Raw genomic sequence first — 55,441 nt, 5'->3', positions numbered from 1 at the left:
AATATCACCGCCAGCTACAACAGCGGCACCGGGGTGCTGACGCTGACGTCCAGCGGCGCCACGGCGACCTTGGCGCAATGGCAGGCGGCGCTGCGCGCGGTCACCTACACCGACACCGCGGTGACGCCCAATACCGCCACCCGCACCGTCAGCTTCCAGATCAACGACGGCAGCAAGAACAGCGGCGCGGTGACCCGCGGCGTGACTGTGGCGGCGACGGACCAAACCCCTATCGCCACCGCCAGCGGCGGCAGCGCGGCCTTCACCGCGGGGGACAACACCACGTCCACGCCGGTGGCGGTGGACTCCGGCATCACGGTCAGCGATCTGGACAACACCACGCTGGCCAGCGCCACGGTGGCGATTAGCGGCAACTTCCAGAGCGGCCAGGACGTGCTGGCCTTCAGCAACACCAATAGCGTCACCTTCGGCAACATCAGCGCCAGCTACAACACCGGCACCGGGGTGCTGACGCTGACGTCCAGCGGCGCCACGGCCACGCTGGCGCAATGGCAGGCGGCCTTGCGCGCGGTCACCTACACCGACACCGCGGTGACGCCCAATACCGCCACCCGCACCATCAGTTTCAGCGTCAACGACGGCAGCAAGGACAGCGCGGCGACGACGCGTTCCGTCACTGTGGCGGCCACGGATCAAACGCCTGTCGCCACCACCACCGGCAGCGCCGGGGCCTATGTGGTGGGCGGCGCCGCCACGCCGGTGGACGGCGGCCTGACCGTGTCGGATCTGGACAACACCACCCTGGCCAGCGCCACGGTGGCGATTAGCGGCAACTTCCAAAGCGGCGAGGACGTGCTGGCCTTCACCAACAACGGCAGCACCATGGGCAATATCACGGCCAGTTACAACGCCGGCACCGGGGTGCTGACGCTGACGTCCAGCGGCGCCACGGCCACCTTGGCGCAATGGCAGGCGGCGCTGCGCGCGGTCACTTACATCGACACCGCCGGCTCGCCCAATACCGCCACCCGCACCGTCAGCTTCACCGTCAACGACGGGACCAAGAACAGCGCGGCGGTCACCCGCAACATAGCCTTGCAGCTGATGCCGCCCAGCGTCTCCGGCCTGACCAGCGGCACCGACACCGGCAGCAGCCATAGCGACGGCGTCACCAGCAACGCCACGCCCACGGTGACGGGCACCGGGATCGCCAACAGCCTTGTCATCATCTATGTGGACGGGGTGCCTATCGACAGCACGGTCGCGGACGGCAGCGGGGCCTGGAGTTACAGCTTTGTCTCCAGCCTGAGTTCCGGCGCGCACGCCATCACCGCCGTGGTCAGCAGCGGCGGCGTCAGCAGCGGCCAATCCAGCGCCTTCAACGTGGTGATAGACAATAGCGCGCCCGCGGCGCCGTCCGGCGTGGCTTTGAGCACGGGGACGGACACCGGCAGCAATCACGGCGACGGCATCACCGGCAACAACCGGCCCACGGTCACCGGCACGGCGGAAGCCAATAGCACGGTCACGGTGTACGTGGACGGCACGGCGGTGGGCACGGCGACGGCGGACGGCAGCGGCGCGTGGAGCTACAGCCTTGGCAGCGCCTTGGCGGACGGCAATCACAGCATCCGCACCACCTCCACTGATCTGGCCGGCAACGCCAGCGGCCAATCGACGGCCTACATCATCACGGTGGACACCGTGGCGCCGGACAGCCCGGCCAATACCGGTCTGAGCCTGGCCACCGACAGCGGCTCCAGCCACAGTGACGGCATCACCAACGTCAACCGCCCCAGCGTCACCGGTCTGGCCGAGGCGGGCAGCAAGGTGGCCGTGTTCATCGACGGCGTGCAGGTGGGCACCGCCACCGCCGACGGCGGCGGCGTCTGGCTGTTCAATCTGAGCCAGGCGCTGGCGGACGGCAGCCACAGCGTGCGCGCCACGGCCACCGACGCGGCCGGCAACATCAGCGCGCAGTCGGCCTCGTTCACCGTTGTCGTGGACACCACCGCGCCGGCGCCGCAGTCCTTCACCCGCTTGGACCCGGCCTCCGGCGTCGCCGGCAGCCTGCGTTACGACCTAGTGTTGAACAAACCCATCGTCGGCCTGAGCGCCGGCGATCTGAGCGTGATCACCAGCGGCAGCGCCAGCGCCGGCATCGGCAATATCGTCCGCATCAGCGACAGCCACTACGTGGTGCAATTGACCGGGGTCAGCGGCGTGGGCTCGGTGGCGCTGGCGCTCAAATCCGGCGCGGCGGCGGACCTGGCCGGCAATGTGACCCAGCAGCAAACGGTGGCGCCGGCTTACCAGTTGCGCAGTGCAAGGACAGAGACGCCCCCGCCGATCCAGCCTGTGCCGCCGGCGGACGCGCCGCTGCCGCCCAATGCGGCGCCGGTCATCAATATCGCGCCCATCACGCCCAATATCGTGCTGGCCGCGGTGAGCGGCGCGGGCAACGGCAACGGGCCGGGCGCCGCGCCGACGCCGCAGGGCCCGGCGGGGCCGCAGACGAGCAACCCCATCCAGCTTGCCTTCGGCCAGGACCGCTTCGCGCCGACGCCCAGCGAGCCGTTTGGCCGCGGCAACGCCGGCCTGCCCTTTGTTTCCAATCTGGGCGGCACCTCCGGCGCCCCGTTGCAAGTGATGCCGGATCTGGGCGTGCGGCCGCTGGTGGCCGGACAGGGTTTCAACTTCAGCCTGCCGCCCGGCACCGTGATCACCCGCAATCCGGACGCGGTGCTGAACATCCAGGTGCGGCAGAGCAATGGCCAGCCGCTGCCGGCCTGGCTGAAGTTCGATCCCCAGACCGGTCGTTTCAGCGGCACGCCGCCGGCGGGCTGGAACCGTTCCTTGTCTCTGGAAGTGACGGTCAGCGACCAGAACGGCCACCGCGGCGTCACCCATATGCAGTTGAAAACCGGCGCGGGCGAGCAGGCGGCCGCGGCGACGGAAAAAGCAGCGGCGGCCGGCAAGCCGGCCCTGCACGAGCAGTTCCGCCAGCACGGCAAGCCCGCCTTCGATCAACAGATCGCCGGATGGCTGCAGGCGGAGGACGCGGTTTGACCGCAAGGTCCTAGCCGGCGAGCCACTAAACCAACAAACCGCACAGGGGACGATATGAAGAAAGCAACACAGGGGGGAGGGGCCGGCCGTGGCGTTTATTCAACGCTGGCCGCGCTGACGGCGCTGGCCTTGACCGGCTGCGCGGTCACGCCCGCGCCGATGAGCTTGAGCGACCGCCAGGCCACGCTGGCGGCGGACCGCCAGGCCATGTTCGGCAGCCAGGAGCCCTTGACCGGGCCGGTGACCTTGCAAGAGGCGATGGCGCGCGCGCTGAAGTACAACCTGGATTACCGGGTCAAGCTGATGGAAGAGGCGATGGCGCAGCGCCAACTGGACTTGTCCAGCCTGGACATGCTGCCCAAGCTGGCGCTGGCGGCCGGCTACACCGCCCGCAACAAAGACAACGCGTCCTCGTCCCAGAACGTGGCCACCGGCGAACAATCGTTGGTGCCGTCTATCTCCTCGGAGAAGCGCAGCCATACCGCCGACCTTAATCTGAGCTGGAACGTGCTGGACTTCGGCGTCAGCTATTACACCGCCCAACAGCAGTCCGACCGCATGCTGATCCTGCAACAGCGCAAGCGCAAAGTGGCGCAGCAGCTGATGCAGCAAGTGCGCGAAGCCTGGTGGCAGGCGGTGGGCGCGCAGCAGCTGGAAGGCCGCATCGACGCGCTGCTGGCGGAAACCAACCGCGCGCTGGAAGACGCGCGGCAGGTGGAGAAGCAGAAACTGCGCGCGCCGCTGGAGGCGCTGAACTACCGTCGCCAACTGCTGGACGTGATCCGCCAGATGGGCATGATCCGCAACGCGCTGGCCCAGGCCAAGCCCAAGCTGGCCGCCATCATGAACGTGCCGCCCGGCACCGATTTCAAGGTGGCGGTGCCCGCAGGGCTGCCCACCCCGACGCTGGGCCTGAAGCTGGAGCAGATGGAAGAAATGGCCTTGCTGAACCGGCCGGAGCTGAACGAGGCGCGCTACAACGAACGCATCGGCGTCACCGAAACCCGCAAGGCCATCGCCAAGCTGCTGCCGGGCCTGGAATTCAGCATCGGACAGAACTACGACAGCAATAAATTCCTGGTCAACAACTCCTGGAGCGACGCCGGCCTGCGCATCAGCTGGAACCTGCTCAATCTGTTCAGCGCCGGGCCGATCACCAAGGCCGCCGACGCCCAGCTGCAAGTGGCCAAGACCCAGCGCATGGCGCTGAACATGGCGGTGCTGACCCAGGTGCACGTGGCCTACCTCGATCTCAAAGGCCGCTCGCGCCAGTTCGGGCTGGAACAAGAACTCAACGACGTGGAACAGCGCATCTACGTGCAGAACCGCAACGCCACCGACAGCGGCGTGCAAGGCCGCCTGCCGGCGATCCTGGCCGACGCCAACGCGGTGTTCTCCACGCTGCGGCTGTACCAGAGCTACGGCGATCTGCAAAACGCCTACGGCCAGATGGGTTCCAGCCTGGGGATGGACCCGTTGCCGGAAAGCACCGCCAGCTATGATCTGCCGGCTTTGGCCGCCGCCTTCAAGGGCGCGGAAACGCGTTGGCAGGGGCAGGTGGCGGGGAGCAAGCCATGAAGTTGACGGTTCTGAGGACCGCGGCCTGCCTGCTGGCGGCCGCCTGCGCCCAGGCGGCCACGCCGCCGGCCAAGCCCAAGCCGCCGGCGGCGCCGGTGACCAACGCCAGCGACGGCCGCATCCGCGTGCAGCTGATGGCGCGCAACGCCGTCACCCTGTCCGGCGAAGTGGCGGCCAAGATCGCGGCCTTGCCGGTGCCTGAGGGCGCCAGCTTCAGCAAGGGGCAGGCGCTGGTGCAGTTCGACTGCGGCAGCTATCGCGCCCAGCTGCGCAAATCCCAGGCTTCGCTGGAGGCCGCCAGCCAGCTGCTCAAGGTCAACAACCAATTGGCCAAGCTCAATTCCGCCGGCGCGCTGGACGTGGCCCAGGCCCAGGGCAAGGCCAAGGAAGCGGCCGCCGACGCCAGCTATATGCAGACCATAGTCGGCAAATGCGTGATCAGCGCGCCGTTCAACGGCCGCGTGGCGCGCCGCATCGCCGCCGTCCATCAATACGTCAGCCCCGGCAATCCGGTGCTGGACATCGTCGATTCCGGCTCGCTGGAGCTGCGCATGCTGGTGCCGTCCAAATGGCTGGCCAAACTCAAGCCCGGCAGCAAGTTCACCGTGGCGGTGGACGAACTGGGCGCCAGTTTCCCGGCCAGGATAGAACGCCTGGGCGCGCAGATCGATCCGGTCAGCCAGTCCATCCTCGCGGTGGGCGTCATCGAGGGCAACGGCGCCAGCCTGCTGCCGGGGATGAGCGGCTGGGCCAGCTTCAAGTAGGCCGTGCATGGGGCACGCCGATAGAAGCCGGGAACTGGCCGGCCTGCTGCAGCTGCTGCATCGCGGACGCGACGCGGTCAGCGCCGAGCAGCTGGGTTTCATCATCGTCAACGAAAGCCAGCAACTGCTGCCCTACCGCCAGTCGGCGGTCTGGCGCGAGGGCCTGCATCGCCACGTGACGGCGCTGTCCGGCCTGGCCGAGCTGGACCCCACCGCGCCCTATATGCAGTGGCTGTCCCGCCTGTTCCGCCATCTGGCGGAGTCCGGCGGGCCGGAAGTCGGGCAGGACAGCCGCTTGCTCGAGGCCGGCGACCTGCCCGCGGCGCTGGCCGAGGACTGGTCGTCCTGGCTGCCGGCCCACGCGCTGTGGCTGCGCCTGGGCGAGCAGGGCGCCTGGCTGCTGGCGCGGGAACTGCCGTGGAGCGATTACGAGCGCAAGCTGGCGGAAGAGCTGGCCCACGGTTACGGCCACGCGCTGCTGCGCTTCGCGCCCCGGCGCAACTGGCGGGAACTGGCGGGGCAATGGCTGCGGCCCGGCCGCAAGCAGCGGCGGCTGCTCATCGCCGCGCTGTTGCTGGCCTGCATGCCGATACGCCTCAGCGTGCTGGCGCGCGGCGAAGTGGCGCCGCAAAATCCGGTGCTGCTGCGCGCGCCGCTCAGCGGGGTGATAGACCGCATCCAGGTGCAGCCCAATCAGCGCGTCAAGGCCGGCGATCCCTTGTTCGATCTGGACGCCACCTCGCTGGCCGGCCAGTTCGCCATGGCCGCGCGCGAGCGCGACGCCGCGCAGGAAAGCTTCCGCGCCAGCGCCCAGCTGGCAGTCACCGACGACAAGGGCAAGCTGGCCATGGCGCAGGACCGCGCCAAGCTGGAAGAGAAAAGCATCGCGGCCGAGTACACCGGACTGGAGCTGCAAAGGCTGCACGTCACCGCGCCCAGCGCCGGCGTGGTAGTGTTTTCCGACCGCAACGACTGGCAGGGCAAGGCGGTGACGGTGGGTGAGAAAGTGATGACGCTGGCCGACCCCGCCCACGTGGAACTGGCCGCCTGGCTGCCGGCGGCGGAAGCCATAGACGTGGCGCCCGGCGGCAAGATCACCCTTTATCCCAACGCTTCGCCCACCGAGTCCTACGACGCGGAAATCCTCCGCGTCGCCTACAAGGCGGAAGCGGTGGAGGGCGGCCTGCTCGCCTATCGGCTGCAAGCCCGCTTCGTCGGCGGCGATAAGCCGCGGCTGGGGCAGATGGGCACCGCCCGCGTCTACGGCGACTGGGTGCCGCTGATCTACTACGCGCTGCGCCGGCCGCTGACCGCCGCGCGGCAATGGCTGGGGTGGTGAGCATGAGATCCCCCGCCTTGCCCGCGCTGCGTCAGGAACTGACGCTGCATCCCGGCCCGGCGCTGGCCGACGGCGCGCCCAGCTGGACCCTGCACGACCCCTGCGCCTACCGCTTCTATCAACTGGGCTGGGCCAGTTTCGAAATCCTGTCGCGCTGGCCGCTGGGCACGGCCGAAGCGGTGCTGCAAGCCGTCAACGCCGAAACCACGCTGCAGTTGGGCGCCGAGGATATCGAGGCCGTGCTGCTCTTCCTGTCCCGCCATCAACTGCTGCAGGCCGCCAGCGCCGAGCAGAACGGCTGGCTGTGGCAGCTGCGCGAGGCCAACCGGCCCAGCCGCGCGATGTGGCTGTTGAAAAACTATCTGTTTTTCCGGGTGCCGCTGCTGCGGCCGGAAGCCCTGCTCAATCGCCTGCTGCCGTGGACCGGCTGGCTGTTCCATCCGCGCTTCTGGCTGGCGATGGGCGCGGTGCTGCTGCTGGCGCTGGCGCTGGTGTCGCGGCGCTGGGACGAGTTCACCCACACCTTCTCCGCTTACGGCGGCGTCAGCGCCGCCATCGGCATCGGCCTGTCGCTGAGTCTGGCCAAAATCCTGCACGAGATGGGCCATGCGCTGACCGCGCGCCATTTCGGTTGCCGGGTGCCGGCGATGGGGGTGGCCTTTCTGGTGATGATGCCGGTGCTCTACACCGACACCAACGACGCCTGGAAGCTGGATTCGCGCCGCCAGCGGCTGCTGATCGGCGGTGCCGGCATGCTGGCGGAACTGGTGCTGGCCGCCTGGGCCACCTTGTTGTGGAGTTTTTTGCCGGACGGGCCGCTGCGCGCCGGGGTTTTTCTGCTGGCCACCACCACCTGGCTGGCGACGCTGGCGATCAATGCCAGCCCCTTCATGCGCTTTGACGGCTATTTCCTGCTGGCGGACTACCTGGGCCTGCCCAATCTGCACAATCGCGTCTTCGCGCTGGCGCGCTGGCGGCTGCGCAAAACGCTGCTGGGCCTGGACGATCCGGTGCCGGAACATTTCCCGGACGCGCGGCGGCGCGGGCTGATCCTGTTCGCCTGGGCCACCTGGCTGTATCGGCTGGTGCTGTTTCTCTCCATCGCCTTCCTGGTCTACCACCTGTTCTTCAAGGCCCTGGGCATTCTATTGCTGGCGGTGGAGCTGGGCTGGTTCATCGCCCGCCCCGTGGTCGGCGAACTGATGGTGTGGTGGCAGCGCCGCGCGGATCTGCGCTGGGGCCGCGAAACCCGCCGCAGCGCCGCGGCGCTGCTGATCCTGAGTTTGGCGCTGATTCTGCCGTGGCAGCGCGAAGTGGCCAGCCCGGCGGTGTTGGGCGCTTTGCAGTCGCAGGGCTTGTACGCGCCGGCGACGGGCGAGGTGGCGGAAGTCCTGGTGCGCGACGGCCAGCTGGTCAAGGCGGGGCAGATCATGGCCAGGCTCAGCTCGCCGATGCTGGAGGCGCAGCTGGCGCTGGCGGACGCCCGCGAGCGCGACCTGGCCTGGCAGACCGCGCAGCAACCGTTCGATCTGGAGCTGCAACAGCGCGGACCGGCCTTGCGCAAGCAATGGCAGGTGGCGCAGGAACAGGTGGCCGCCTTGCGTCAGCAGATGGCCAGGCTCACGCTCGCCGCGCCGTTCGCCGGCCGCGTGGTGGACCTCAGCGACGCGCTGCGCGCCGGCACCGCGCTGGCCGAGGGCGAGCATCTGCTGGACGTGGTGGGGCCGGACGGGGTCAAGGGCGAAGCCTTTGTCGACGAGGCCGCGCTGAGCGGACTCAAGCCCGGCCATGTCGCCCGCTTCGTCGCCGACGGCGGGGAGTTCTGGAGCGTGGAATGCCGGCTGGGCCAGATCGACCGGCTTAATCTGCCGCTGCTGGATCAGGCCTTGTTGGCCTCCACCTACGGCGGCCCCATTCCCACCGAACAGCGCGACCGCGGCCTGGTGCCCTTGGCCGCCACTTTCCGCGTGCGGCTGGAGCGTTGCGAGCGAGGCGCGGCGCCGCTGCGGGAGCTGGCCGGCGTGGCGCGCTTGCGGGGGGAGCGCTACAGCTTGCTGGAACGCGGGTGGCGTCAGTTGTTGGCGGTGTTCCGTCGAGAGGCCGGATTGTAGACGCTGTTCGCGATCCGCTGGGGGCGGATAGCAAGCGGTCTGGAGACGCCTGGAAAGCTCATGCCTTCGGCGTAGACTGAACAGGCCTTAAGACCGGGTTTCGCCTGATTCGCAAGACCTTGCGCGCGCATGCGCGTAGAACGAAACGGGCGCGCCGCCGGCGCGCCCCATAACAGGTTTTGGAAAGGAGCCGTTCGCCATGTCCTCATTCTTGAACACGTCCTCGCTGGCCGAAGGCCTGCATCTACGCCCGGCGCGACATCACGACGAGGCCTTCATTGCCGGCCTCTACCGCAGCGCCCGCCCGGACCTGCAATTGATAGACGGCGAGGAGGAACTGATCCGCACCGTGCAGGAGCAGCAATACCAGGTGCTGCAACGCGGCGCAGGCGACAACTACCCGGACGCGATGCACTTCGTCATCGAGAAAACCGGGGCCAACGTCGGCGTGGTGATGGTGGACTTCGGCCATAACGAGGTGCGCATCATCTTTCTGGCCATGGTGCCGGAAGCGCGCGGCCTGGGTTACGGCAAGGAGGTGCTGATGGGCTTGCAGCAGGCGGCCTGGCAAGTGCGCGCGCCGCTGGCGGTGGTGGTGTGGCACAGCAATGTGCAGGCGCGCCGGCTTTATCACCAATTGGGATTTGTGCTGGAAGAGGCCGGCGACATGGCGGACAAGCTGGTGTGGCGGCCTGAGCGCCATTCGCCGCAGGGCGAGGCGCGGGCGGGTTTGTAATATTTCGCCGGGCGCGCCGCCCGGCCGGAGTCTTCGTCCTTTTTATCCGTCCGCCGGCCGCCCACGGGCTGTCGGCGGGCCGGCTCAATTGAACGGCAGCTGGAAGTAGGCCAGCGCCGGATCGCGTCCGGCGGGAATCACCCGCCCTATCCACACCAGATCCAGCCGGATGGCGTCGCTGTGCTCGGTGGCGGGCAGTTCCAGCTGACCCACCGCGTCCGCCAGCTCGGTGGCGCCCTCGGCGGCCAATTCCACCACGAAGGGGGTGCGCCGCGCGGTCTGATGCGGCGATTGCGCCTGCGGCCGCAGCTTGACGGCCTGCACTTGCAGCGCGATATCGGGATGTTGCGGGTTGCGGAAGATGCAGTGCTTGCCGAGCAGATGCATGAAGTCTTCGGCTTGAACGGTGGCGAGCATGGCGATGTCCCCTGAAGGCAACGGCCGCCGCCCCTGCGGCGGAGAGGCGGCCGGAAGCGGCGGTAGGCCGCGTATTGTGATTATGGACGAACCGGATACAGACCGTTGATAGCGATACAGAAATTCAGCGCCAGGAAGGGGTTGAGCACGCTGACCGGAGCGTTGCCGCCGGTCAGATCGGTATTGCCGGTGGCGGACAGGCCTTGCACCGACACGGGGTTGTTCAGCGCGGTGGACCAGATGGTGGCGAGGCCGGTGCCAGCGCCGGAAGCGCCCAGATAGGGGTTGCTGGAGCTGGGCGCGCTGGCCGGGGTGGCCGGCGTCGGCGTGCCGGCGGCGTGGAAGGTCACCGCCATGGAAGTGGCGGTATGGGAGTGCGCCGGCAGGTTGGCCACGCTGAGCGCCACGTTCTGGGTGCCGCCGAACTGTCCGGGGTTGTAGGCCGGCAGATTATAGGCGGGCTGCGCGGGGCCGGTGCCGATGGCCATGCGGCCGGTCAGGTTGGGCAGCTTGAAGTTTTGAGACGCGGTGCCGCCGTAGAGCGTGCCCAGCAGCGAGTACAAGGCTTCGTACTGCGATACCTGATAGGTCTGGCCCTGGCACAGCGCCCAGTCTTGCGGCGCGTAATTGAAGCCGTAGACCGTGATGGTGCCCATGTATGCGTCCATGTATTCCTCCTGCGAGTGAACCGTCTGGCGGCTGCCAGATGGAAAGTCATGTGAAAGAGAGGCAGGCTGCCGCGCTTGGGCGCCGCCTGGACCTGGCGAGGCGTCGCGGCGGCCGGGGGTTTCGAAAGCGCTTGTCCTAGGTGTAGTCCAGCGCTTCGTTAATGCAATACGCATTTGTACTTGTTATTTTTTACCATTTCATCTGCTATGGGTGCGTTCAGAGATCATAAAAAATACGATCGGCATGGTCTATTCGCTGCGCTTTAGTGAATGTATTTAATAGATTGCGGTGCCGCGGCATCGCCGCCTAAGATGCCGGCATGCCTGTCTTGATCGCTGTGTTGTGCGGCATCGCCGCGTGCGCCGTCTTGCCGGCCTTGCCCGCCGCGACGGCTTGCCTGGGCCTGGCGGCGGGCGCGGCGGCGCTGGCCGCCTGTCTGCCGTCGCGCGCTCGGCCTTGGGCGGCCCTGGCGCCGGCTTTTCTGCTGGGGCTGGGCTACGCCGCCTGGCGCGCCGACAGCCGAATGGCGCAGCAATTGCCGGCCGATTGGCAGCAACGGCCCATCGTCTTCGTCGGCGAGGTGCGGGGCCTGCCGCAGCCCGGCGAGTACGGGACGCGCCTGACCATGGAGGTGGAGCGCACGCTGACGCCGGGCGTGGACTTGCCGCAAACGGTGAGGCTGACGGATTTTCGCCGGCGGGAGTGGCCGACGGGCAGCCGCTGGCGGGCCGAGGCCCGTTTCAAGCGCAGCCGCGGGCCGGCCAATCCCTTCGGTTTCGACGTCGAGCAATGGCAATGGTCGGAAGGCGTGCTGGCCAGTGGCTCGCTGGGCGCGGGCGAGCGTCGCTTGGAGGACGGGCGCGCGCCGCTGGCCTGGGTGGACCGCGCGCGCGCCGCCCTGGTGGCGCGCATCGAGCGGGTGCTGGGCGAGTCGCGCGAAGCGGCGCTGATCGCCGCGTTGACGGTGGGCGCGCAGCAAGGCGTGGCGCGGGAGGATTGGCGGCTGTTCGCCGCCACCGGCCTGACGCATCTGATCTCGATCTCCGGCCTGCACATCACCATGCTGGCGGGCCTGGCCGCGGCGGCGCTGGCCTGGCTGGCGCGCAGGCTGCCGGCCTTCGGTCTTCCGCCGCGTTTGCTGATCGCCGGCGGGGCTTTTTTGACGGCGGCGGCCTATGCCTTGCTCGCCGGTTTTTCGGTGCCGACCCAACGCACCTTGTTCATGCTGGGCGTGGGGCTGGCCGCCTTATGCCTGCGGCGCGGCCTGTCGCCTTTCCGCATTTGGTGGCTGGCCCTGGCGGTGGTGTTGCTGATCGATCCTTTCTGCGTGCTGGCGCCCGGGGTCTGGCTGTCCTTCGGCCTGGTGGCGGCCTTGATGGCCAGCGCCATCGCCAGACGCCGCGCGCCGGGCAAGTGGCGGGCCGCCTTGGCCGGGCAGTGGGCGGCGGGCGTGTGCACGCTGGCGCCGCTGGTCTGGTGGTTCGGCGGCATTCCGCTGGTGTCGCCGCTGGCCAACGCGCTGGGTATTCCCTATGTGTCGCTGCTGCTGACGCCGCTGGCCCTGGCCGCCGTCTTGCTGCCGCTGGAGTGGCCGCTGCATGGGGCGGCCTGGCTGGCGCGCGGCTTTTACTGGGGCGTGGAGAGGCTGGCGCAAGCGCCGGTCCTGCCCTTGGCCGGAACGCCCTTGCCGTTGTTCTTGCTGGCCTTGCTGGGCTCGGCGTGGCTGATCGCGCCGCGCGGCGTGCCCGGCCGGGGACTGGCGGCCTTGATGCTGCTGCCGATGTTGCTCTACCGGCCCCCGCCGCCGGCTGAGGGCGCGTTCCGCGCCACCATGCTGGACGTGGGTCAGGGTCTATCGGTGCTGGTGCAGACCCGGAGTCGCGCCCTGTTGTTCGACACCGGCCCAGGCGGGGCCGAGAGAGTGGTGTTGCCGCAGCTGCGCGGCCTGGGGGTGAGGAGGCTGGACGGCCTGATGCTGTCGCATCGCCACAGCGATCACGACGGCGCGGCGGCGGAGCTGGCCGCCGCCATGCCGCCGGGCCGGGTATGGGCGGGGCAGCCGGAATCCTTGTCCGAGTTGGGCTTGAGCGGCGAAGGCTGTCGTCCGGGACAGAGCTGGGCGTGGGACGGGGTGCGTTTTGACGTGCTGGGGCCGTCGGAAAGCGTTCCGGCCAAGGACGCCAATGCGCGCAGCTGCATCTTGCGGGTGGCGGGCGCGAGCCATGCGCTGCTCTTGAGCGGCGATGCGCCTGAGGCGGCGGAGCGGGCGCTGGCGGGCCGGCCGGACCTGCGCTTGCGCAGCACGGTGCTGGCCGCCGGCCATCATGGCAGCCGCACCGCCACCGGGGCGGCCTGGCTGGCGGCGGCGCGGCCGGAGGTGGTGTTGATCAGCGCCGGCTATCTGAACCGCTATCGCCATCCGCATCCGTCCGTGCTGAGGCGGGCGGAGGAGGCCGGCGCCGCTGTGCTGCGCACGGATCTGGACGGCGCCTTGACGTTGGAGTTCGGCGAAGGGGTGGAGTGGAGCTGTTGGCGCGACAGTCAGCGCCGTTACTGGCGCGAGCGCGGCGATTGCGGCGAGCCGCCGTGAGCCCGGGCGGGCCGGCTCGGGCGCGAACGCCGCGGCCGCTCCGCCTCAGCGCGGCCTTGAACCGCGTCTTATTCTCCGCTGTTGACGTGGGCGACCACGATATTGCCCCGGCCCTGGTAGTGCAGGCCGTCGAAGGACAGCTTGCGCGCGATCAGGATGCCGCGCCCATGACTGGACATCAGCGAGGCGGGCTCGGCGTTTTGGTAGTGCTCCCAGTCGAAGCCCGCGCCCATATCGCTGATGGTGAAGCGCATCTGTTCCGGTTCGCGGCTGAAGTCCACACTGATCTGGCGCTGTCCCAGCACCGGGTCCTGCATGCGGCGGGCCAGCTCGGCCTCCCACTGGCCTTCGGCCATATAGTGGCTTTTCTCGTCGAAGCTGATGTCCAGATTGCCGTGCTCGATGGCGTTGACCAGCAGCTCGAACAGGCCGGTGGCCACCCGCTCCGGATGGGCGCAGGTTTTGGCCAGCAGGGCGGTGACGGTCTGGGCTTCCTTGTGGCTGCGGCAGCTGAAGGTGGCCTTGTTCAGGTGGCGCAGGGCGTCGACGTGAAGATTGGCCAGTTCGCGGAAGTGGGCGTAGCGGTCCCAGTGGCCTATCGCCGCCTCGACGATGGCCAGCAGCATGTCGCGGGAAAACGGCTTGGTCAGATAGTAGAAGGCGCCGGCCGCCAGCCCTTCCTGCACGCTGGAGGCCGCGCCCATGGCGGTTTGCATGATGACCGGCAAAAACTCCAGCCGCGGCTCGCTCTTGATGCGCTTGAGCACGTCGAAGCCGCTGATGCCGGGCATCATCTTGTCCAGCAGCACGGTGGAGAAGGTTTCGCCTTCTCGTTGCAGGATGTCCAGCGCGGTCTCTCCGTCCTCGGCCTGGACCACTTCGTGGCCGGCGTCCTGCAGCAGCTCGGCCATCAGCTCCAGATTGAAGGGTTCGTCGTCAACGAGCAGTAGTTTGTGGGGCATGGTTGGGGTCCTCCGTGGCGCCGGCCTGCCCGGTGCGCGGAATGATGAAGGTGAACAGCGCGCCGCGTGTCGGCAAATTGCTGGCGAAGATGCGGCCATGGTGGGCGGAGATGATCTCGCGGCAAATGGCCAGCCCCAGGCCGGTGCCGCCTGCGCCGGTCTTGGTGCTGCTGCTCTGGATGAATTTGTCGAAAATGCTTTCCAGTTCGGACTCCGGCACGCCGGGGCCGGTGTCTTCCACGGTGACGAGGATGTTCTCGCCGTCGGCGTCCTGGCGCAGGCCGGCGTTGACGTAGATCTCGCCGCCGTGCGGGCTGAACTTGATGGCGTTGGACAGCAGGTTGCGCATCACTTGGCCGATGCGGAAGGGGTCGATGTCGGCGTGCAGTTGCTCCGACGAGCAGTTCAGATAGATGCGGATGTCGTTGAGCGCGGCCAGCGGCGTCATTTCGTCGCAGATGTCGTGCAGGCATTGGCACAGATTGTTGCGGCTTATGGTGTATTCCATGCGCCCCACTTCCATCTTGGCCAGGTCGAGCAAATCGTTGAGCAGGGTCAGCAGCCGGTTGCCGCTGCTCTGGATGCGGCTGAAGTATTGCGCCATCTTGTCGTCGTGCTGCCCGCGCGAGCGGGCCTGGCCCATTTCGGTGAAGCCCAGGATGGCGTGCAGCGGCGTGCGCAGCTCGTGGGACATATTGGCCAGGAACTCCGTCTTGGCGCGGCTGTTTTCCTCGGCCAGCACCTTGGCGTGGCGCAGGGTTTCCTCCAGCGCGCGCTGGGCGGAAAAGTCCTGATACAGCCAGATGGTGCCGAGCTTGGGCACCGAGGGGTTGATGGCCTTGCCGTACAGCCGGCACCAGAACAGCTTGCCGGTGCCGGTGCGCAGCCTTTGCTCGGTTTGCACCACCTTGCCGTCGTTGAGCAGGCTGTACAGCGCCTTGCCGGTGCGCTCCCATTGCTCAGGCGATTCAAAGAAGGGCAGGGTGCTGTGGCCGAGGACGACTTCCTCGCGCTGCTCGAACAGATCGAGAAAGGCGCGGTTCACCTGGAGCAGATTGCGGTCCACGATGTAGGCCATCGCCATCGGGCTGGCGTCCAGCAGCGCGGACAACTGGCGGCTTTGCACTTCCACCTGCTCGGCCAGGCTGTTTTTCAGTTCGATCAGCGCCGCTTCCTGCTCCTTGCGGATGGAGATGTCGCGGCACACCACCACGTAGAACCAGTCGTCCGGCAAGGTGACCCGGCTGAGCGACAGCTCCACCGGCAGCATATGCTCGTCGCTGCGGCGCAAGCTGGCCTCGAACGGCCGGCCCTCGTGCTCCTGGGCGATGTGTTCGAAGCTGCGCGCCGGATTGCGGTCGTACAGCTCGTCCAGCAGCTTGCCTATCGGCAGTTGCCGCACCATGTCCGCCGACTGGCCGATCAGCCGCACCGCCGCCGGGTTGATCTGCAAGACCAGGCCCTGGTGGTCGATCAGGATGATGGCGTCGGAACTGGCTTGCAGAATGGCGCGCTGGCGCGCCTCGCTCTGCGCCAGCGCCTGCTCGGACATCACTCTGTCGTTGATCTGCTCGCGCAGCGTGCGCGTGTTCATTTCCAATTGCTGCTGGCTGCGCTTGAGCTGATCCTGCATCCGGCGCCGGGATTGGGCCTGCTGTTGCTGGAACCAGAACATCGCCAGCAAAAAACCGGCCGTGGTGGCCAGGATCGCCCAGTGGGTCAGCCGCATGCCGGGATTGGCCACGCCTTGCGGATAGGCGCCGAACAAGATCTCGTTGCCGCCCAGATTGTGGCGAATGGTGTACAAAGGCGGCGTGGACGGCAGCGGCCGGGTGGGCTGGGAGTCCAGCAGCGGCGCGTCGGGTTGTTCCTGGGTCCAGGCGACGATGCGGACATGGCGCAGCGGGCTGGCGGTGCCGGGCTCGCGCTGGCTGTCCTGGATCAGCTTGTCCTTGCGCAGATTGAGCAGCAGCAGGGTGTTGTCGTCGTTCAGCCGCACGACGATGTCCAGACGGCTGCCGTTGCTGCCGGGCAGCGTGGTCGGCATCAGCACCGGCTGGGTGCTGTGGCGCGCCAGGTCCATCTTGCGGCGGGCGTTGCCTACGCCCCCCAGGTCCAGACCTTGCGGCAAGGCGTTGCTGTCGTCCGGCAGGTAGCCGGACACCGGATAGTACAGCGGGCGGCGCGGGCTGGGCGCCAGATGGCGGTCCTGCAATACGCGTATGCTGTTGGCGATGCGGCTCTCGAACGCCTCGCGCTGTTCCGGGCGCACGTATTCGATGATGCCCAGACCGCCGAACGGCGTATCGTCGCGTATGGTGCTGCGCGCGAGCACGGCCAGCGAACGCGGCTGAGGGCTGTTGGCCAGACTCTGCGCCAGTACGGCGGAGTGATCCAGCATCGCCTGCATCCGCACCCGCAGCAACTCGGCGCTCAATTCGCCCCAGTAATGCTGGCGGTCGATGAGCTCGGCGCGTTCATCGTTGATCATCAGCCAGTATTCGGCGGACAGCAGGCCGACGCTCAGCAGGCCGCTGACCAGCAGCGAGCTCAGGCGATTCAAGGGGAGCCGCCTCCGCGCGAGCCGGCGGACGGCGGGAGAGGGACGCTAGGCCGGCCGTCCATCCCGCGCCAGCTCCTGGTAAAGCGCTTCGAACTCGCGAGACAGTTTGTGGCGCGGGTCCAGGTACACCATGGGAAGCGCCGCATCGTGTGACTCCCGGATTTTCACGGATGAAGACAGCGGAGAGGACAACACCGGCAGGCCTTCTTGCTTGAGCTCCTCCACCAGGCGCACCGGCAAACTGGCCCGCGCCTGGAACTGGTTGACCACGATGCCTTCGATGAACAACTCGGGATTGTGGTCGGCGCGGATTTCCTCGGTGTTCACTTTCAGGTTATAGAGGGCCTGGCGGGAAAAGGCATCGCAGTCGAAGGGAATCAGGCAGCGGTCAGCGGCGATCAGCGCCGAGCGGGTGAAGAAGTTCAAGGCCGGCGGAGTGTCGATCCAGATCTCGTCGAACCGGCCGCTCAAGCTGTCCAGCGCTTCCTTGAGTTTGAACATCTTGTAGCGCGCCTCCAGCTTGCCCATCAGCTCGGCAAGGTCCGGGTGCGAAGCCAGCAGACTGAGCCCGGTCAGTGGCGTGGCGCGGACAAAGTCCGCCGGTTCCTTGCTGAACATGGAAATGCTCAGCATCTGCTCGAACAGGCCGGCCAGCGACGGCGCGTCGTCCCGGGCGGCGGAACCCATCAGATAATGGCTGGCGTTGCCCTGCGGATCCAGGTCCACCAACAGCACCCGTTTGCCCTGTTTGGCGGCGACGGCGGCCAGATTGACGGTAATGGTGGACTTGCCCACCCCCCCTTTTTGATTGAAGACCACTCGTCGAATCGCTTGCATGGGCGCTCCAGGCATGGGGCCGGTTGGGCGGCGGGGCCGCTACGCAAAAAACGCCCGCTCGCGTTTTGGCGCGCCGCGGGACGCGGCCGCGAGCGAGCGGGCTGGGCGAAACGGGCTCAGAACCCGGGTTCGCCCTTGCATACCAGCAGCATCTGTTGATAGCTGGCCGAATTCTGCACTACCGGCATAGGTTTTATCTGAGCGTCATTATAGGTGAAGCTGGCGATCTGGCGGCCGTTCTCATCGAACAGCACCATGTCCAGCAGGCGGAAAGTGCGCTGCGAACAGTCTATCTGCCAAGTATTGATCGACACCTTGTGACGCGGCGTGGACAGGAAGTTTTCCTTCTTCAGATTGAAGATGGTCTTGCGGTCGCGAAAGCTGGCCACCTGGCCCTGCTTGCGGACAGACAGCTTGTCCAGCTCGTTCAGGATGTTGCCGTTGGGGGAAACCCCCAGGTTTTGCCAATCGGCGTTGGCCGGACTGGCCCCGGACTGAGCGGGCTTGCCGACGGTCGATGGGCTGGGTGCTTTGCTGGGGGCGCTGGCGCAGCCGCCGATCACTGCGGCCGCCAGCAGGACGGGCCAAATATTACGCATTAATGCCTCCAAGAAATCGTCGGTCAGTGTCGCACAGCCGGGGGAAGGCTCCAAGCGCCGGCGCGCGGAACGGCTTGCACGGCGGTGGCTAGAGACGGGTGGCGGGCTGCCTTCGACAGTGCGGCGCCGCAAAAAATCCGCAATGCCATATAAGTATTTTTTTGCGAAAAAACGCCAAAAATAAATGGAAAAAAAGGAACTTCGCGAGTGTCCCACAGGTCCATGGTAGTGCGAGAGCATTTTTCCTCTTCGTTTCACATTGTCTCCATCCAACTTTATGGCCGCTGCACTCCAGCGGCCCTTTTTTTGCCCGTGGCTCCCGGGACGGGACGCTGCCGGCCACTTGCCGTACAATAGGCCCCTTCTCGCAAGAAGACGGCTTATGCAGGACGCGCTCTCCCTACTCAATAATATCTTCGGCTATCCCGAATTCCGCGGGCAGCAAGGGGAGATTGTCGATCACGTCGCCCAGGGCGGCCACGCGCTGGTGCTGATGCCCACCGGCGGCGGCAAGAGCCTCTGCTTTCAGATCCCCGCGTTGATGCGGCCGGGCGTCGCCATTGTGGTGTCGCCGCTGATCGCGCTGATGCAGGACCAGGTCGCCACCCTGGTGGAGCAGGGCGTGGCCGCCGCCTGTCTCAATTCCGCCACCCCGCTGGACGAGGCGCGCGACATCGCGCGCCAGGCGCGCGCCGGCTCGCTGGATCTTTTGTACGTGGCGCCGGAGCGCCTGCTGACCCCGCGTTTCCAAGAGTTCGTGTCGCAGCTGAACATCAGCCTGTTCGCCATCGACGAAGCGCATTGCGTCAGCCACTGGGGGCACGATTTCCGCCCGGAATACCAGCAATTGGGCTTTCTGGCCGAGCGCTTCCCGCAAGTGCCGCGTATCGCCCTGACCGCCACCGCCGACGAACAGACCCGCGCCGACATCATCCATTACCTGAAGCTGCAGGACGCGCGCGTCTTCCTGTCCAGTTTCGACCGGCCCAATCTGTTCTACCAAGTGGTGGAAAAGCACAACGCCAAAAAGCAGCTGCTCGACTTCATCCGCAACGAATACCCGGGCAGCGCCGGCATCGTTTACTGCCTGTCGCGCAAGCGCGTGGAAGACACCGCGCAATGGCTGTGCGACAACGGCATCCACGCCTTGCCCTACCACGCCGGCCTCAGCCATCAGCAACGCGAGGCGAACCAGCGCGAATTCCTGCGCGACGAAGGCGTGGTCATGGTCGCCACCGTCGCCTTCGGCATGGGCATAGACAAGCCGGACGTGCGCTTCGTCGCTCATATCGACATGCCCAAGAGCCCGGAAAACTTTTATCAGGAATCCGGCCGCGCCGGCCGCGACGGCCTGCCCGCCGCCAGCTGGCTGTGCTACGGGCTCAACGACGTGGTGCAACTGCGGCAAATGATAGAAGGTGGGGAAATGGCCGAGCTGCAAAAGCAGGTGGAACTGGGCAAGCTCGAAGCCATGCTGGCCTTCTGCGAAGCCGCCTCCTGCCGCCGCCAGCACATCCTGGCGCATTTCAGCGAACAGAGCCGGCCTTGCGGCCATTGCGACAACTGTCTGCATCCGCCCATCACCTTCGACGCCACCGTGGCGGTGCAAAAGCTGCTGTCCTGCATCTACCGGGTGGAGCAGCGCTTCTCCGCCGGCCACGTGATCGACGTGCTGCTGGGCCGCGCCAATCAAAGCGTCGGTCATTACGGCCATGACAAGCTGTCCACCTTCGGCATCGGCCGCGACTACAACCAACGCGTTTGGCGCTCCATCATCCGCCAACTGGTGGCGCGCAAGCTGCTGCATGTCGACGTCGCCCGCGGTCAGTCGCTGGTGTTGAGCGACGAATGCCGGGCCGTGCTCAAAGGCCAGGAAAAAGTCTATCTGCGGCCGCTGGCCGACGACAAGGCGACGCGCAGCAGCGCCAGCGCCGATCGCTGGCTGCGCACCGAGCGCGAAGAGCGGCTGTGGCAGGCGCTGCGCGGCTGGCGCCGGCAAATGGCGGACGAACACAATGTGCCGGCCTACGCGGTGTTCTCCGACCGCACCCTGCGCGACCTGGTGGAAAAGCATCCCAGCTCCCGCGCCGGTCTGGCCAAGGTGTATGGACTGGGCGAACTCAAGCTGGCGCGCTATGGCGAAGCGCTGCTTGAACTGCTGAGCGCGGCGGCGGCCGAAGCGGGTTGATCCGGCCGCCGTTTTTGTTTCCGGTCCGGCGGATCAAATCCGCTACAATCGATGCGAATAATATTGATTGATCTGGAGCGATAGATGGCAGTAAACCTCAAGCCCGTCAGCGGCGAACATCTCTTCCCCATTCCCGGCGTGGAACTGAGCGTTGCCGCCGCCGGCATCAAGAAAGCCGACCGCAACGACGTGCTGGTCATCCGTCTGGACAAGGGCAACACCGTTGCCGGCGTATTCACCCAAAACCGCTTCTGCGCCGCGCCGGTGCAAATCTGCAAAAAGCATCTGGACGCCGGCGTGCAGATCCGCGCGCTGGTCGTCAACACCGGCAACGCCAACGCCGGCACCGGCGAACAAGGGCGCAGCGACGCGCTGCAAGTCTGCCGCACGCTGGCCGACGAACTGGGCTGCCAGCCGGAACAGATCCTACCCTTTTCCACCGGCGTCATCCTGGAACCGCTGCCGGTGGACAAGATCACCGCGGCGCTGCCGCATCGGCAAGGCGCGGACTGGGCCGACGCCGCCCGCGCCATCATGACCACGGACACCGCGCCCAAGGCGGTCAGCGCCCGCCTGACGCTGGACGGTCATCCGGTCAACATCACCGGCATCTCCAAGGGCGCCGGCATGATTCATCCCAATATGGCCACCATGCTGGGCTTCATCGCCACCGACGCCGCCGTGACGCGTCCGGTGCTGCGTCAACTGGTGAAGGAAGTGGCCGATGTTTCCTTCAATTGCATCTCGGTGGACGGCGACACCTCCACCAACGACAGCTTTATTCTGATCTCCACCGGCCAAAGCGGCGCTCCGTTGATCGATTCGCCGCAGCTGGCGGCTTATCAGGCGCTGAAGGCGGAGTTGATTCAAGTCGCCACGGCGCTGGCTCAGGCCATCGTCCGCGACGGCGAGGGCGCCACCAAGTTCATCACCGTCAAAGTTGAGGGCGGCCGCTCCTTCGAAGAGTGCAAGGACGTCGCTTACGCCATCGCGCGTTCCCCGCTGGTGAAAACCGCTTTCTTCGCTTCCGACCCAAACCTGGGGCGCCTGCTGTGCGCCATCGGCTACGCCGGGGTGCAGGACCTGGACGTCGATCGCCTGGAGCTGTATCTGGACGAGGTGCTGGTCGCCGTCAACGGCGGACGCAATCCTCTATATAAAGAAGAAGACGGCCAGCGCGTGATGGCCCAGCCGGAAATCCTGGTGCGGGTAAACCTGGGGCGCGGCGCGGCGGAAGCCACGGTTTGGACCTGCGACTTCTCTTATGACTATGTGAAGATCAATGCGGACTACCGCAGCTGAGCAAGGCGTTTTAGCCGTTTGGGCCGCTCCGTTTGCCGGAATGCCGGCCTCCTGCCCAGAAAAAGCCCCGTCAATCGGGGCTTTTTCGCATCCTGGGCGTTTCCTCCGCGAGGGCTTGTCGGAGCATTGGAGAGAAATGGTTCCGGCCCGGAATGGCAGCTTCTTTACAAATCAAAAGCTTGCCGGCGCTGCTTGCGAAATCTCCGTCTTTTTTCAAAATAGGTGTTGACGGAGCGAGGGCTGTAACGTATATTTCACCTCCTCAGCAGACAACGCAGCGACGGAAACGAAACGCAGCGACGAGCTGGGCTTTATGCATTGCATCGCCGTCTGGCGGACGATCCCTTTCCCGTTTCTGCTCCTTGTCTTCCCTTCTGTCTTGATTTAGTTGCCGCTTGTCCAGCCAGGCTTGCCTGCGTTCGCTTCTCTATACAATCCTGAAAAAACAGCTTAAGCAATGGGAATGGAATGGGCCGGCGAACGACGTTGGGTGGTTTCACCATGGTTGAGCTATTGGTGACCATTGCGGTGGTGGGGATTGGCCTGGCATTGGCGGTGCCGGCGTTCAACCAATTCATCGACACCAATCGTTACCAGGCGTTGTCGCGCGCCTTGGTGGCGGACATGACCAATGCCCGCGCCGAAGCGATTCGCCGCGGCGTGCCGGTGGGCGTGTGCGCGTCGACCGATGGTAGCAGTTGTTCCAATGCGGCCAGCAATTGGTCGGTGGGCTGGCTGGTTTTCGCCGATCTCGACGGCAGCGGCGCGCCTTCCAGTAGCGAAATCCTGTCGGTGCATAACCCTGGCGGCGCCGCTGTCGCTTCGAGCACGGTGGCCGGTTTTCGTTTTGCGCCCAGCGGCGAGGCGAGGGGGGCGACGGCCAGCGGCACGCGTCTGACCACCACGCTGCAGATACTGTTTCAAAGCCAGACCACAACGGCCAGCAGCACGGTGCAGGTGGCGCCGTACGGCTTGATAAGCGGGAATTGATATGCGCGCACGGATAAGAGCGGAGGCCGGGTTCTCCTTGCTGGAGGTGCTGATCTCAGTGCTGGTGGTGGCCCTGGGCATGTTGGCCATGGCCGGCATGCAGCTGAAATCCATCCGCGATTCGCACGACGCTTATATGCGCAGCCTGGCTTCGGAACTGGCGGTGGAGGCGGCCGAGCGGGTGAGGGCGGCGACCGGCGATCAGGTTTACGCCCTGAATACCGCCAGCAATCAGATGGACTTGAATGGCGCGCTGGGGTGCTACGCCTCCGGGGTGGCGACGTCGGATTGTACCGCCAACAGTTCCGCCACGCAGACCATGGCGACGACAGACACTTCTTACTTTTCATCCACGGCCAATAGTTTGCTGGGTTCGGGCTCGGTGCAGGTTCTGCTGAAAAAGGCGGATGGCAGTTCCGCGGCTACCTTGAGCGCGTGTAGCTACAGCCTGGCAGGGGCGGGTACGGGTACGGCTTGTCAGGTTTCGGTCAGCGTCAGCTGGCAGGAAAAAGCGGCGAGCGGCACCACTCCCATGCAAACCCAGACCTTCGAGTACCGATTCCGATGAAAACCTTGGCGATGCGCAGCCGCCGTGAAGGCGGCATGACCTTGATCGAGCTGATGGTGGCGTTGACACTGGGCTTGATGGTGGTGCTGCTGGTCGGCCAGGTGTTCTATTCCAACAAGACCGTGTTTCGCAGCCAGGCGGCGCAGGCCGAGGTGCAGGAGAAAGGCCGTTTCGCCCTCCGCTGGATATCGGAGCAAGTGCGTCAGGCCGGCTATGTGGACACCACCAAGCTGGCCAATGGCTTGGCCGTCAATTTCCCCGCCAGCGGCACGACATTTACGAGCGCGGGCACGGTGTTGCTGGAGGCGAGCGGCACTTTGAACTACCGCTTTTACGGAAATAACGATAATCAGATCATAGATTGCCAGGGCAGTCCGGTGGCCAGCGCGTCGACGGCTTATAGTTTCGCAATTGCCCGCACAGCCAGCGATGTGATGACCTGCGCCTCGGCGGGCAGCACCAGCACGGTGTTGAGCGGGGTGAAGCAATTGGTGCTGACGTATGGGGTGGATAGCAGCACGACGCCGGATAATATTCCGGAGAGTTATGTCGCGGCGACGTCGGTTGCAGACTGGACCAAAGTGCATGTGGTGAGGGTTTGCATCCTGGTGGAGTCGGACACTCAGTACACCGCGCCCAGCGGCTACTCCGTGACCGACTGCAATGGCAGCGCCTATCCGGCGGCCGGGGTGTCCAATAACGGCAAGCTGGCGCGAACCTTCCGGACCTCCATCTTCTTGCGGAACAATCTGTCATGACGGCCAAGGCGCAACAGCAGGGGTTTTCATTACTGGTGGCTCTGATCTTCCTGACCGTGCTGGCGATGCTCGGTTTCGGGGCGGTGCGTTCGGCGCTGATGGAAGAAAAACTGGGCGGCAACAATCGCGAGCGGGCCATCGCCTTCATGGCGGCGGAAGTGGCGATGCGTCAGGCCGAGACTTATATCGCCACGGCCGACAATCTGCCGGCAAGCGGCACCACGGCGAGCGGCACTGTCGCCGTGTCCAATTCGGCCGCGTCCGCCACCTATACCATCAGCTATGTCAGCACCAGCGGGGGACGAGATTATTACCTGTTGCGGGCGACGGGCTACGGCGGCCGCAAGACCCTGTTGAACACAACTCAGACGCAATTGGAATCCGTCGTCTGGGTGGAGCAGTAAGGAGACGGAAGATGGCGCGCATCTTGATGCAAGGTTGCTTGAGTCTGATCTTGGCCCTGACCCAGGGAAGCCTGGCCTGGGCGTTGACCATTCCGACCCAACCCTTATTGCAAAACACTTTGCAAGTGAACCCGATCAATCTGCTGGTGATGGGCAAGAGCCATAATCTGTTTGTCGCAGCTTACAACGACTATACGGATCTGGACGGTGTCGGGATGCCGGATATCGGCTACAAGCCCAAGTCCATCGACTATTACGGCTATTTCGACTCCTTCAAGTGTTACACCTATAGCTCGTCCAGCAGCGCTTTCATTCCCTATGCGACGACCAGCGACAAAACCTGCGACGGCTCGCACTGGAGCGGGGACTTCCTCAACTACGTCACCATGTCGCGCATCGACGTGCTGCGCAAATCGCTGTATGGCGGCAAGCGGGCCAGCGCTTCGCCCGCGACGCTGATCCGCTCCAACATCCCGCTGGACGCCCATGTCTGGGGCAAGTCTTTCGGCAGCGTCATTTCCACCAGCCCCACGGTGTCCTTGGCCTCCTACGTCGATACCACGCTAGGCGTGTCCAAGTATGAAAACGGCGCCGGCACTTCCACAAGCACCATCGCCAGCATGCTGTCGGCGGGCCGCAACATCGTCATGGTGAACATGGATAGCGGCAGCTATCCGGGTACGCCGGTGCTGCGGATCGCGGCGATGGATCCCACCAAGAACGTGATGACGGACTGGGTCAGCACCGAGAGCAACGGCAAGCTGTCTCAGAACTTCACCGCCTTGACCATGCAAGTGCGGGTGTGCGTGGGGGGCTTGCTGGAGAGCAACTGCAATCAGTATGGCAGCAATTACCTGCCCACCGGTCTGCTGCATAAATACGGCATCAGCAGCAATATGGAGTTTGGCTTGTTGACCGGCTCGTATGACTCGCCGCAGTTGGGCGGGGTGCTGCGCGACGCCATCGGCAAATTCGGCGACGAATTGAACAGCGACGGTACTTTTAAGGCTGGGGGTACGGTCGATACGATCGACCGCCTCAGGATCAATAAGCCCAGCTCCAGCTACGACACTTCCACCAGCGGCAGCGGCAACTGGGGCAACCCGGTGGCCACCATGTATTACGAGGGCCTGCGTTATCTGGCGGGCAAGAGCGGGCCCAAATTCATCACCGGCACCACCTCGATCGATACCAGTACTTTGGGCCTGCCCAAGATCACCAGCTGGACCAACCCCTATAACGGCAGGGCCTGGTGCACCAAGCCCTTTGTCACCGTGATCAGCGAGGCTTTGACCTCTTACGACAGTCAGATGCCGGGCTCGCCCTGGGGCTTCTCCTACAGCAACGATTTGAGCGGGATGAACGTCAGCCAGCTGGGCAACACCTTGTGGGGCTACCAGTTTGGCAGCGGTAGTAAGAACGTGATGATAGGCGAGGTGTCCGGCGGCACCGCCGACGGTTTGCCGACCAGCAAACCCGCCTCCAACTTCGATGTCCGCGGCTTGTCGCCGGAGGAGCCGACGCGGCAGGGCAGCTTTTACGCGGCGATGGCCGCTTATTATGCGCGTACCAACATCCTGGTGACGCCGACCAGTCCGCCCAGCGGCGCCACCTTGGCGCCGGTGCGCACTTTCGCGGTGGGGCTCTCTTCGCCCCTGCCCAAGATCACCGTGCCCTTGACCGGCGGTTCGGTGACGCTGGTGCCTTTCGGCAAGGTGGTGATTGGCGCAAGCAATACCTTGACCATTACCAACTTCTTCCTGACCAGCGCGGCCAGCGACGGCAGTTCCTATTCCTTTCAGGTGAACTTCGACGATAGCGAGTTCGGCAGCGACTACGACCTGGATGCTATCGCGACTTATCAGATCAGCAAGGTGGGCAGCAATCAGGTGCAGGTGACGGTCAACTCCACCTATGCGGCCAGCGGCTACGCAAACCATCTGGGTTTCATCATCTCCGGCGTGCAACCCTTGGCCGGGGCCTCCACCGAGAACAAGGCCGGCGCCTACCTGGTGGTGCGCGAGAACGAGTCAAGCAGCGCTACTCAGTGCATAGGCACCAGCAGCGGGCAGTCAGGCTATAACCCGCTGAATTACGGCCTCAGCAGCGGCTCTTGCCGTGTGCTGCCCTTGACCTTTACCGCCACCTTCACGCTGGATCCGACCAAGGGCTCGACTACGCTGTTCGAGAGCCCGTTGTGGTATATGGCCAAGTACGGCGGTTTCACCGACAACAAGACCAATCCCAGCAGCCCCAACTCCTTTGACCCGAACAATGTCTGGCAATGGGACGCGGACGGCGACGGCAACCCCGACAATTACTCGCTGGTCAGCAACCCGTCCAAACTGAACGCCCAGCTGGATCAGGCCTTCCAGAACATCAGCAATCAGAACGGGTCAGGTTCGGCCGGGGTGGGCAGCAAGTCCACGATCAGCGGCGATACTTATTACTACGAAGCCTCGGTCAACAGCGCGGACTGGTCCGGGGACTTGAGCGCCCGCAAGATTCTGGTCAGCGGCACCAGCTTGTCCCTGAGCAATCCCTTGTGGAACGCCAAGCTGAAGGTGAACAGCGACACCGGCCGCCAGATCATCACTTCCAGCGGCGGCATCGGCGGCGGGCAAGCCTTCCAGTGGTCCAGCCTGAACACCGTGCAGCAGCAGGCTCTGCGGGCTTCCTCGTCCGAGCTCAGCTCAGTGACGCAAAGCCGGCTGACTTATCTGCGCGGCAGCCCGGCGAACGAGGGCTACGGCAGCACGCAGTTCCGGCCGCGGCCTGCCACCAAGCTGGGAGACATCGTCAACTCCTCGCCGGCTTACATCCCGGCACCGGCGAACGGCTCCAGCGATCCGAACTACAGCAGCACCAGCTACCAGTCCTTCGTGACGAGCAAGGGCAGCCGTTCCTCCATGGTGTACGTGGGCGCCAACGACGGCATGCTGCATGGCTTTCAGGCTACCACCGGCGCAGAACTGCTGGCCTACATCCCCTCGCCGGTGTTCGGCAACCTGAACCTGCTGGCCAGCAACTCCTATACCCATAACTTCTATGTCGACTCGACCCCGGTTGCCGTCGACGCCCAGATTGGCAGCACCTGGGGCAGCTATCTGGCCGGCGGCCTGGGCGCGGGCGGTAAGGGCTTGTATCTGCTGGATATCACCAATCCGGACGCCTTCAGCGAAAGCAGCGCCGCCTCCATCGCCAAATGGGAGTTCAACGCCACCAACGATCTGGACATGGGCTATGTGTTCGGCGCGCCGCAGATCATCAAACTCAATGACAACAAGTGGTATGTGGTCAGCCACAATGGCTACAACAGCACCAACGGTGACGCCGCCCTGCTGATTCTGTCGCTGGATTCCAGCGTCAGCTGGGTCCTGAACAGCAATTACTACAAGCTGTCCACCTTGTCCGGCACCGCGGTGTCGCCCAACGGCCTGTCCACCATCGAGCCGGTGGATCTGGACGGCAACGGCACGATAGACGTGGTCTACGCCGGGGATCTGAAGGGCAATATGTGGAAGTTCGACCTCAGCTCCGGCACGCCGTCCAATTGGAAAGTGGCCTTGAACCGCGTGCCCTTGTTCAGCGCCAAAGACAGCAGCGGCGTGGCCCAGCCCATCGTGCTGGCGCCGGTGACCGCGCCCATGCCAGTCAGCAACGGCGTCACCTCGGCGAGCAATAGCAACCGGATTGTGATGTTCGGCACCGGCAAATACATAGAAAGCTGCGACAAGACCAGTAGCTGCACGCCGGAATCCAACAGCCACAGCGTGTACGGCATTTGGGACTGGGGCGCGCCGGTTTGCGATCGCCGCCTGTTGTTGCAACAAACCCTATCCACCAATGTAATCAGCGGCACCACTTACCGGCAGGCCACCAATACCTCGATCAGCTGGAAAGACTACACGCTGGCCAGCGCGACGGCGAACCAGAGCTGCTCGACGCAGTACGGCTCGATCAGTTCCACCGCCGGCAAGTTGGGCTGGTACGAGGATTTGAACATCAGCGGCGAGCGGGTGGTGGGGATGCTGAACTATTATTCGAAGACGCTGGAATATCAGACCTATATCCCTTCTTCGGATACCAGCGATATTTGCACGCCCAAGGACGCCGCCTATATTCTGCGGGTGCAGTACGATAACGGCGGCGCCGGGATCAAGCCCAAGCTGGCGGACACCGTGGCGCAGACGACGGACTCCTCCGGCAACTACAAGCCCATCATCGGCAAGCAGATGGGCGGCTCGTTGGGCACCACCGATTTTGTCCTGAGCGGCAAGGTCTACTCGCTGTCCAGCAGCACCACGGGCAGCACCTCGATCACGGGCTGGAACTTGGGGCGCAGCTGGAAGCGCGTCACCTGGCGCGAACTGACCAATAACTGAGGATGGGGAATGGGATATCGCAGCAAAGCGGCGCGGCGGACACATCGCGGCTTCACCTTGATAGAGCTGATTGTCGTAGTGGCCATTATCGGTATTTTGGTCAGCATCGCCTTGCCGTCGTACACCAACTACGTGCAACGCACCTATCGGGCCGAAGTGCAGACCGAGCTGCAAGCCATCGCCCAGGCGCAGGAAAAATACTTCACGCTGAATAATGCTTATGCCTCCTCGCTGACCGCGCTGAGCTACGCCTCCTCCAGCATTAGCAGCCAGGACAACCGCTACACCATCACCATGGGCGATCTGAGCGCCTCCGCCACATTGGCCAACGGCCAGGGCTATACCTTGCAGGCGGCCCCGGCCGGCGGGCAAGTGGGAGAGAGCTGCGGCACGCTGAGCCTCAATAGCCTGGGCAGCAAGAGCGCTGCCAGCGGCACCGTCAGCAATTGCTGGCGCTGAGGGCGAAACGAGACAGCCGCGGACCGGAGTCCGCGGCTTGGCTAGCGGCAGCGGTGGGGGGCTGTGGTATCCTTCGCAACTTGATGTCCATGGGGGCGTGGCCGCCCATGGACGATTGCCGAGTTTGAAGGAAGCCGATGTCCTACCCGACACCTTTGTTCGAAAATAAAGTCTGCACTCAGGAACAGCTGGCGGACAAGCTGGCGGCCTTGCCGCGCCCCATCGTCTTCACCAATGGCTGCTTCGATATCCTGCACCGCGGGCATGTGACCTATCTCGCGCAGGCGCGCGCCTTGGGCGCCAGCCTGGTGCTGGGTTTGAACACCGACGCCTCGGTGCGCCGTCTGGGCAAGGGCGACGACCGGCCCATCAATCATCAGGACAACCGCGCGGCGGTATTGGCCGCCTTGGAAAGCGTCAGCCTGGTGATCTGTTTCGACGAAGACACCCCGGCGCAGCTGATAGAGCAGGTGCGTCCCGATGTGCTGGTCAAGGGCGGCGACTGGACGCCGGACAAGATCGTCGGCAGCGCCGAGACGCTGGCGCGCGGCGGCCAGGTGCACTCCATTCCCTTCCTGTTCGACACCTCCACCACCTCCACCTTGAATAAAATTCGGGCCAGCGAGGCCGGCCGGTGAGCGAACACGCTTTCGCGGTGCTGCGCCGTCTCGCCGACGGCCGTTTCCATTCCGGCGAAGACATCGCCGGCGAACTGGGCTGTTCCCGCACCCTGGTCTGGCAGGCGGTGCACGCCATCCAGCAAGACCTGGGCGTCACCGTATTCAGCGTGCGCGGGCAGGGCTATCGCTTGGAAGCGCCGTTTGAATGGCTGGACGTGTCGGCCATTCGCGACGGACTGAGCGAGGCGGCGGCGGATACCTTCACGCTGGCGGTGGCGGAGCGCACCGACTCCACCAATTCCCAGCTGCTGGCGCGCGCTGCCAGCGGCGGCCTGCACGGCCTGGTGTTGGCGACGGAGCTGCAAACCGCCGGCCGCGGGCGCTTGGGGCGGCGCTGGCAGGCGCGGCTGGGCTCGGGTCTGACGTTCTCCCTGCTGTGGCGCTTCGACCGCGGCCTGTCCCAATTGGCCGGCCTGTCCCTGGCGGTAGGGGTGGCCTTGGCGCGGACGCTGCGGCGGCTGGGCGCGCCGGTGGCCTTGAAGTGGCCGAACGATGTGTTGTTGAACGAGCGCAAGTTGGCCGGCATCCTGATAGAACTGTCCGGCGACGCGCTGGGCCCGACCGCGGTGGTGATCGGCATCGGCATGAATGTGGGCGAACCGGGCGAAGTGGATCAGCCGGTGGCCTGTTTGGCCGAGGCGGGCGTCAAGCTGGCGCGCAGCACGTTGCTGGCGGAGTTGCTGAACGAACTGCACCGGGTGCTGAGCGATTTCGACCGTCATGGCTTCGTGCCCTTGCGGCAGGAGTGGATGAGCTTGTCCGCGCATCAGGACGCGCCGGTCTGCCTGAGTTTTTCCCATGGCGAGCCGGTGCAGGGCGTGGCGCGCGGCGTGGCCGAGAGCGGCGCGCTGCTGGTGGACACCGCCGACGGCGTGAAGACGTATCACGCCGGCGAGGTCAGTTTGAGGAAACTGGCATGAAGTTGTTGATCGACGCCGGTAATAGCCGGGTCAAATGGGCGGTGCATGATGGCCGTGACTGGCTGGTGCAGGGCGCGGTGGAGCACGGCGACATCGCCAGCCTGGCTGAAGTCTGGCGACAATGGCCGATCACGGCCGCCTGGGGCGCGTCGGTGGCGCGGGCGGAGGCGGCGCAAGCCTTGGAGGCGGCAACGCCCTGTCCCTTGCGATGGGTGCGGGCGGAAGCCGGTTTCGGCGATGTGCGCAACGCCTACCGCAACCCGGCCGAGCAGGGGGCCGACCGCTGGCTGGCGGTGCTGGCCGCGCGGCAACTGCACCGGGACGATGTGATCGTGGCCTGCGCCGGCACCGCGCTGACCGTGGAGGCCTTGACGGCCGAGGGTGATTATCTGGGCGGGCTGATCGTGCCCGGGCTGAAGCTGATGTTGAGCAGCCTGGCGCGCAACACCGCCAATCTGGACCGTTCCGCCGGCGTGGTGGCGCCGTTCCCGCAAGGCACGGAAGACGCCTTGGCCAGCGGCGCGGTGTACGCGCTGACCGGCGCGGTGGAAACGCAGCGTCGGCAATTGCAGGCGCATACCGGACGCGCTCCGGTGCGGGTGCTGTTGACCGGCGGCGACGCGGCGCGCTTGGCGCCTTGGCTCGCCGGGCCGGTCGAGATCGTGGATAATCTGGTGTTATTGGGCTTATTAAGAGTGGCCGACGAAAAATGAAGTGGTTTCTAGCCTTGGTCGTGGTGCTGAATTTGCTGGTGGCGATGTATGGCTCGTTCAAACAGCGTCCGCCGGCAGACGTGCGGGCGCAGGAAGTGAGCCCGGAACTGGTCAAGCTGCTGCCGGCCAATTGGAAGCCGAACGCCTCCGCGCCGGCCGCGTCCGCCCCGGCGGCGGAGCCGCTGCGCGAATCTTCCGCGCCCAAAGCGGACAAGCCGGCCGCGGCCAAGCTTAAGGCCCAAGAAGCGTCCGCGCCGAAAACAGCGGCCGCCAAGGCGGAGGTCGCCAAAACGGAGACCGCCAAGCCGGAGCCCAAGGCCGAAACGGCTAAGCCGGCGGAAGCCGCCGCGGCCTGCCTGCAATGGGGGCCGCTGGACGACAAGCTGCTGGCCAGGGTCAAGGGCGGCGTGCCGCAGCTCAAGCTCAAGGCCGGCCAGCTGAGCGAGGTCAGCAAGGAAGAAACCGCTGGAGGCGGGCGCTTCTGGGTCTACTACCCGCCGCTGGCCACCCAGGCGGAGACGTCGACGCTGTCGTCGGAACTGAAGGGCAAGGGCTTTGACAACTACATCGTCAAGAACGACGACTTCAAAGGCCATCTGTCGCTGGGCCTGTTCGGCAAGGAAGACGCGGCCAAGGGTCTGGCCGCGCGGCTGAAGGCGGCCGGCTACGACAAGGCGCTGGTGCAGCAGAAGGGGCAGAAGGCGAGCAAGACCACGCTCAGCTTCAAGACGCTGGACGCGCAGCAGGCCGACAAGCTCAAGGGGCTGCAAAAGCGGCTGACGCCGGGGATCGGCCTGAAATCCTGCGGATGAGACGGATAGTCTTGATCTGACCGCTTGCCAGCGCCGGCGCGGCGATGCACTATCAAGCATCGCCCCAAGCGGGCGCAGGCGCAGGTCTTCATTTCTCCGATGACGGCGGCCTCTGGCCGCCGTTGTTCATTCTGTCAGCAGGATATGTCCAGACGAAGCAACATCACCCGGCTGTTGGACCGGGGCCGTTTCAATGACCGCACCTTGCGGCATTTGGGGTGGTCCATGGCCTTCATCGCCGGCGCGCTCAACGCCGGCGGCTTTCTCGCCGTGCACCGCTACACCTCGCACATGTCCGGCATCGTGTCCGGCATGGCCGACGAGTTCGCGCTGGGCGAGGTGACGCTGGGCCTGTCCTTGCTGGTGATGCTGCTGTGCTTCATCGCCGGCGCCATGCACAGTTCCTGGCTGATTCTGTGGGCGCGCCGGCAGCGTCTGCGCGGTGGTTACGGCGTGTCCATGATGGAAGAGGCCGGCCTGCTGCTGCTGTTTGGCCTGCTGGGGGCCGCGCTGTCCTTGCACAAGGGTTTTTTCACCCCGCTGACCGTGATGCTGCTCTGCTTCATCATGGGCATGCACAACACCATCGTCACCAAGCTGTCCGGCGGCCTGTTGCGCAGCACCCACATGACCGGCATCGCCACCGACATCGGCATCGAGCTGGCCAAGCTCAGCTACTACGGCCGGGAAAGCATGCCCAAGGTCAAGGACGTGCGCGCCAACCGCGTCAAGCTGCGCACCTATCTGCTGATCCTGCTGTCGTTTTTCGGCGGGGGCGTGGTGGGCGCGCTGGGCTTCAAGCATATGGGATACAGCTTCACCCTGCCGCTGGCGCTGCTCTTGTTCCTGCTGGGGCTGCGCCCGGTCTGGTACGATGTGAGACTACGTTTCCGGCTGTGGCGCATCCAGCTGGAAAGCCATTGATTCGATTGGCTCTTGTGCGTCCGCGCGCATCGCGGCAAACTTCGGGGTTCCGCCCCAAGGGGGGCGGCAGCCTCAAGCCGTCGGCTGTGCAAGATGGACGGTAATCGTCGGGACGCCTGAGCCCGGCGTACTCTCTCGCGGAGAGTATTCATGAGCGAAACCATTTATGGCGACGGCGCGATCCGCCGTCAGGGCCTGTACGGCTCTTCCATTGAAAACACCTATGCCGGCGTGCTGTCCTTCATGCGCCGCAACTATAGCCGAGATCTGACCGGCGCCGACGTGGTGGTGTCCGGCATTCCGCTGGACCTGTCCACCACCTTCCGCTCCGGCGCGCGGCTGGGTCCGCAGGCGATCCGCGCTGCCAGCGTGCAGCTGGCCGAGTTGAGCCCCTTCCCCTGGGGCTTCAACCCCTTCGACGATCTGGCCGTGATCGACTACGGCGATTGCTGGTTCGACGCGCATAATCCGCTGACCATTAAGCCCTCCATCATCGAGCACGCGCGCACCATCCTGGCCTCCGGCGCCAAGATGCTGACCTTCGGCGGCGACCATTTCATCACCTACCCGCTGCTGATCGCGCACGCGGAGAAATACGGCAAGCCGCTGGCGCTGCTGCATTTCGACGCGCACTGCGACACCTGGCCGGACGACGAGCCGGACAGCCTGAACCACGGCACCATGTTCTACAAGGCGGTGAAGGATGGCCTGATCGATCCGAAGAAGTCGGTGCAAGTGGGCATCCGCACCTGGAACGACGACTTCATGGGCATGAATGTGCTGAACGCGCCCTGGGTGCACGACAACGGCGTGGACGCCACCATCGCGCGCATCAAGGAAGTGATCGGCGACAGCCCGGTCTACCTGACCTTCGACATCGACTGTCTGGACCCGGCCTTCGCGCCGGGCACCGGCACTCCGGTGCCGGGCGGCCTCAGCAGCGCTCAGGCTTTGAAGATCGTCCGCAATCTGGGCGATCTGAACATCGTCGGCATGGACGTGGTGGAAGTGGCGCCCGCGTACGACAATAGCGAGGTGACCGCCCTCGCCGCCGCGCATCTGGCCTGTGACATGCTGTGCCTGATGCGCAATAAGAAGCTGGCCGGCACGCTTTGAACCGTTGACGCATGCAAGAACGCCGCTCTCATCAAGCGGCGTTTTTATTTGCGCGGAACCAGGACCAGGCTCGCGCCGGCTGTGCCGCCGGCCCGCGCCGCAGCTCCATATAGCGTTCGCCGTCGCGCAGTTCGGCAAAGCCCAGCCGGCGGTAGAACGGGCGCGCGTCGCGGGACACCAGCAGAAAGCGCCGCAGCTGCTGCAGCTCGGGGTGGGCCAGCGCCGCCTCCATCAAGGCGCGGCCGACGCCGAGGCGACGGACCTCGGCCAGCACGAACACATCGGACAAATAGGCGAAGCTGGCGTAGTCGGTGACGATGCGGGCAAAGCCCAGTTGCCGTTGTCCGCGGTAGGCGCCGAACACCAGCGAGTGCGCTATGGCCTTGTCCAGCTGCTCCGGCGTCAGGCCTTGCGCCCAGTGGGTTTGAGACAGGAAGCGCTGAATCATGTCGCGGTCCAGCCGGCCGCGCTCGCAGCTGATCTCCAGATGGGCCATGGCGGCTCCGTGCGATGACGACGCCGCCAGTATCCGCGCTCGGCATCACCGCGGGATGACGGGGAGATGGCGGTATCGTTGCAGCGCTACTAGAGCGCCGGCCAGCGGACCGCCAAAAGCAGCAAGAGGCCGATTTCGCACAGCTCAATGCCCGCGCCCAGGCAGTCCCCGGTCATGCCGCCCAGCTTGCGCAGCAGGAAGCGCCGCCAGGCCAGCGCCGCCAAAGGCGCCAGCAGCAATGCCGGGGCCAGCCAGGCCGACAGCGCCGCCAGCAGCGCCGCGTTGACCGCCAGGCTGGGGCCGTGCCGCCGCCAGGCGAAGCGCTCGCCGCTGCCAGGCGCGATCGCCGGCAGGCTGGCCGACCAGTACACCGCGAAACAGCGGCACCAGGCGGGGATCAGCAGCAGGCCCCAAGGCGGCGCAGGCTGTTTGGCCAGCAACATCAGCAAGATCAGCTTGGCGACGACGGCCAGGATCAGCGCCAGCGCGCCGAAGCTGCCGACGTGAGGATCTTTCAGCACCTCGAAGAAACGTTCGCGCGAACGGTGGGCGGCGCCCAGCGCGTCGGCGAGATCGCCCAAGCCGTCCAGATGCAGGCCGCCGGTGACCCAGGTCCACATCAAGAGCGCCAGCAGCGCCGCCAGCCAAGGATCGCTCAGGCGGCCCAGGGTCAGCGCCGCCAGCAATAGCGCGCCGATGATCAAGCCCACCGCGGCGAACCAGCGCGCGCTGTCGGCCAACCACTCGGGCTTGAACTCGCGCAGCTGCGGCGTGGGCAGGCGGGTCAGGAACTGCAGCGCCAGAATCAGTCCGCGCACGGTGCTTCCAGCCGCATCAAATAGGCCGGGTGCCCGTCCAGGATGGATAATTGGGCAAAGCCGCCGCGCTGCACCGTCATCAGCTTGGCCACCGCAAAATCGGCGCCCAGCAACTCCGCCAGCAAGGTGGTGATGACGCCGCCGTGGGTGACCAGCACGCGGTGGCTGCCGCTGGCCGTGGTCATCCACTCGGACAGGCCGGCCAGCACTCGGGTGCGGAAGCCATCGTAAGCTTCGCCGCCCGGCGGCGTCAGCTCCCCGGCCGCCAGTTTGGCGCGCCAGTCCGGATAGCGCTGCGCCAGCACCTGCACGTCCATGCCGTCCCAGTCGCCAAAGTCCATTTCCGCGAAGCGCGGGTCCACTTTCAGCGTCAGCGAGCCGTGCAGAGCGTGCTGGACCGCGAACTCGCGGCAACGCTGCAAGGGCGAGCTAGCCATCGCGGTGACCGGCGCCAGCGCGCAAATGCGCTGCCAGCTTTGCGCCATCTGAATGTGTCCGGTGGCGTTCAGCGGCAGATCGCAACTGCCGATCAAGCGGCCCTCATGATCGATTTCGCCGTGACGCAACAGGGTCAGGGTATAGGGGTTCATTCCGCTTTTCCGGTGATGCCCGCCTCGGCGAAGGTGGCCATCTCGTTGTGCAGGCGGATGGCCATTTGCAGCAAGGGCACGCACAAGGCGGCGCCCGACCCCTCGCCCAGATGCATGCCCAGGTCCAGCACCGGCTCCAGCTTCAGCGCGTGCAGCGCCAGCAGGTGGCCGGTTTCTTCCGAGCGGTGGCTGGCCAGCAGCCAATCTCCCGCGCGCGGCTCCAGCGCCAGCGCGCAGAGCGCGGCGGCGCTGGAAATGAAGCCGTCCACCAGCGCCGGCGCGCCTTGCGCGGCGCTTTCCAGATAGAAGCCGGCCATGGCGGCGATTTCCAGGCCGCCCAGCTCGGCCAGGATGTCCAGCGCGGACAAATCGCGCCCGGCGACGCGGGCCAGCGCGGTGCGTACCACTTGGCGCTTGGTGTCCAGGCCGGCCTCGTCCAGGCCGGTGCCGCGGCCGACGATGCGCTCCGGCGGCAAGTCCGCCAGCCGGCAGATCAGCGCGGCGGACGCGGTGGTGTTGCCGATGCCCATGTCGCCGGCGATCAGCAAATTGGCGCCGCCGTCCAGCGCGCGGCGCGCGGCCAGGCGGCCCACTTCCAGCGCGGCCTCCGCCTGCGCCGGCGTCATTGCGGCCTCCCTGGCCAGATTGCCGGTGCCGGCCCGCACTTTGGCGTGGACGATGGGCAGCGCGGAGACGTCGCTGAGCACGCCGGCGTCCACCACCTCCAGCCTGGCGTCCAGGCTTTGCGCCAACACGCAGATGGCCGCGCCGCCATTGGCGAAATTGCGCACCATTTCGCCGGTCACCACCGAGGGATAGGCGGACACGCCTTCCGCCGTCACGCCGTGATCGCCGGCGAACACCGTGATCGCCGGCCGCAGCGCGTCCGGGCAGACCTTGCCCTGCCAGGCGGCGAAGCGGCAGGCCAGCTCTTCCAACCTGCCCAGGCTGCCCGCCGGCTTGGTGAGTGTGGCCTGGCGGGCGCGGGCGGCCTGGTAGGCGGCGAAATCGGGTGAGCGAAAGGTATCGATGAATGTCATGAGATGGCCAACTCCAGCCTGGATGAGAGAGTGATTCAGCGGCGACTTTAAGCGATAGCCCGCCACCGGGGCAACCCGCAGCCGGTGGACGATTTGATCCTAACTAAACATATTTCTTTTGGCGCCATCCCGTCGGGATGCTCTCCGGTATAATCCGGAACCTAGCAGGTGTCCGCGGTTCAAGCGACGCGGATGAAACGGGAAGCCGGTGCAAGACCGGCGCTGCCCCCGCAACGGTAAGGCCTGGCGTGTGAAGCTGTTCAACCGAGTCGCGCTCGACGCGCGAGACGTTGAACCTCAACGCCCAGGCGATGCAACGGCCACTGTCCATCGGATGGGAAGGCGCATCGCCGCAAGGCCGAGCCCGGAGACCGGCCTGCTGGCATGCGCGATCATGGAAACCACACTCGCGCCCGCCCAATGGCCGCCCGGAAGGCGGCCGCACTGGAGTATCGCGGGGAGGCGATCCGACAGACGGCCCGGCGTCCTGCCGCGGCGTCCCCCTTTATCATGCCTTCTTCGCACTCTTCCTAACCATGCCGCCCAGGCGGCCAGATTCCATGTGGAGTGTGTTTCATGTTCAAACCCCAACAATGCGCCTTGCTGGTCTCGCTGGCCTGCGCCGGCCAGGCCTATGCCGCCAATGTGCCCGAGTTCGCCGGGGATCCGGTAGTGGTGACGGCGGGCCGTGTGGCGCAACCGCTGTCGCGCACGCTAGCCGATGCGACCGTGATCACGCGCGAGGAAATCGAAGAAAGCGGGGCGCAAACCCTGCAACAAGTGTTGTCGCGTCAAGCGGCTGTTTTTATCGCCAGCAATGGCGGCCCAGGCAGCGCCAGCAGCATCTATATCCGCGGCAACAAGGATAGTCATACGGTAGTGCTGGTGGACGGCGTGCGAATTTATTCCGCCACGCTCGGTACCACGACGATTCAGAATATTCCATTGGCCCAGATCGAGCGCATTGAAATTCTGCGCGGGCCTGCGTCCAGTTTATACGGCGCAGACGCCATCGGCGGGGTGATTCAGATCTTCACTCGCAAAGGCGAGGGCGAGCCGCGATGGAACGCGGGGGTGGAGTTTGGCAGCCGAGGCACCGGCAAGCTAAGCGCCGGCGTAGCGGGGAAGTCGGGAAATACCGCTTATAGCCTGCAGCTGTCGCACGCTCAGTCCGATGGTTTTTCGGCGACGAATTCACGAAACACGGATTACTACAACCCGGACAATGATGGGTATCGCAATGATAGCTATGCCGCTAGCCTGACGCAGACCTTGTTGCCGGGCCATGACTTGACTGTGCGTCTATTCCAGACCTTTGCTGAGGCGGACATTGACTCTAGCAGTGCGTGGAAGGGGCAGGATAGCTACAAGTCGCGCCTGACTGGGCAGAGCGTTGAATCAAAAAATCGTTTCAATGATGTCTGGACAAGCACTCTGCGTTTTGCCCGCAGTCAAGACAAGTCAGAGATGTTCAAGAACGGCAATTTCGATCGGCGTGCCAGCTTTTTTCAGACAACGCAGAACGAATGGCAATGGCAGAACGACTTGAATACCAAGGTTGGCGTATTTATTTTGGGCGCTTCCCATTTGGACCAGAAAATCGCTAGCGATGGTATCTATACCAAAAACACCCGCACCACCAATGCCGGATTCGTGAGCTACCAGTTGGAGTTGGGCAAGCATCTTCTGCAAGCTAGCCTTCGAAACGATCATGATGATCAATTTGGGGGGAAGATGACCGGTAAAGCCGGTTATGGCTATCGTTTCGCCGATGGTTGGCTTGCGCGTGTAGGTTATGGCACAGGGTATAAAGCACCGTCCTTTAACGATCTGTACTATCCGGACAGCGGCAACCCCAATCTAAAGCCGGAGAGTTCAAAGAATACAGAACTGGCCCTGCAATACCGAAAAGATGGCCGTTCGGCTAGCTTGACCCTATTCCAGAACAAAGTGGAGCAGTTGATTCAGTGGGCGCAAGCCGACCCCACGGATTTCAATTCATGGCGCCCGAGCAATGTGGATCGCGCAACGATCCGGGGGCTGTCATTGGAGGCGGGGGCCCAATGGCTCAGTATCGACTGGCAAGGTAACTTGACGCTGATGGATGCGCGAGACGATAAGACAGGCAATTGGTTGGCAAACCGGCCGCGCCAGAGTGCCAGCGTATCCGCCGCCAAGCAGTGGGAAAAATGGACGCTGGGAGCGGAGCAGCAAGTCGCGTCGCGCAGAGCGGGAGATGCGGCTAATTCGGAGGCCAAAGCGCTGCATGGTTACGGCGTGACCAATATTTTTGCCAATTATCGTTTTGCCAAAAATTGGACTGCCACGGCTCGAGCGGACAATCTGTTCAATCGTGAATATGAAACCGCTTATGGGTACAACACCGGCGGACTGGGTGTTTTCCTTGGGGTTCGTTTCAGTCAGTAAGGAATTCCCATGCCCCACCTGATCACCGGCGGCGCGCGCAGCGGCAAGAGCCGCTACGCCGAAACCCTGGCCTTGGCCCACCCGGGCCCGGTCTGCTATCTGGCGACGGCCGAGCTGCGCGGCGGCGACGCCGAGTTCGCCGCTCGCGTCGAACACCATCGTCGACGGCGTCCGGCGGCGTGGTCGCAAGCGGAGGCCGGCCGCGGCTTGGCCGCCGAGCTGCTGCGTCGCGACGCGGCGGGCGGCCTGCTCTTGGTCGACTGCCTGGGCATGTGGCTGATGCGCTTTTTCAACGAGGACGGCGGTTTCGACACCGCCGGTTTCGAACAGGAACGCGCCGCGCTGCTGGCGGCATTGGAACAGGCCCGAGGCGAGGTGCTGCTGGTCAGCAATGAAATCGGCTGGGGCGTGGTGTCGGCCAATGCCCAGACCCGATGCTTCGTCGACGAGCTGGGGCGGGTGAATCAAGCGGTGGCGGCGGTCTGCCAGCGGGTGACGCTGGTGGCCTGCGGCTTGCCGCTGGTGTTGAAAGGCGAGATATGAGACGGTTGCCGGTTCTGGCCTTGCTGCTGGGCGCGCTGCCGGCTTTGGCGGCGGTCAGCGCCCAGGACGGCGGCGGCCAGACCATCACGCTGGCGCAGCCGGCGCAAAGGATTCTGACCCTGGTGCCGCACGCCACGGAAATGCTGTACGCGGTGGGCGCCGGAGACAAGTTGGTGGCCACGGTGGAACATAGCGACCATCCGGACGCCGCCAAGCGTTTGCCGCGGGTGGGCAGCTTCACCGGCTTCAGCCTGGAGGCGGTGATGCGGCAGCGGCCGGATCTGGTGGTGGCCTGGCGCGACGGCGGCGCGCCGCGCGAACTGGAGCGCTTGCGCAGCCTGGGCATTCCCGTCTATCTGAGTCACCCTTTGCAGCCGGACGACGTGGCCAAGGAAATGCTGGCCTTGGGGCGGCTGGCGGGCGTGGACGTCGCCGCCGGCAAGGCGGCCGCGAGTTATCGCCAGCGCCTGGCCGAGTTGCGCCGGCGTTACGGCTCGCGCGCGCCGGTGCGGGTGTTCTATCAAGTCAGCCAAACGCCCATTTTCACCGTCAGCGATCAAAGCTTCATGGGGCCGCTGATCAGCTTGTGCGGCGGCGTCAACGTGTTTGGCGATGTCCGGCAGCCGGCGCCGCAAGTGTCCGCCGCCACCGTGGTGGCCGCGCGTCCGCAGGCCATTCTGGCCGGCGACGAGGCCAGCCTGCGGATGTGGCGTCGTTGGCAAACGCTGCCGGCGGTGGCCAAAGACGCCTTGTTCGCCTTGCCGGGCGACGCCATGGTCGTGCCCGGCCCGCGGCTGGTGGACGGCGCGGCGGCCCTGTGTCTCGCGCTGGACACAGCGCGGCAGCGGCTGGGTTTGACGGCCAAGTGAGCGCCGGCTATCCTCGCCGCCATGGACAAGGAACTGGAATATCTCGAGTCGCGGGTGACGGCGTTGGTGGCGCGCATTCGCGAACTTGAAACACAAAACGGCCGTTTTGCCGAAGCGCTGTCCGAAGCGCTGCGCGACAATGCGGAGCTGAACTTCAGAGTGAACGAAACCCGCGCGCGGGTGGCGGCTCTGGTCGAGCGCCTGCCCAAGGCGTCGGAGGATGCGGAATGAGCGACGTGGCTCAGGTTGAAATCGAACTGCTGGGACGTTCCTTCACCATCGGCACCCCGGCGGAAGAAAAGGAAACGCTGCAAGAGGCGGTGCGTCTGCTGGCCGGCAAGATCGAAATGATCCAGCAGCACGGCAAGGTGATGGACGCCGACAAGATCGCCATCATGGCCGCCTTGAACATCGCCCACGATTTGTTGAAGACAAAAGTGGGAGAGGGCTTGGAGATGGCGGCGTTTCAGCGTAAAATACGCAGTATGAGCGAAGCAGCCGACCAGGCGCTCCGCGAAAGCCAGCAAGCGCTGTTTTAAACCGCAGCCAGCTGGCGAACACCAAGGTCAGTACCCCCTGCGGTGTTTGTGAAGGCACACAATTCCTTTGTACCAATGCGTTCGCTTCAGGCTGCCAGCGTGAGTCATGGGCGTGCCGCGTCCTCTTGAGGATGCGCCCGAAATGACTGGCAGGCGGCCCTCCCTGGAAACAGGGTACAAGCGAATTTTGCCCGAACGACACTCGCGGGGGCTCCCCCCTCTGCCATGACCGCCCCCTCTCTTGTTTCCGATCCGTTTCCCGTCGACAAGCCCGCATTGCGCAGGAAAATTCGCCGCGCGCGTCAGGCTCTGAGCGCTTCTTACCGTTTGCAGGCGATGCGGGCGATCGCGCGTCACGCCTCGCGGCTGCTCAAGCGAGGCAAGCGCGTGGGCGCTTATCTGGCCGCCGGTTCGGAGCTGGATCTGGAAATCCTGATGAGCGCAGCGCTGTGGCGCGGCGCGGAAGTCTATCTGCCGCAGATTCCGCGGCGCGGCCGCCGGCTGTGGTTCAGCCGTCTGGGCGCGGCTGACCGCTGGTATCTGCATCCGCGCTACCGGATCGCCGAATACGATGGTCCGGCGCTGCGCGCCGAACGGCTGGACGTGTTGTTTGTGCCGCTGCTGGCCATCGACGACGAGGGCTATCGCATGGGGCAGGGCGGCGGCTTCTACGACACCACGCTGGCCTTCCGCCAGCGCGCGCGCTTGTTCGGCAGGCCCTTGCTGGTGGGCGTGGCCTACGATTGCCAGCGCGTCGAGCGCGTGCCGCGCGAGCCCTGGGATGTCCGGCTGGATTATTTGCTGACCGAATCCGGTTTGCGCCGGCTGCCTTTGAGCCCCCTATGCCGATAGCCATCGTCTTCCTGGCCGTTTTGCCGGCCTTGGCCCTACTGGGGCGGCTGGAGTGGGCGGTGGCGTGGCTGTATCTGAGCCTGAGCCTGCTGTGCTTCATTCTGTACTGGCGCGACAAGCGGGCGGCGGAGCGCGGCGGGCCGCGCACGCCGGAAGCCCGGCTGCTGTGGCTGGGTGTGCTATGCGGCTGGCCCGGCGGCCTGATGGCGCGCCGGCTGTTTCGCCACAAAACCGTCAAGCAGCCGTTTCGGCTGCTGTTCTGGTGCGGCGCGGCGCTGAATCTGGCCTTGCTGGGCGGCTGGCTGTATCTGCGCGCGGCTTAGCGCCAGGGGCGGCGGCCGTAGTCGCCGGAATAGCCGTAGACGGGCGTCACCACGACGGGCGCCGGGCGCACCACCACCGGCGCGGGTTTGACGACTACCGGCGCCGCCCGGGGCGGCACCACCACGCAGGCGCTCAAGGCGCCGCTCAGCAACAGGCCCATCACCAGCTGTTTTTCATGCGTTTTCATGGTCTTCCCTTTCCATATCGCTTCAGAACCCCCTTTCGGGGCGGTGAAGACAGCCTAAGCCGCAATCTTTCCAGTAAGATTGAGCAAGCGTTAACCCTTTCCCTGACTGATTAACAGACATTGCCCATGCGATACTGGCTGATGAAGTCCGAACCGGACGATACCTCGATCGACGATCTCGCCGCCGAGCCCGAACGCTTGTTCGAGTGGACCGGCGTGCGTAATTACCAGGCGCGCAACTTCATGCGCGACGGCATGCAAGAGGGGGACCGGCTGCTGTTCTGGCACTCGTCCTGCCCGGAGCCGGGCGTGGCCGGCCTGGCGGAAATCGCCGCCTCCGCGCATCCGGACTCCAGCCAGTTCGACCCGGAAAGCCTTTACTACGACCCCAAGTCCTCTCCCGACGCGCCGCGCTGGCTGGCGGTGGACGTACGTTTCCTGCGCAAGACCCGGCTGCTGTCCCCGGCCGAGCTGCGCCGACACCCGCCGCTGGCGGAGATGACGGTGCTCAAGCGCGGCAACCGGCTGTCCATCACCCCGCTGAGCGAGGACGAATGGCGCTATATCACTGAACAGCTGCTGGCATGCTGAGCGTGCCGCTGATTTTGGCGCTGCTGGCCTGCGGCGCGGTGGCCGGCTTTCTGGCCGGCCTGCTCGGCGTCGGCGGCGGCCTGGTCATCGTGCCCGTGGTGTTGGGGGTCTTGTCCGCCGCGCATTTGGGCGGCGACCATGCTCAGCATCTGGCGGTGGGCACCTCGCTGGCGGTAATGGTGTTCACCAGCCTGTCCAGCGTGCGCGCTCATCATAAAAAGGGCGCGGTGGACTGGCGCATTGTGCGGGCGATGGCGCCGGCGATGGTGGTCGGCACCTTGCTGGGCAGCCTGATCGCCGGCGCGATTTCCGGGCTGGCGTTGAAATGGTTCTTCGTCGGCTATGCCTACCTGGTCGCCGTGCAGATGTTCTTCAATCTCAAGCCGCAAGCCAGCCGCGGAATGCCGGGCCAGGCTGGGCAGTGGGGCGCCGGCGGTGCGATAGGCATGATCTCCAGCTGGGTGGGCATAGGCGGGGGTTCGATGAGCGTGCCTTATATGAGCTGGTGCAATGTGCCGGTGCACACCGCCATCGCCACCAGCGCGGCCTTGGGCTGGCCCATCGCCGTGTCCGGCGCCGTCGGCTATCTCTACAGCGGCTGGAGCGTTGCCGGCTTGCCGGCAGGCGCCTTGGGTTTTATCTACCTGCCGGCGATGCTGGCGCTGATGCTGATGACGGTGCTGATGGCGCCGCTGGGCGCGCGCGCCGCGCACAAGCTGCCGGTGGCCCGTTTGAAGCAGGTGTTCGCCGCCTTGATGGCGACGATGGCCAGTGAGATGTTGTATAGCCTGCTGCGCGGCTAAGAACCTGTTCATAGTCTGCTGTGCTTTGGCGATACGGCGTTAAAAACCAGCTCAAAATGCTCAGTACCCCTCGGACATTCCGCTTTTTCGCTAATTTTCGCCTTGTCTCGCTCTGGCTCGCGAGACTTTGAACAGGCTCTAAGAAACCGACTTTTGATGGAGAAGCCATGCTGTATCCGCCGATAGAACCGTTTGCCAGCGGCATGCTGCCGCTGGACGGCTTGCATTCCATGTACTGGGAGCAGTGCGGCCAGCCGCAGGGGTATCCGGTCCTCTATCTGCACGGCGGACCCGGAGACGGCTGCGTGCCGGCCTGCCGCCAGTTGTTCGACCCCGGTTTTTACCGCGCGGTGCTGTTCGATCAGCGCGGCAGCGGCCGCTCCTCGCCGCGCGGCGAGCTGCGCGACAACAGCACCGCCCATCTGGTGGCGGACATCGAGCGGCTGCGCGAGCAACTGGGCATAGAGCGCTGGCTGGTGTTCGGCGGCTCCTGGGGCAGCACGCTGGCGCTGGCTTACGCCCAGGCGCATCCGGAGCGCGTCAGCGGCCTGATTCTGCGCGGCATTTTCCTGGGCGAGCGCCGCGAGATCGACTGGTTTCTGCACGGCATGGGTCAGTTCTTTCCCGAGGAGTGGCAACGCTTTGTCGCGCCCATCCCGGAGGCGGAGCGCGGCGACTTGCTGGCCGCCTATTACCGGCGGCTGACCGATCCGGACCCGGCGGTGCACCTGCCGGCCTGCCGCGCCTGGGGGCGTTACGAGGGCGCTTGCGTCGCGCTGCGCCCCAATGCCGACGCCGCCGAGCGCGCCGGCAGCGAATACGTGGCCTTGTCGCTGGCGCGGCTGGAGGCCCATTACTTCGTCAACCGCGTGTTTTTGCCGGAAGGCGCGCTGCTGGACGGGCTGGCGCGCATCCGCCATATTCCCGCCGCCATCGTGCAAGGCCGTTACGACGTGGTCTGCCCGCCCTCCACCGCGCTGAGGCTGGCCCAGGCCTGGCCGCAGGCCCACTACGAACTGGTGGAAGCCGCCGGCCACTCTGTGTGGGAGCCGGGCATACTCGAGGCGCTGCTGCGGCAACTGGAGCGTTTCCGCGACGCCCATCTGGCCGGCCGGGTCTAAGAGCCTGTTCAAAGTCTCGTGAGCAAGGGCGAGACAAGGCGAAAACGCTTGAAGAAGCGGAATGCACAGGTGGCGCATGAGCATCCTGAAAGCGTTTTCAACGCGGTATCGCCGAAGCGCGGCAGACTTTGAATCGCTTCTAAGCCCGCGCAACTATTTGGCGCGTAGGCCGGTCGAATCTGGTTTTCGACAAGGAAAGACTGGCAATTGAAAACCATCGTTCTCTGCGCCGCGGCCTTACTGGCCGGAATGCCCGCCGCCGCCTCCGCCTATAGCGACGAGACGCGCTTCCCCTTTGCCGGCCAGCCCGGCGAACTGCCGCTGGAAGTGGTGTTGCGCTTCGCCAAGAACCGGCTGGGCGAAGACGGCCAGTTCGAATACCGCAGCCTGAAAGTGATCCAGACCAGCCCGCCGGAAGCCTTCGACAAGGCCAGCATCGCGCTGCTGCGCGAAGGCCTGATGGACGACAGCGTCAAGGGCATGCGCCAGCGCTTCCAGCTCTCCCGCGAAGGCAATGTCTGGACCATACGCTCGGTGAAGGAGGATTTCTCCTGCTGGCGCGGCCGCAAAGGCTGGGGCGTCAAGCCCTGCCCTTGACGGCGACGGGTCAAGGAGCCGGCCAAGCATTTGTTTTTTTGGGGTCTTATCGCGGAAGCGAAGACGCCGTTATAATGGGGGCAACCTTTTTGCGGACGGGCTATCCGGAGCGGAGCGCATCACTGGCGCCTCCGGGCAGCCCGCCTTTTGTATTTCAGAGTCCAGATAAAGATCGCCATGCAAGAACAATACAGCCCGCGCGCGGTGGAAGCCGCCGCCCAGCAGAAATGGCAGAAGACTGCCGCTTTCAAAGCCGTGGAAGACGCGTCGCGTCCCAAATACTACGCGCTGTCGATGTTCCCCTATCCGTCCGGCAAGCTGCACATGGGCCATGTGCGCAACTACACCATCACCGACGTGCTGGCCCGCTTCAAGCGTCTGCAAGGCTTCAACGTGCTGCAGCCCATGGGCTGGGACGCCTTCGGCCTGCCGGCCGAGAACGCCGCGATGAAAAACGGCGGCGCGCCGGCGGCCTGGACCTACGCCAACATCGAATACATGAAGCAGCAGCTGGACAGCCTGGGTTTTGCGCTGGACTGGGAACGCGAGCTGGCCACCTGCAAGCCGGACTACTACCGCTGGGAACAGTGGCTGTTCACCCGTTTGTTTGAAAAAGGCGTGATCTACAAGAAAAACGGCGTGGTCAACTGGGATCCGGTGGATCAGACCGTGCTGGCCAACGAGCAAGTGGTGGACGGCCGCGGCTGGCGTTCCGGCGCGCTGGTGGAAAAGCGCGAAATCCCGATGTACTACTTCCGCATCACCGACTACGCCGAGCAGCTGCTGGCGGATCTGGACAAGCTGGACGGCTGGCCGGAACAGGTCAAGACCATGCAGCGCAACTGGATAGGCAAGAGCTTCGGCTCCGACGTGGCCTTCGCCTACGACGAAGCCAGCATCGGCCACGCCGGCCAGCTCAAGGTCTACACCACCCGTCCCGACACCCTGATGGGCGCCACCTATGTGGCGGTGGCCGCCGAACACCCGCTGGCCAGCCAGGCCGCGGCCGGCAACGCCGAGCTGCAAGCCTTCATCGCCGAATGCAAGGCCGGCTCCGTGGCCGAGGCCGACGTGGCCAAGATGGAAAAGAAGGGCATGGACACCGGCCTGTTCGTCGTTCATCCGCTGACCGGCGCCAAGCTGCCGGTATGGGTGGCCAACTACGTGCTGTGGGGCTACGGCGAAGGCGCGGTGATGGCGGTGCCGGCGCATGACGAGCGCGATTTCGAGTTCGCCAACAAATACCGCTTGCCGATCCAGCAGGTCTACGCGCCGGCCAGCGGCGAAGACAACTTCGACGCCGCCGCCTGGCAGGACTGGTACGCCGCCAAGGACGACAGCATCCGCACCGTGGGCAGCGGCAAATACGACGGCCTGAACTTCGCCGCCGCCTTCGACGCCATCGTCGGCGATCTGGAAGCCAAGGCCTCCGGCCAGAAGAAAACCCAATACCGCCTGCGCGACTGGGGCATTTCCCGCCAGCGCTACTGGGGCTGCCCTATCCCCATCATCCACTGCCAGAGCTGCGGCGACGTGCCGGTGCCGGAAAAAGACCTGCCGGTGACGCTGCCGGAGAACGTGATTCCGGACGGCGCCGGCTCCCCGCTGGCCAAGATGCCGGAATTCTACGAAACCAGCTGCCCGAAATGCGGCGGCGCGGCCAAGCGCGAAACCGACACCATGGACACCTTCGTCGAGTCCAGCTGGTACTACGCGCGCTACGCCTCGCCCAAGTGCGACACCGCGATGGTGGACAAGAAGGCGGCCGACTACTGGCTGCAAGTGGACCAGTACGTGGGCGGCATCGAACACGCCATCCTGCACCTGCTGTACGCGCGCTTCTTCCACAAGCTGATGCGCGACGAGGGCCTGGTGTCCAGCGACGAGCCGTTCAAGAGCCTGCTGACCCAGGGCATGGTGGTGTGCGAAACCTTCTATCGCGAACTGCCCAACGGCGCCACCGACTGGATCGCGCCGCAGGACGTGGTGCTGGAGCGCGACGCCAAGGGCAAGATCGTGGCCGCCAAGCATCGCGTGGACGGCCTGCCGGTCGTGGTGGGCGGCATCGAGAAAATGTCCAAGTCCAAGAACAACGGCGTGGACCCGCAGGAATTCATTGAAAACTACGGCGCGGACACCGCCCGCCTGTTCATGATGTTCGCCGCGCCGCCGGAGCAGAGCCTGGAATGGTCGGACGCCGGCGTGGAAGGCGCGTTCCGCTTCCTCAAGCGCTTGTGGAAGGCGGCGAACGAGCATGTCGCAACCGGCCTGGCGCCGGCTTACAGCGGCGGCGAACTGAGCGCCGGCCTGAAAGACCTGCGCTTCAAGCTGCACGCCACCATCCAGAAAGTGGCCGACGACTACGGCCGCCGCCAGCAATTCAACACCGCCATCGCCGCGGTGATGGAACTGCTGAACACCTACGACAAGACCGACACCTCCGGCGACGCCGGCCGCGCCGTGGCGCAGGAAACGCTGGAAGCCGTGACCCTGTTGCTGTCCCCCATCGTGCCGCATATCTGCGACGCGTTGTGGAACGCCTTGCGTCCGGGCAGCGAATTGCTGCAACAAGCTTGGCCGAAAGTGGACGAGAGCGCGCTGATCAAGAGCGAGATCGAACTGATGGTGCAAGTGGGCGGCAAGCTGCGCGGCAGCGTCACCGTGGCCGCCGACGCGGCCAAGGACGCGATCGAGGCGGCGGCGCTGGCGCATGAAAACGTGCAGAAGTTCATGGAAGGCAAACCGGCCAAGAAAATCATCGTGGTGCCGGGCCGCCTGGTCAACATCGTGGTGTAAACCGGCGTGGCTTAGGCTCCGGGTCGCGGATCGCGCCCCGGGCCGGGCCAGGCAAGCATTGTTTCCCGATAAGGAATCGCGAATGAGACTTTCCCTGCAATGGCTGTGGCTGGCGCTGCTGGCCCTTACGCTGAGCGCCTGCGGCTTCCACCTGCGCGGCCTGGGCGGCCCGATGAAGCCGCTGCCGTTCGCCTCGATGTATTTCGACGGCGGCAACACCGCGGTGGCCGGCGACGTGCGCACCGTGCTGGCGCGCGACCCGCGTCTGCAAGTGCTGGGCAATCCCAAGCAGGCCGAGGCGGTGGTGACCATCCTCAGCGAAAATCAGTCCAAGGACATCCTGACCCTGAACGTGGGCGGCAAGATCAACGAGTACCAGCTGACTTACACCGCCGTGGTGCGCACCGTGCTGTTCGGCGTGCCGGTGGAGCCGGACATGACGGTGGTCGTGCGCCGCAGCATGAACTACTCCGACAGCGCCATCCTCGGCAAGGAGCAGGAAGAAGCGTTGATCTGGGCCGACGCCCGCCGCGACGCGGCCGAGCAGATCGTGCGCCGGCTGGCCTATCTGAAAAAGCCGGCCGCCGCGCCGCTGACCGGCCCGCAAAGCCTGAAGCCCGCCGATGCCCAGCCTAAGCCCTGACGCGCTGATCGCGGCGCTGGGCAAGGGCCTGGCGCCGCTTTACCTGATCCACGGCGAGGAAGCGCTGCTGGCGCTGGAAGCCGCCGACGCGCTGCGCCAGGCGGCGCGCGAGCAAGGCTATCAGGAGCGAGAAGTGCTGACGGTGGAGGCCGGTTTCGATTGGTCGCAATTGCGCGACGCGATGAGCAGCGTCTCGCTGTTCGCCGAGCGCAAGCTGCTGGAAATCCGCATTCCCAACGGCAAACCCGGCACCGAAGGCGCGGAAGCGCTGCAGCAGCTGGCGGCGCAGCCGCCGCAGGACACGGTGACCTTGATCACCCTGCCCAAGCTGGAGCGCGCGCAGCAGCAGTCCAAATGGTTCCAGGCGCTGGAAAAGCTGGCGGTGACGGCGGAGGCCCGCCTGGTGGGGCGCGCCGAGCTGCCCGGCTGGATCACGCGCCGGCTCAAGGCCCAGGGCCAGGTGCTGGGCGGCGAGGCGCTGGCCTTCTTCGTTGATCGCGTGGAGGGCAATCTGCTGGCCGCGCGCCAGGAAGTGGACAAGCTGGCCTTGCTGTATCCGGCCGGCGAACTGACGCTGGAGCAACTGCGCGCCGCGGTGGCCAATGTGGCCCGCTTCGACGTGTTCCATCTGTCCGAATCCTGGCTGGCCGGCGACGTGCCGCGGGTGCTGCGCATGCTGGACGGCCTGATGGCCGAAGGCGAGGCGCCGGTGCTGGTGTTGTGGTCGCTGACCGAAGACGTGCGCATGTTGCTGCGTCTGCGCCAGGGCCTGAAGGATGGGCGCAACGCGCGCGACATGGCGCGCGAACTGCGTTTGTGGGGCGACAAGCAGCGTCTGGCCGAACCGGCCTTGCGCCGCATCGGCCCGCGCAAGCTGATGACCGCGCTGGACGAATGCGCGCGCATAGACCGTCAGATCAAGGGCGTGGAAGTCGGCGACCCCTGGCAGACCATGCGCGGGCTGGCGGGCCTGCTGGCCGCTTGAGCCAGCGGGACATTCACCAAGATTCGCGCCCCGTGCGCGGCAAACAGGAGAGCACCATGGCTTTATTCGATACCTTGAGCGGTTTGCTGTCCGGCGGCGCGGAAGGCGGCGCCGGCGAAGCCCTGCAAAGCTTGTTGCAACAACAAGGCGGCTTGTCCGGACTGCTGGAACAGTTCCAGCAAGGCGGTCTGGGCGAGCTGGTGTCGTCGTGGGTGGGGCAGGGCGGGAATCTGCCGGTGTCCGCCGAGCAGATCCAGCAAGTACTGGGCGGCGATCAACTCGCCGGCATCGCGGAAAAAGTGGGCCTGGACCAGGGGCAAGTGTCGCAATTGGTGGCCGAACATCTGCCCGGTCTGGTGGACAAGCTGACCCCCAACGGCCAGCTGCCGCAGGGCGATGATTTGCTGTCCCAGGGCGCGGATCTGCTCAAAGGCTTATTCCGCTGATCCCTCCCATCCATGCAACAACGCCGGCCGCGAGAGACTCGCCGCCGGCGTTTTTCATGCCTTTGGCCGGCCCGCTTGCAAGCGGGATCAGGCCGGCGCAAGGAGTCCGTTCCGAGAACGTGTTTACGATCTCGCGCGCTAAGGCGAGACAAGGCGAAAACAGCTGAGGAAGCGGAATGTACATAAGGCACATGAGCGTTTCCAAGGTGCACTCACCGAGCCACGTTCCACGACGCGCAGCAGATCGTAAATAGATTCTTAATGATGATGACCGGCCGCGCCGGCGGTCACCGTCAGCTCCGCCGCCGGGCTTTTCAAGTCATGGGCGTCCTGGCCGGGGGCCGGAATGTCCGCCCAATTGGTTTCGCCCTGTTCGCACAGCTGTTTCACCTTGAAGTAGAGCTTGCCCGGCTGGGCGGCGATCTTGGCCTGGAATACGAACTCATCGTAGAAATTGGACGGCAGCTTGCCGCCCTTCCAGGTGATGCGGCTCACATCCTCGCTCACCTTGCGGCCGTAATTGTCGAAAGGCTTGACCGCGCTCTTGCTCACCTCCACCTCCCAGCCGGCTTTCGGCATCGGCTGCGCCAGACGCACGCCCTCCGGCATTTCCACGCTGATGGCGGTGGTGGGGCTGCCGTTGCAGCCATGGCCGATTTTCAGCACGCCCTTGTAATAGCCGCCGCTGGCGGCGGTGGGCATTTCCAGGGTGACGTGGGCGAGGGCGGAGCCGGAAGCGGCCAGCAAGGCCAGCAGGGCGATCTTTTTCATCGTAGCTCTTTGCGGATCAGGGTTAGCGCGCGTGTCGGCCATTGGCGGCGACAAATGCGAATGAGGATTAGCCGCATCAGTTTAGCGCCTGCTCATCCCCCTAGCATGCGACAAAGTGTCGCAGAGTCGGCATGAGAATAATGCAAATTGCGATGGCTTTGTCATGGCCGCTATACTGGTCGCCCGCCCAATGGTTCAGGAGTCGTCATGATGGTCCGTGCCTTATCCACCGCAGCGTTGATGATGTTGTCCACTCATGACTGTGCCGCCGGCGGCTACAGCGGCCTTGGCGCCGCCAGCGTCAGCGCGGAGGAGGTGGCGCGCTACCGCGCCGCGCCCTTGCCGGCGGAGCTGAGCCGCAAAGTGCAGAATATGCTGGACCTGCGCGCGCCCGGCGCCGGCGTGCTGTCCCCGGACGGCAAGGCCTTGTATTTCAGCTGGCGCGTCACCGGCGTGCCGCAGGTCTGGAGGCTGGACGGTCCGCAACGCTTTCCGGTGCAGCTTACCGGCGGCGAAGACGCCACCCTGATCCAGGACGTCAGTCCGGACGGGCGCTGGCTGGTGCTCAGCCGCGACCGCAAGGGCGAGGAAAATCCCGGCCTCTATCTGCAAGCCGCCGCCGGCGGCGCGCTGCGCGAAGTCCAGCACAAGCCCGGCGTGCAGACCCAGTTCCAGTTTCTCAGCAAGGACGGCCAATGGCTGTACTACCGCAGCAACGACGAGCGGGCCGACAGCTACACCCTGTATCGCTATCGGCTGGCCGACGGCCGCCGCGAGCGTCTGTTCGGCGATCGCGGGGCCTGGAGCATCGCCGATCACCGCGACGACGGCCGTCTATTGCTGCAAAAGACGCTGAGCAACGCCAGCGCGGAATTCTATTTATGGACGCCGGACGGCAAAGCCTTGCAGCCGCTGCTGGGCCAGGGCGAGGCCGTCGACTATCGGATGGACTTCGGCCTGCGCGACGGCGAATACCTGGTGCGCAGCAATAAGTTCGGCGAATACCACCGTCTTTATCTGTGGAGCGCCGGCGTCTTCCAGGCGCTGACGCCGGAAGCGCGCGGCGACGTGGAAAACCTCAACATCGACCATGAGCGGGGCCGCGTCTACTACACGCTGAGCCAGGATGGTTACGGCAAGGCCTTGGCGCTGGATGGCCGCCGCGGCTATCGCGCGCTGAAGCTGCCGGTCTTCCCCGGCGCGGCCCAGGTCAACGTCGTCAACCTCAGCCGCGACGGCCGCTACGTCAACTTCAGCGTGGAAACCGACACCGCGCCGGCCAGCAGCCATGTTTGGGACAGCAAGCGCGGCAAACTCAGCCAGTGGCTGTTGCCGTCCGCGCCGGAACTGGATACCCGGGGCTTCGCCAAGGTCAGCCTGGAAAGCTACCCGGCGCGCGACGGCACGCCGATTCCGATGTTCGTGCGCCGGCCGACGCGCTGCGCGGCCACGCCCTGCCCGGTGGTGGTCCACTTTCACGGCGGGCCGGAGAGCCAGAGCCGGGCCGGCTTCTTGCCGCAGGCCCAGTTATTCGTCGACGCCGGCTTCATTTATGTGCAGCCCAATGTGCGCGGCTCCGTCGGCTACGGCAAGAGCTGGCTGGACAGCGACAACGGTCCGCGCCGGCTGCAAGTGCTGTCCGATATCGAAGACGCCGCGCGCTACATCCGCAGCCAGTGGGGCGCGGACGGCGTGGCGCCCAAGATCGGCGTGATGGGCGGCAGCTACGGCGGCTATTCCACGCTGGCGGCGATGACCATCTTCGCCGGCGCCTACGACGCCGGCGTGTCCAATGTCGGCATCGCCAACCTGGTCAGCTTCCTGCAAAACACCGCGCCCTACCGCCGCGCGCTGCGCGCCGCCGAATACGGCGACCTGGAGCGCGACCGCGCCGCGCTGGAGCAATTGTCGCCCATCAATCACATCGACAAGCTGCGCGATCCGCTGCTGATCATCCAGGGCGTCAGCGACCCGCGGGTGCCGGTGGGCGAGGCGCTGCAAATGTACCGCGCGATGGCCGGCAAGGGCGTGGACGGCGGCCTGATCCTGTTCCCGGACGAAGGCCACGGCGCGGCCAAACGGGAAAACCAGGTGCTGCAACTGGGCCATAGCCTGTGGTTTTTCCAGCGCCACCTCTTGGGGCAGAATGAGGGTGGCGGCGCCAAAGCCGGGCGTGCCGAATCGGGAGAGCAACATGAGTCCACAGGCGCTTGAAGACTACCTCCATCAACACATCCCGCTGTCCGCCGCGATGGCGGTCCGCGTGACCGAGGCCAGCGGCGAACGGGTGATCCTGAGCGCGCCGCTGGCGCCCAATATCAACCACCGCGCCACTGTGTTCGGCGGCAGCGCCTCGGCGGTGGCCATCCTCGCCGCCTGGTGCCTGGTGTTCATGCGCTTGCGCGAGCGCGGCCTGGCCGGCCGCGTCATCATTCACGGCAACGACATGCGCTACGACAAGCCCATCGTCGCCGACTTCCTCGCCCGCGCCGCCGCTCCGGACGCCGCCGACTGGGACAAGCTGGAGCGGGCTTTGCGGCGCGGACGCATGGGGCGCTTGCGGCTTGCCGTGGCGCTGGAGTGCGACGGCGAAGCGGTGGGCGGCCTGAACGGCGAGTTCGTGGTGCTGCCTGGAGAAGGGGATTCCCAGTACTGAAGCCCCCCCGGCGCAGCGCTATCGCTTATCAAACTTTAAATCCAATCTGAATAGCTTATTTTTTGTGCTAAAAAGAAATATCTTGTGCCGGGTTGGGTTGAGCGATAGCCAAAATAACCGCGCCCCGGCGTTGTCGGCCGCAGCCGCGCCGCAACGCCAGCGGACGCAGGCTGGGGGAGGCCGATGGCTTCAAAAGCGCAAAAAGAGCTGGAACTGGTGCTGCGTTTATTGCAGCGCAAGGGTTTGCACGCAGTGGACCGGCAGTCCTGGCCGCCGCCGCTGCCGGATGTGGGCGCCACCCTCAGCGACGGCCGGCGGATCGCTTTCGAAGTGACGGAAGTGCATGCGGACGAGCACTTGTTCGGCGGCGGCAAGGGCTGTCTGCGCGCCCGCGAAGTGCGCCAGGCGCAGCAGGGCGAGGATGCGGCGATCAGCGTGCCCAACGCGCCCATCGCCGCGATCAAATACCGTATCCAAGCCAAGTGCGTGAAGCGCTACGCGGCCAAGCCCGGCTATGAATTGAGCCTGCTGCTGGCAGCCAATATCCCGCAGTTCGGCGGCGTGGCCGCCACCACCCTGTTTCCCGCCTTTATCCAGGAAGCGGCGCTGACCGCCGCCACCCATCATCTGTTGGAGTCGTCCGCCTTCGAGCGCGTCTACCTGCATCTGATCCAGCCCGGCGTCTTGTACGAGTGGAGCAAGCAAGACGCCTGGGTGGAAATGGCCAAAACAACGGAGGAGGGCGTCCGTCCGCCTTTTTGGGCGGAACCCATGCTCGGCGGCGTCTGTTGGCAAGGCGGCGCGTCCTGAAGGTTAGGACGCGCGTTTTCATTCCGGCTCGTGTTTGCGGTAGCCGTCGTTCCACACACTCCTTAAGCGTGACGCGCAAGGCAAGGCGGCGAGGCTAATCCCCGGCGGGGTTTGGTGGGTATC

General features: G+C 65.4%; 52 protein-coding genes, 1 other RNA gene and 1 riboswitch (1 of these 54 cut by a window edge). Of the genes, 41 read left to right on the top strand and 12 right to left on the bottom strand.

Translation table 11 applies throughout. The features are described 5' to 3' along the window. From DB032_RS24470 to DB032_RS20950, 7 genes are all read left to right on the top strand, one after another. A protein-coding gene (locus DB032_RS24470; protein ID WP_199226055.1) for a DUF4347 domain-containing protein crosses the window boundary here: on the top strand, positions 1–40 show its 3' portion. It extends 3,263 nt beyond the left edge of the window; the window shows 40 of its 3,303 coding nt (coding positions 3,264–3,303); its start codon lies beyond the left edge, outside the window; the stop codon is at positions 38–40. After that, the gene (locus DB032_RS24465; RefSeq protein WP_233246756.1) at positions 34–3,030 is read left to right on the top strand and encodes an Ig-like domain-containing protein; all 2,997 of its coding nucleotides are present in this window, start codon (positions 34–36) and stop codon (positions 3,028–3,030) included. Before DB032_RS24470 ends, DB032_RS24465 begins: the two co-directional genes overlap by 7 nt. A gap of 54 nt (positions 3,031–3,084) precedes the next feature. Beyond that, a complete protein-coding gene (locus DB032_RS20970) occupies positions 3,085–4,608 on the top strand; it encodes a TolC family protein (protein ID WP_107801166.1) in 1,524 nt (507 codons plus the stop codon). After that, the gene (locus DB032_RS20965; protein WP_107801165.1) at positions 4,605–5,372 is read left to right on the top strand and encodes an efflux RND transporter periplasmic adaptor subunit; all 768 of its coding nucleotides are present in this window, start codon (positions 4,605–4,607) and stop codon (positions 5,370–5,372) included. Before DB032_RS20970 ends, DB032_RS20965 begins: the two co-directional genes overlap by 4 nt. A 7-nt stretch (positions 5,373–5,379) precedes the next feature. After that, on the top strand, positions 5,380–6,711 hold the full coding sequence (locus DB032_RS20960) for an efflux RND transporter periplasmic adaptor subunit (protein ID WP_107801164.1): 1,332 nt from the start codon (positions 5,380–5,382) through the stop codon (positions 6,709–6,711). Positions 6,712–6,713: 2 nt separating this feature from the next. Then, positions 6,714–8,822 carry an HlyD family efflux transporter periplasmic adaptor subunit gene (locus tag DB032_RS20955; RefSeq protein ID WP_107801163.1) on the top strand — a complete coding sequence of 703 codons (2,109 nt, stop codon included), beginning with the start codon at positions 6,714–6,716 and terminating at the stop codon, positions 8,820–8,822. A gap of 199 nt (positions 8,823–9,021) precedes the next feature. Next, positions 9,022–9,558 (top strand): GNAT family N-acetyltransferase, encoded by a 537-nt coding sequence (locus DB032_RS20950; RefSeq protein ID WP_107801162.1) that lies wholly within the window; start codon positions 9,022–9,024, stop codon positions 9,556–9,558. A gap of 84 nt (positions 9,559–9,642) precedes the next feature. On the opposite strand, the gene DB032_RS20945 is transcribed toward DB032_RS20950, so the two are convergent. Continuing rightward, complete coding sequence (locus tag DB032_RS20945) at positions 9,643–9,975, bottom strand: hypothetical protein (protein ID WP_107801161.1); 333 nt, start codon at positions 9,973–9,975, stop codon at positions 9,643–9,645. A gap of 80 nt (positions 9,976–10,055) precedes the next feature. After that, a complete protein-coding gene (locus tag DB032_RS20940; protein ID WP_048415544.1) occupies positions 10,056–10,643 on the bottom strand; it encodes a phage tail protein in 588 nt (195 codons plus the stop codon). Positions 10,644–10,963: 320 nt separating this feature from the next. On the opposite strand from DB032_RS20940, the gene DB032_RS20935 reads away from it, so the two are divergent. Beyond that, positions 10,964–13,234: a DNA internalization-related competence protein ComEC/Rec2 gene (locus DB032_RS20935; RefSeq protein ID WP_107801160.1), complete on the top strand. Its 2,271-nt coding sequence runs from the start codon at positions 10,964–10,966 to the stop codon at positions 13,232–13,234. A 68-nt stretch (positions 13,235–13,302) separates the two neighbouring features. Here DB032_RS20935 and DB032_RS20930 read toward each other — a convergent pair whose 3' ends face one another. The 4 genes from DB032_RS20930 to DB032_RS20915 all read right to left on the bottom strand — a co-directional run bounded on the left by DB032_RS20930 (position 13,303) and on the right by DB032_RS20915 (position 18,195). Next, positions 13,303–14,196, bottom strand: coding sequence for a response regulator (locus DB032_RS20930; protein WP_107801159.1), 894 nt, complete (start codon positions 14,194–14,196; stop codon positions 13,303–13,305). Continuing rightward, positions 14,171–16,759 (bottom strand): ATP-binding protein, encoded by a 2,589-nt coding sequence (locus DB032_RS20925; protein WP_107801158.1) that lies wholly within the window; start codon positions 16,757–16,759, stop codon positions 14,171–14,173. Before DB032_RS20925 ends, DB032_RS20930 begins: the two co-directional genes overlap by 26 nt. Positions 16,760–16,804: 45 nt before the next feature. After that, complete coding sequence (locus DB032_RS20920) at positions 16,805–17,587, bottom strand: ParA family protein (RefSeq protein ID WP_370445222.1); 783 nt, start codon at positions 17,585–17,587, stop codon at positions 16,805–16,807. Positions 17,588–17,712: 125 nt separating this feature from the next. Then, entirely contained in the window at positions 17,713–18,195 is a 483-nt protein-coding gene (locus tag DB032_RS20915; protein ID WP_107801156.1) for a surface-adhesin E family protein, read from the bottom strand. 382 nt (positions 18,196–18,577) lie between these two features. Between DB032_RS20915 and recQ the strand changes: the two genes are divergently transcribed. From recQ to speB, 14 genes are all read left to right on the top strand, one after another. Then, positions 18,578–20,383: a DNA helicase RecQ gene (gene recQ / locus DB032_RS20910; RefSeq protein WP_107801155.1), complete on the top strand. Its 1,806-nt coding sequence runs from the start codon at positions 18,578–18,580 to the stop codon at positions 20,381–20,383. An 84-nt stretch (positions 20,384–20,467) separates the two neighbouring features. Beyond that, positions 20,468–21,685, top strand: a complete 1,218-nt coding sequence (argJ, locus tag DB032_RS20905; protein ID WP_107801154.1) for a bifunctional glutamate N-acetyltransferase/amino-acid acetyltransferase ArgJ — start codon at positions 20,468–20,470, stop codon at positions 21,683–21,685. Positions 21,686–22,153: 468 nt separating this feature from the next. Then, positions 22,154–22,675, top strand: a complete 522-nt coding sequence (locus DB032_RS20900; RefSeq protein ID WP_107801153.1) for a GspH/FimT family pseudopilin — start codon at positions 22,154–22,156, stop codon at positions 22,673–22,675. Position 22,676: 1 nt separating this feature from the next. Beyond that, positions 22,677–23,243, top strand: a complete 567-nt coding sequence (gene pilV, locus DB032_RS20895) for a type IV pilus modification protein PilV (RefSeq protein ID WP_107801152.1) — start codon at positions 22,677–22,679, stop codon at positions 23,241–23,243. Further along, positions 23,240–24,001 carry a PilW family protein gene (locus tag DB032_RS20890; RefSeq protein WP_107801151.1) on the top strand — a complete coding sequence of 254 codons (762 nt, stop codon included), beginning with the start codon at positions 23,240–23,242 and terminating at the stop codon, positions 23,999–24,001. The genes pilV and DB032_RS20890 overlap by 4 nt, the downstream gene beginning before the upstream one ends. Beyond that, positions 23,998–24,405, top strand: coding sequence for a PilX N-terminal domain-containing pilus assembly protein (locus tag DB032_RS20885; RefSeq protein ID WP_107801150.1), 408 nt, complete (start codon positions 23,998–24,000; stop codon positions 24,403–24,405). The genes DB032_RS20890 and DB032_RS20885 overlap by 4 nt, the downstream gene beginning before the upstream one ends. 11 nt (positions 24,406–24,416) lie before the next feature. Further along, positions 24,417–28,790, top strand: a complete 4,374-nt coding sequence (locus DB032_RS20880) for a pilus assembly protein (RefSeq protein WP_107801149.1) — start codon at positions 24,417–24,419, stop codon at positions 28,788–28,790. A gap of 9 nt (positions 28,791–28,799) precedes the next feature. After that, on the top strand, positions 28,800–29,249 hold the full coding sequence (locus DB032_RS20875; protein WP_107801148.1) for a type IV pilin protein: 450 nt from the start codon (positions 28,800–28,802) through the stop codon (positions 29,247–29,249). A 137-nt stretch (positions 29,250–29,386) separates the two neighbouring features. Further along, on the top strand, positions 29,387–29,887 hold the full coding sequence (gene rfaE2, locus DB032_RS20870) for a D-glycero-beta-D-manno-heptose 1-phosphate adenylyltransferase (protein ID WP_107801147.1): 501 nt from the start codon (positions 29,387–29,389) through the stop codon (positions 29,885–29,887). Continuing rightward, positions 29,884–30,849, top strand: coding sequence for a biotin--[acetyl-CoA-carboxylase] ligase (locus DB032_RS20865; protein WP_107801146.1), 966 nt, complete (start codon positions 29,884–29,886; stop codon positions 30,847–30,849). Before rfaE2 ends, DB032_RS20865 begins: the two co-directional genes overlap by 4 nt. After that, complete coding sequence (locus DB032_RS20860) at positions 30,846–31,562, top strand: type III pantothenate kinase (RefSeq protein ID WP_107801145.1); 717 nt, start codon at positions 30,846–30,848, stop codon at positions 31,560–31,562. The genes DB032_RS20865 and DB032_RS20860 overlap by 4 nt, the downstream gene beginning before the upstream one ends. Further along, positions 31,559–32,374, top strand: coding sequence for an SPOR domain-containing protein (locus DB032_RS20855; protein ID WP_107801144.1), 816 nt, complete (start codon positions 31,559–31,561; stop codon positions 32,372–32,374). Before DB032_RS20860 ends, DB032_RS20855 begins: the two co-directional genes overlap by 4 nt. Positions 32,375–32,518: 144 nt before the next feature. Beyond that, positions 32,519–33,298, top strand: a complete 780-nt coding sequence (locus tag DB032_RS20850) for a YoaK family protein (RefSeq protein ID WP_107801143.1) — start codon at positions 32,519–32,521, stop codon at positions 33,296–33,298. A gap of 150 nt (positions 33,299–33,448) precedes the next feature. Beyond that, a complete protein-coding gene (speB, locus tag DB032_RS20845; protein ID WP_107801142.1) occupies positions 33,449–34,414 on the top strand; it encodes an agmatinase in 966 nt (321 codons plus the stop codon). Positions 34,415–34,445: 31 nt separating this feature from the next. Here the strand turns inward: speB and DB032_RS20840 are convergent, their stop codons facing one another. From DB032_RS20840 to cobT, 4 genes are all read right to left on the bottom strand, one after another. Further along, positions 34,446–34,910, bottom strand: coding sequence for a GNAT family N-acetyltransferase (locus DB032_RS20840; RefSeq protein WP_107801141.1), 465 nt, complete (start codon positions 34,908–34,910; stop codon positions 34,446–34,448). Between the two features lie 89 nt (positions 34,911–34,999). Further along, entirely contained in the window at positions 35,000–35,728 is a 729-nt protein-coding gene (gene cobS / locus DB032_RS20835; protein WP_107801140.1) for an adenosylcobinamide-GDP ribazoletransferase, read from the bottom strand. Next, positions 35,716–36,318 carry a histidine phosphatase family protein gene (locus DB032_RS20830; protein WP_107801139.1) on the bottom strand — a complete coding sequence of 201 codons (603 nt, stop codon included), beginning with the start codon at positions 36,316–36,318 and terminating at the stop codon, positions 35,716–35,718. Before DB032_RS20830 ends, cobS begins: the two co-directional genes overlap by 13 nt. Further along, a complete protein-coding gene (cobT, locus tag DB032_RS20825; protein WP_107801138.1) occupies positions 36,315–37,358 on the bottom strand; it encodes a nicotinate-nucleotide--dimethylbenzimidazole phosphoribosyltransferase in 1,044 nt (347 codons plus the stop codon). Before cobT ends, DB032_RS20830 begins: the two co-directional genes overlap by 4 nt. A gap of 149 nt (positions 37,359–37,507) precedes the next feature. Further along, positions 37,508–37,753: riboswitch (cobalamin riboswitch) on the top strand. A 181-nt stretch (positions 37,754–37,934) separates the two neighbouring features. On the opposite strand from cobT, the gene DB032_RS20820 reads away from it, so the two are divergent. The 8 genes from DB032_RS20820 to DB032_RS20785 all read left to right on the top strand — a co-directional run bounded on the left by DB032_RS20820 (position 37,935) and on the right by DB032_RS20785 (position 42,911). Continuing rightward, the gene (locus tag DB032_RS20820; protein ID WP_107801137.1) at positions 37,935–39,785 is read left to right on the top strand and encodes a TonB-dependent receptor domain-containing protein; all 1,851 of its coding nucleotides are present in this window, start codon (positions 37,935–37,937) and stop codon (positions 39,783–39,785) included. A gap of 9 nt (positions 39,786–39,794) precedes the next feature. After that, the gene (gene cobU, locus DB032_RS20815) at positions 39,795–40,328 is read left to right on the top strand and encodes a bifunctional adenosylcobinamide kinase/adenosylcobinamide-phosphate guanylyltransferase (protein WP_107801136.1); all 534 of its coding nucleotides are present in this window, start codon (positions 39,795–39,797) and stop codon (positions 40,326–40,328) included. Beyond that, positions 40,325–41,197 (top strand): cobalamin-binding protein, encoded by an 873-nt coding sequence (locus DB032_RS20810; RefSeq protein WP_107801135.1) that lies wholly within the window; start codon positions 40,325–40,327, stop codon positions 41,195–41,197. Before cobU ends, DB032_RS20810 begins: the two co-directional genes overlap by 4 nt. A 21-nt stretch (positions 41,198–41,218) precedes the next feature. Continuing rightward, entirely contained in the window at positions 41,219–41,428 is a 210-nt protein-coding gene (locus tag DB032_RS20805) for a hypothetical protein (RefSeq protein ID WP_048409989.1), read from the top strand. After that, positions 41,425–41,736, top strand: coding sequence for a cell division protein ZapA (locus DB032_RS20800; RefSeq protein WP_019101793.1), 312 nt, complete (start codon positions 41,425–41,427; stop codon positions 41,734–41,736). Before DB032_RS20805 ends, DB032_RS20800 begins: the two co-directional genes overlap by 4 nt. 31 nt (positions 41,737–41,767) lie before the next feature. Then, positions 41,768–41,951, top strand: a non-coding RNA gene (ssrS, locus tag DB032_RS20795) — 6S RNA. Positions 41,952–42,012: 61 nt separating this feature from the next. Further along, entirely contained in the window at positions 42,013–42,588 is a 576-nt protein-coding gene (locus tag DB032_RS20790) for a 5-formyltetrahydrofolate cyclo-ligase (protein ID WP_233246755.1), read from the top strand. Next, positions 42,579–42,911: a DUF1294 domain-containing protein gene (locus DB032_RS20785; RefSeq protein WP_107801133.1), complete on the top strand. Its 333-nt coding sequence runs from the start codon at positions 42,579–42,581 to the stop codon at positions 42,909–42,911. Before DB032_RS20790 ends, DB032_RS20785 begins: the two co-directional genes overlap by 10 nt. Here DB032_RS20785 and DB032_RS20780 read toward each other — a convergent pair. Further along, positions 42,908–43,099, bottom strand: a complete 192-nt coding sequence (locus DB032_RS20780) for a hypothetical protein (protein ID WP_107801132.1) — start codon at positions 43,097–43,099, stop codon at positions 42,908–42,910. The two genes, DB032_RS20785 and DB032_RS20780, sit on opposite strands and share 4 nt — an antisense overlap. A 126-nt stretch (positions 43,100–43,225) precedes the next feature. On the opposite strand from DB032_RS20780, the gene DB032_RS20775 reads away from it, so the two are divergent. The 8 genes from DB032_RS20775 to DB032_RS20740 all read left to right on the top strand — a co-directional run bounded on the left by DB032_RS20775 (position 43,226) and on the right by DB032_RS20740 (position 51,081). Next, a complete protein-coding gene (locus tag DB032_RS20775; RefSeq protein WP_107801131.1) occupies positions 43,226–43,690 on the top strand; it encodes an EVE domain-containing protein in 465 nt (154 codons plus the stop codon). Then, entirely contained in the window at positions 43,684–44,493 is an 810-nt protein-coding gene (locus DB032_RS20770) for a sulfite exporter TauE/SafE family protein (protein WP_107801130.1), read from the top strand. Before DB032_RS20775 ends, DB032_RS20770 begins: the two co-directional genes overlap by 7 nt. Positions 44,494–44,660: 167 nt before the next feature. Beyond that, a complete protein-coding gene (pip, locus tag DB032_RS20765) occupies positions 44,661–45,614 on the top strand; it encodes a prolyl aminopeptidase (RefSeq protein ID WP_107801129.1) in 954 nt (317 codons plus the stop codon). A 207-nt stretch (positions 45,615–45,821) separates the two neighbouring features. Next, the gene (locus DB032_RS20760; protein ID WP_107801128.1) at positions 45,822–46,211 is read left to right on the top strand and encodes a hypothetical protein; all 390 of its coding nucleotides are present in this window, start codon (positions 45,822–45,824) and stop codon (positions 46,209–46,211) included. 177 nt (positions 46,212–46,388) lie between these two features. Then, the gene (gene leuS / locus DB032_RS20755; RefSeq protein ID WP_107801127.1) at positions 46,389–49,007 is read left to right on the top strand and encodes a leucine--tRNA ligase; all 2,619 of its coding nucleotides are present in this window, start codon (positions 46,389–46,391) and stop codon (positions 49,005–49,007) included. A gap of 82 nt (positions 49,008–49,089) precedes the next feature. Continuing rightward, positions 49,090–49,650 carry an LPS assembly lipoprotein LptE gene (gene lptE / locus DB032_RS20750; RefSeq protein ID WP_107801126.1) on the top strand — a complete coding sequence of 187 codons (561 nt, stop codon included), beginning with the start codon at positions 49,090–49,092 and terminating at the stop codon, positions 49,648–49,650. After that, positions 49,631–50,635, top strand: a complete 1,005-nt coding sequence (gene holA, locus DB032_RS20745; RefSeq protein ID WP_107801125.1) for a DNA polymerase III subunit delta — start codon at positions 49,631–49,633, stop codon at positions 50,633–50,635. The genes lptE and holA overlap by 20 nt, the downstream gene beginning before the upstream one ends. Before the next feature lie 56 nt (positions 50,636–50,691). After that, positions 50,692–51,081: a YidB family protein gene (locus tag DB032_RS20740; protein ID WP_107801124.1), complete on the top strand. Its 390-nt coding sequence runs from the start codon at positions 50,692–50,694 to the stop codon at positions 51,079–51,081. Between the two features lie 258 nt (positions 51,082–51,339). Here DB032_RS20740 and DB032_RS20735 read toward each other — a convergent pair whose 3' ends face one another. Continuing rightward, positions 51,340–51,852, bottom strand: coding sequence for a YcnI family protein (locus tag DB032_RS20735; RefSeq protein WP_107801123.1), 513 nt, complete (start codon positions 51,850–51,852; stop codon positions 51,340–51,342). Positions 51,853–52,059: 207 nt separating this feature from the next. On the opposite strand from DB032_RS20735, the gene DB032_RS20730 reads away from it, so the two are divergent. The 3 genes from DB032_RS20730 to DB032_RS20720 all read left to right on the top strand — a co-directional run bounded on the left by DB032_RS20730 (position 52,060) and on the right by DB032_RS20720 (position 55,318). Further along, positions 52,060–54,066, top strand: coding sequence for a prolyl oligopeptidase family serine peptidase (locus DB032_RS20730; protein WP_233246754.1), 2,007 nt, complete (start codon positions 52,060–52,062; stop codon positions 54,064–54,066). Further along, the gene (locus DB032_RS20725; RefSeq protein ID WP_107801122.1) at positions 54,047–54,508 is read left to right on the top strand and encodes a YiiD C-terminal domain-containing protein; all 462 of its coding nucleotides are present in this window, start codon (positions 54,047–54,049) and stop codon (positions 54,506–54,508) included. Before DB032_RS20730 ends, DB032_RS20725 begins: the two co-directional genes overlap by 20 nt. 183 nt (positions 54,509–54,691) lie before the next feature. Beyond that, positions 54,692–55,318, top strand: a complete 627-nt coding sequence (locus DB032_RS20720) for a hypothetical protein (protein ID WP_107801121.1) — start codon at positions 54,692–54,694, stop codon at positions 55,316–55,318. Positions 55,319–55,441: the final 123 nt, after the last annotated feature.

This window comes from Chromobacterium sp. Panama (genome assembly GCF_003052555.1).
In the GTDB taxonomy this organism is placed as follows: domain Bacteria; phylum Pseudomonadota; class Gammaproteobacteria; order Burkholderiales; family Chromobacteriaceae; genus Chromobacterium.
Note: the sequence above shows the minus strand (reverse complement) of the source record. Positions and strands in the feature narration are given on the sequence as shown.

Bases quoted from the DNA above. Each gene is read 5' to 3' on its own strand.
- DB032_RS20970 (WP_107801166.1), top strand. From the start codon at position 3,085: ATGAAGAAAGCAACACAGGGGGGAGGGGCCGGCCGTGGCGTTTATTCA.
- DB032_RS20965 (WP_107801165.1), top strand. From the start codon at position 4,605: ATGAAGTTGACGGTTCTGAGGACCGCGGCCTGCCTGCTGGCGGCCGCC.
- DB032_RS20960 (WP_107801164.1), top strand. From the start codon at position 5,380: ATGGGGCACGCCGATAGAAGCCGGGAACTGGCCGGCCTGCTGCAGCTG.
- DB032_RS20955 (WP_107801163.1), top strand. From the start codon at position 6,714: ATGAGATCCCCCGCCTTGCCCGCGCTGCGTCAGGAACTGACGCTGCAT.
- DB032_RS20950 (WP_107801162.1), top strand. From the start codon at position 9,022: ATGTCCTCATTCTTGAACACGTCCTCGCTGGCCGAAGGCCTGCATCTA.
- DB032_RS20945 (WP_107801161.1), bottom strand. From the start codon at position 9,975: ATGCTCGCCACCGTTCAAGCCGAAGACTTCATGCATCTGCTCGGCAAG.
- DB032_RS20940 (WP_048415544.1), bottom strand. From the start codon at position 10,643: ATGGACGCATACATGGGCACCATCACGGTCTACGGCTTCAATTACGCG.
- DB032_RS20935 (WP_107801160.1), top strand. From the start codon at position 10,964: ATGCCTGTCTTGATCGCTGTGTTGTGCGGCATCGCCGCGTGCGCCGTC.
- DB032_RS20930 (WP_107801159.1), bottom strand. From the start codon at position 14,196: ATGCCCCACAAACTACTGCTCGTTGACGACGAACCCTTCAATCTGGAG.
- DB032_RS20915 (WP_107801156.1), bottom strand. From the start codon at position 18,195: ATGCGTAATATTTGGCCCGTCCTGCTGGCGGCCGCAGTGATCGGCGGC.
- recQ (WP_107801155.1), top strand. From the start codon at position 18,578: ATGCAGGACGCGCTCTCCCTACTCAATAATATCTTCGGCTATCCCGAA.
- argJ (WP_107801154.1), top strand. From the start codon at position 20,468: ATGGCAGTAAACCTCAAGCCCGTCAGCGGCGAACATCTCTTCCCCATT.
- DB032_RS20900 (WP_107801153.1), top strand. From the start codon at position 22,154: ATGGGCCGGCGAACGACGTTGGGTGGTTTCACCATGGTTGAGCTATTG.
- pilV (WP_107801152.1), top strand. From the start codon at position 22,677: ATGCGCGCACGGATAAGAGCGGAGGCCGGGTTCTCCTTGCTGGAGGTG.
- DB032_RS20890 (WP_107801151.1), top strand. From the start codon at position 23,240: ATGAAAACCTTGGCGATGCGCAGCCGCCGTGAAGGCGGCATGACCTTG.
- DB032_RS20885 (WP_107801150.1), top strand. From the start codon at position 23,998: ATGACGGCCAAGGCGCAACAGCAGGGGTTTTCATTACTGGTGGCTCTG.
- DB032_RS20880 (WP_107801149.1), top strand. From the start codon at position 24,417: ATGGCGCGCATCTTGATGCAAGGTTGCTTGAGTCTGATCTTGGCCCTG.
- DB032_RS20875 (WP_107801148.1), top strand. From the start codon at position 28,800: ATGGGATATCGCAGCAAAGCGGCGCGGCGGACACATCGCGGCTTCACC.
- rfaE2 (WP_107801147.1), top strand. From the start codon at position 29,387: ATGTCCTACCCGACACCTTTGTTCGAAAATAAAGTCTGCACTCAGGAA.
- DB032_RS20860 (WP_107801145.1), top strand. From the start codon at position 30,846: ATGAAGTTGTTGATCGACGCCGGTAATAGCCGGGTCAAATGGGCGGTG.
- DB032_RS20855 (WP_107801144.1), top strand. From the start codon at position 31,559: ATGAAGTGGTTTCTAGCCTTGGTCGTGGTGCTGAATTTGCTGGTGGCG.
- DB032_RS20850 (WP_107801143.1), top strand. From the start codon at position 32,519: ATGTCCAGACGAAGCAACATCACCCGGCTGTTGGACCGGGGCCGTTTC.
- speB (WP_107801142.1), top strand. From the start codon at position 33,449: ATGAGCGAAACCATTTATGGCGACGGCGCGATCCGCCGTCAGGGCCTG.
- DB032_RS20840 (WP_107801141.1), bottom strand. From the start codon at position 34,910: ATGGCCCATCTGGAGATCAGCTGCGAGCGCGGCCGGCTGGACCGCGAC.
- DB032_RS20830 (WP_107801139.1), bottom strand. From the start codon at position 36,318: ATGAACCCCTATACCCTGACCCTGTTGCGTCACGGCGAAATCGATCAT.
- cobT (WP_107801138.1), bottom strand. From the start codon at position 37,358: ATGACATTCATCGATACCTTTCGCTCACCCGATTTCGCCGCCTACCAG.
- DB032_RS20820 (WP_107801137.1), top strand. From the start codon at position 37,935: ATGTTCAAACCCCAACAATGCGCCTTGCTGGTCTCGCTGGCCTGCGCC.
- cobU (WP_107801136.1), top strand. From the start codon at position 39,795: ATGCCCCACCTGATCACCGGCGGCGCGCGCAGCGGCAAGAGCCGCTAC.
- DB032_RS20810 (WP_107801135.1), top strand. From the start codon at position 40,325: ATGAGACGGTTGCCGGTTCTGGCCTTGCTGCTGGGCGCGCTGCCGGCT.
- DB032_RS20805 (WP_048409989.1), top strand. From the start codon at position 41,219: ATGGACAAGGAACTGGAATATCTCGAGTCGCGGGTGACGGCGTTGGTG.
- DB032_RS20800 (WP_019101793.1), top strand. From the start codon at position 41,425: ATGAGCGACGTGGCTCAGGTTGAAATCGAACTGCTGGGACGTTCCTTC.
- DB032_RS20785 (WP_107801133.1), top strand. From the start codon at position 42,579: ATGCCGATAGCCATCGTCTTCCTGGCCGTTTTGCCGGCCTTGGCCCTA.
- DB032_RS20780 (WP_107801132.1), bottom strand. From the start codon at position 43,099: ATGAAAACGCATGAAAAACAGCTGGTGATGGGCCTGTTGCTGAGCGGC.
- DB032_RS20775 (WP_107801131.1), top strand. From the start codon at position 43,226: ATGCGATACTGGCTGATGAAGTCCGAACCGGACGATACCTCGATCGAC.
- DB032_RS20770 (WP_107801130.1), top strand. From the start codon at position 43,684: ATGCTGAGCGTGCCGCTGATTTTGGCGCTGCTGGCCTGCGGCGCGGTG.
- pip (WP_107801129.1), top strand. From the start codon at position 44,661: ATGCTGTATCCGCCGATAGAACCGTTTGCCAGCGGCATGCTGCCGCTG.
- leuS (WP_107801127.1), top strand. From the start codon at position 46,389: ATGCAAGAACAATACAGCCCGCGCGCGGTGGAAGCCGCCGCCCAGCAG.
- lptE (WP_107801126.1), top strand. From the start codon at position 49,090: ATGAGACTTTCCCTGCAATGGCTGTGGCTGGCGCTGCTGGCCCTTACG.
- holA (WP_107801125.1), top strand. From the start codon at position 49,631: ATGCCCAGCCTAAGCCCTGACGCGCTGATCGCGGCGCTGGGCAAGGGC.
- DB032_RS20740 (WP_107801124.1), top strand. From the start codon at position 50,692: ATGGCTTTATTCGATACCTTGAGCGGTTTGCTGTCCGGCGGCGCGGAA.
- DB032_RS20735 (WP_107801123.1), bottom strand. From the start codon at position 51,852: ATGAAAAAGATCGCCCTGCTGGCCTTGCTGGCCGCTTCCGGCTCCGCC.
- DB032_RS20730 (WP_233246754.1), top strand. From the start codon at position 52,060: ATGATGGTCCGTGCCTTATCCACCGCAGCGTTGATGATGTTGTCCACT.
- DB032_RS20725 (WP_107801122.1), top strand. From the start codon at position 54,047: ATGAGTCCACAGGCGCTTGAAGACTACCTCCATCAACACATCCCGCTG.
- DB032_RS20720 (WP_107801121.1), top strand. From the start codon at position 54,692: ATGGCTTCAAAAGCGCAAAAAGAGCTGGAACTGGTGCTGCGTTTATTG.